Source organism: Paraliobacillus quinghaiensis (assembly GCF_003426025.1).
Classification (GTDB): domain Bacteria; phylum Bacillota; class Bacilli; order Bacillales; family Amphibacillaceae; genus Paraliobacillus_A; species Paraliobacillus_A quinghaiensis.
Genome location: NZ_QJSH01000007.1, coordinates 57,672 through 115,342 on the forward strand (window position 1 = coordinate 57,672; position 57,671 = coordinate 115,342).

The 57,671-nt window shown below is 34.9% G+C and carries 50 protein-coding genes, 1 tRNA gene, 1 pseudogene and 3 riboswitches (2 of these 55 cut by a window edge); of the genes and pseudogenes, 32 read left to right on the forward strand and 20 right to left on the reverse strand.

The window, feature by feature from the left end; genetic code table 11:
* Nucleotides 1-93 carry the beginning of an ACT domain-containing protein gene (locus D2K40_RS06530; RefSeq protein WP_117154149.1) on the reverse strand. The gene continues 180 nt to the left of window position 1, outside the view, so the window shows 93 of its 273 coding nt (coding positions 1-93); its start codon is at nucleotides 91-93; the stop codon falls past the left edge of the window.
* A gap of 118 nt (nucleotides 94-211) precedes the next feature.
* Nucleotides 212-287: riboswitch (glycine riboswitch) on the reverse strand.
* Nucleotides 288-1,007: 720 nt separating this feature from the next.
* Here D2K40_RS06530 and D2K40_RS06535 point away from each other — a divergent pair.
* Together D2K40_RS06535 and gndA are read left to right on the forward strand one after the other, a co-directional pair.
* The gene (locus tag D2K40_RS06535; RefSeq protein WP_117154151.1) at nucleotides 1,008-1,745 is read left to right on the forward strand and encodes a Cof-type HAD-IIB family hydrolase; all 738 of its coding nucleotides are present in this window, start codon (nucleotides 1,008-1,010) and stop codon (nucleotides 1,743-1,745) included.
* A gap of 176 nt (nucleotides 1,746-1,921) precedes the next feature.
* A complete protein-coding gene (gene gndA, locus D2K40_RS06540; RefSeq protein WP_117154153.1) occupies nucleotides 1,922-3,343 on the forward strand; it encodes an NADP-dependent phosphogluconate dehydrogenase in 1,422 nt (473 codons plus the stop codon).
* 179 nt (nucleotides 3,344-3,522) lie between these two features.
* Here the strand turns inward: gndA and D2K40_RS16365 are convergent, their stop codons facing one another.
* Complete coding sequence (locus D2K40_RS16365) at nucleotides 3,523-3,675, reverse strand: hypothetical protein (protein ID WP_162879154.1); 153 nt, start codon at nucleotides 3,673-3,675, stop codon at nucleotides 3,523-3,525.
* Between the two features lie 370 nt (nucleotides 3,676-4,045).
* Nucleotides 4,046-5,521, reverse strand: a complete 1,476-nt coding sequence (gene zwf, locus D2K40_RS06545) for a glucose-6-phosphate dehydrogenase (RefSeq protein WP_117154155.1) — start codon at nucleotides 5,519-5,521, stop codon at nucleotides 4,046-4,048.
* A 188-nt stretch (nucleotides 5,522-5,709) separates the two neighbouring features.
* On the opposite strand from zwf, the gene D2K40_RS06550 reads away from it, so the two are divergent.
* From D2K40_RS06550 to D2K40_RS06560, 3 genes are all read left to right on the forward strand, one after another.
* Entirely contained in the window at nucleotides 5,710-6,477 is a 768-nt protein-coding gene (locus tag D2K40_RS06550; RefSeq protein ID WP_117154157.1) for a TIGR01457 family HAD-type hydrolase, read from the forward strand.
* A gap of 42 nt (nucleotides 6,478-6,519) precedes the next feature.
* The gene (locus D2K40_RS06555) at nucleotides 6,520-6,735 is read left to right on the forward strand and encodes a YdbC family protein (RefSeq protein ID WP_117154159.1); all 216 of its coding nucleotides are present in this window, start codon (nucleotides 6,520-6,522) and stop codon (nucleotides 6,733-6,735) included.
* Between the two features lie 91 nt (nucleotides 6,736-6,826).
* Nucleotides 6,827-7,327 (forward strand): PTS sugar transporter subunit IIA, encoded by a 501-nt coding sequence (locus tag D2K40_RS06560; protein WP_117154161.1) that lies wholly within the window; start codon nucleotides 6,827-6,829, stop codon nucleotides 7,325-7,327.
* Between the two features lie 47 nt (nucleotides 7,328-7,374).
* On the opposite strand, the gene mreBH is transcribed toward D2K40_RS06560, so the two are convergent.
* Complete coding sequence (gene mreBH, locus D2K40_RS06565; RefSeq protein ID WP_117154163.1) at nucleotides 7,375-8,382, reverse strand: rod-share determining protein MreBH; 1,008 nt, start codon at nucleotides 8,380-8,382, stop codon at nucleotides 7,375-7,377.
* A 322-nt stretch (nucleotides 8,383-8,704) separates the two neighbouring features.
* Between mreBH and D2K40_RS06570 the strand changes: the two genes are divergently transcribed.
* The 4 genes from D2K40_RS06570 (at nucleotide 8,705) to D2K40_RS06585 (ending at nucleotide 12,629) form a co-directional block, all read left to right on the forward strand.
* Nucleotides 8,705-10,888 (forward strand): EAL domain-containing protein, encoded by a 2,184-nt coding sequence (locus tag D2K40_RS06570; protein WP_117154165.1) that lies wholly within the window; start codon nucleotides 8,705-8,707, stop codon nucleotides 10,886-10,888.
* 131 nt (nucleotides 10,889-11,019) lie between these two features.
* On the forward strand, nucleotides 11,020-11,493 hold the full coding sequence (locus tag D2K40_RS06575) for a low molecular weight protein-tyrosine-phosphatase (RefSeq protein ID WP_117154167.1): 474 nt from the start codon (nucleotides 11,020-11,022) through the stop codon (nucleotides 11,491-11,493).
* Between the two features lie 3 nt (nucleotides 11,494-11,496).
* Complete coding sequence (locus D2K40_RS06580) at nucleotides 11,497-11,784, forward strand: hypothetical protein (RefSeq protein ID WP_117154169.1); 288 nt, start codon at nucleotides 11,497-11,499, stop codon at nucleotides 11,782-11,784.
* 20 nt (nucleotides 11,785-11,804) lie between these two features.
* The gene (locus tag D2K40_RS06585; protein WP_117154171.1) at nucleotides 11,805-12,629 is read left to right on the forward strand and encodes a YihY/virulence factor BrkB family protein; all 825 of its coding nucleotides are present in this window, start codon (nucleotides 11,805-11,807) and stop codon (nucleotides 12,627-12,629) included.
* A gap of 592 nt (nucleotides 12,630-13,221) precedes the next feature.
* On the opposite strand, the gene D2K40_RS06590 is transcribed toward D2K40_RS06585, so the two are convergent.
* Nucleotides 13,222-15,111 carry a heavy metal translocating P-type ATPase gene (locus D2K40_RS06590; RefSeq protein ID WP_117154293.1) on the reverse strand — a complete coding sequence of 630 codons (1,890 nt, stop codon included), beginning with the start codon at nucleotides 15,109-15,111 and terminating at the stop codon, nucleotides 13,222-13,224.
* Between the two features lie 399 nt (nucleotides 15,112-15,510).
* Here D2K40_RS06590 and D2K40_RS06595 point away from each other — a divergent pair, with 399 nt between their 5' ends.
* Both D2K40_RS06595 and D2K40_RS06600 read left to right on the forward strand, forming a co-directional pair.
* On the forward strand, nucleotides 15,511-16,335 hold the full coding sequence (locus D2K40_RS06595; protein WP_117154173.1) for a transporter substrate-binding domain-containing protein: 825 nt from the start codon (nucleotides 15,511-15,513) through the stop codon (nucleotides 16,333-16,335).
* A gap of 14 nt (nucleotides 16,336-16,349) precedes the next feature.
* Nucleotides 16,350-17,021: an amino acid ABC transporter permease gene (locus D2K40_RS06600; protein WP_117154175.1), complete on the forward strand. Its 672-nt coding sequence runs from the start codon at nucleotides 16,350-16,352 to the stop codon at nucleotides 17,019-17,021.
* 21 nt (nucleotides 17,022-17,042) lie between these two features.
* Here the strand turns inward: D2K40_RS06600 and D2K40_RS06605 are convergent, their stop codons facing one another.
* Nucleotides 17,043-18,218, reverse strand: a complete 1,176-nt coding sequence (locus tag D2K40_RS06605) for an MFS transporter (RefSeq protein ID WP_117154177.1) — start codon at nucleotides 18,216-18,218, stop codon at nucleotides 17,043-17,045.
* A gap of 164 nt (nucleotides 18,219-18,382) precedes the next feature.
* Here D2K40_RS06605 and D2K40_RS06610 point away from each other — a divergent pair, with 164 nt between their 5' ends.
* The 3 genes from D2K40_RS06610 to D2K40_RS06620 all read left to right on the forward strand — a co-directional run bounded on the left by D2K40_RS06610 (nucleotide 18,383) and on the right by D2K40_RS06620 (nucleotide 20,543).
* Nucleotides 18,383-18,775 carry an OsmC family protein gene (locus D2K40_RS06610; RefSeq protein ID WP_117154179.1) on the forward strand — a complete coding sequence of 131 codons (393 nt, stop codon included), beginning with the start codon at nucleotides 18,383-18,385 and terminating at the stop codon, nucleotides 18,773-18,775.
* Nucleotides 18,776-18,917: 142 nt separating this feature from the next.
* Entirely contained in the window at nucleotides 18,918-19,544 is a 627-nt protein-coding gene (locus tag D2K40_RS06615; protein WP_117154181.1) for a YczE/YyaS/YitT family protein, read from the forward strand.
* A 192-nt stretch (nucleotides 19,545-19,736) separates the two neighbouring features.
* On the forward strand, nucleotides 19,737-20,543 hold the full coding sequence (locus D2K40_RS06620; RefSeq protein ID WP_117154183.1) for a YfkD family protein: 807 nt from the start codon (nucleotides 19,737-19,739) through the stop codon (nucleotides 20,541-20,543).
* 204 nt (nucleotides 20,544-20,747) lie between these two features.
* Here D2K40_RS06620 and D2K40_RS06625 read toward each other — a convergent pair whose 3' ends face one another.
* Nucleotides 20,748-21,602, reverse strand: coding sequence for a mechanosensitive ion channel family protein (locus tag D2K40_RS06625; protein ID WP_117154185.1), 855 nt, complete (start codon nucleotides 21,600-21,602; stop codon nucleotides 20,748-20,750).
* Between the two features lie 108 nt (nucleotides 21,603-21,710).
* Between D2K40_RS06625 and D2K40_RS16370 the strand changes: the two genes are divergently transcribed.
* From D2K40_RS16370 to pdaA, 3 genes are all read left to right on the forward strand, one after another.
* Nucleotides 21,711-21,860 (forward strand): SE1561 family protein, encoded by a 150-nt coding sequence (locus tag D2K40_RS16370; protein WP_162879155.1) that lies wholly within the window; start codon nucleotides 21,711-21,713, stop codon nucleotides 21,858-21,860.
* A gap of 121 nt (nucleotides 21,861-21,981) precedes the next feature.
* Nucleotides 21,982-23,286, forward strand: a complete 1,305-nt coding sequence (locus tag D2K40_RS06630) for a Na+/H+ antiporter family protein (RefSeq protein ID WP_117154187.1) — start codon at nucleotides 21,982-21,984, stop codon at nucleotides 23,284-23,286.
* 64 nt (nucleotides 23,287-23,350) lie between these two features.
* Nucleotides 23,351-24,139 (forward strand): delta-lactam-biosynthetic de-N-acetylase, encoded by a 789-nt coding sequence (gene pdaA / locus D2K40_RS06635; protein ID WP_117154189.1) that lies wholly within the window; start codon nucleotides 23,351-23,353, stop codon nucleotides 24,137-24,139.
* A gap of 197 nt (nucleotides 24,140-24,336) precedes the next feature.
* On the opposite strand, the gene D2K40_RS06640 is transcribed toward pdaA, so the two are convergent.
* The 3 genes from D2K40_RS06640 to D2K40_RS06650 all read right to left on the reverse strand — a co-directional run bounded on the left by D2K40_RS06640 (nucleotide 24,337) and on the right by D2K40_RS06650 (nucleotide 29,490).
* On the reverse strand, nucleotides 24,337-26,430 hold the full coding sequence (locus tag D2K40_RS06640; protein WP_117154191.1) for an RNA degradosome polyphosphate kinase: 2,094 nt from the start codon (nucleotides 26,428-26,430) through the stop codon (nucleotides 24,337-24,339).
* 114 nt (nucleotides 26,431-26,544) lie between these two features.
* On the reverse strand, nucleotides 26,545-28,074 hold the full coding sequence (locus tag D2K40_RS06645; protein ID WP_117154193.1) for a Ppx/GppA family phosphatase: 1,530 nt from the start codon (nucleotides 28,072-28,074) through the stop codon (nucleotides 26,545-26,547).
* A 39-nt stretch (nucleotides 28,075-28,113) separates the two neighbouring features.
* On the reverse strand, nucleotides 28,114-29,490 hold the full coding sequence (locus D2K40_RS06650) for a tetratricopeptide repeat protein (RefSeq protein ID WP_117154195.1): 1,377 nt from the start codon (nucleotides 29,488-29,490) through the stop codon (nucleotides 28,114-28,116).
* Nucleotides 29,491-29,814: 324 nt separating this feature from the next.
* Between D2K40_RS06650 and mbcS the strand changes: the two genes are divergently transcribed.
* Nucleotides 29,815-31,392, forward strand: a complete 1,578-nt coding sequence (gene mbcS, locus D2K40_RS06655) for an acyl-CoA synthetase MbcS (RefSeq protein ID WP_117154197.1) — start codon at nucleotides 29,815-29,817, stop codon at nucleotides 31,390-31,392.
* Between the two features lie 140 nt (nucleotides 31,393-31,532).
* Here mbcS and D2K40_RS06660 read toward each other — a convergent pair whose 3' ends face one another.
* Nucleotides 31,533-32,330, reverse strand: coding sequence for an HAD family hydrolase (locus tag D2K40_RS06660; RefSeq protein WP_117154199.1), 798 nt, complete (start codon nucleotides 32,328-32,330; stop codon nucleotides 31,533-31,535).
* A 298-nt stretch (nucleotides 32,331-32,628) separates the two neighbouring features.
* Between D2K40_RS06660 and D2K40_RS06665 the strand changes: the two genes are divergently transcribed.
* The 6 genes and pseudogenes from D2K40_RS06665 to D2K40_RS06690 all read left to right on the forward strand — a co-directional run bounded on the left by D2K40_RS06665 (nucleotide 32,629) and on the right by D2K40_RS06690 (nucleotide 39,770).
* Entirely contained in the window at nucleotides 32,629-34,749 is a 2,121-nt protein-coding gene (locus tag D2K40_RS06665) for an ATP-dependent Clp protease ATP-binding subunit (RefSeq protein ID WP_117154201.1), read from the forward strand.
* Nucleotides 34,750-35,070: 321 nt separating this feature from the next.
* On the forward strand, nucleotides 35,071-35,856 hold the full coding sequence (locus D2K40_RS06670; RefSeq protein WP_117154295.1) for a ComEC/Rec2 family competence protein: 786 nt from the start codon (nucleotides 35,071-35,073) through the stop codon (nucleotides 35,854-35,856).
* A gap of 45 nt (nucleotides 35,857-35,901) precedes the next feature.
* Nucleotides 35,902-36,750, forward strand: coding sequence for a dimethylarginine dimethylaminohydrolase family protein (locus tag D2K40_RS06675; protein WP_308422898.1), 849 nt, complete (start codon nucleotides 35,902-35,904; stop codon nucleotides 36,748-36,750).
* Between the two features lie 262 nt (nucleotides 36,751-37,012).
* Nucleotides 37,013-37,401: pseudogene (gene tnpA / locus D2K40_RS06680) on the forward strand (IS200/IS605 family transposase); the annotation flags it as partial.
* Between the two features lie 16 nt (nucleotides 37,402-37,417).
* Entirely contained in the window at nucleotides 37,418-38,902 is a 1,485-nt protein-coding gene (locus D2K40_RS06685) for a hypothetical protein (RefSeq protein WP_117154206.1), read from the forward strand.
* Nucleotides 38,903-39,188: 286 nt separating this feature from the next.
* A complete protein-coding gene (locus D2K40_RS06690) occupies nucleotides 39,189-39,770 on the forward strand; it encodes a DUF421 domain-containing protein (RefSeq protein WP_117154208.1) in 582 nt (193 codons plus the stop codon).
* Nucleotides 39,771-39,810: 40 nt separating this feature from the next.
* Here the strand turns inward: D2K40_RS06690 and D2K40_RS06695 are convergent, their stop codons facing one another.
* Genes D2K40_RS06695 through D2K40_RS06705 form a run of 3 tightly spaced genes read right to left on the reverse strand, consistent with a single transcriptional unit; the run spans nucleotide 39,811 to nucleotide 41,675 of the window.
* Nucleotides 39,811-40,584, reverse strand: coding sequence for an ABC transporter permease (locus D2K40_RS06695; protein ID WP_117154210.1), 774 nt, complete (start codon nucleotides 40,582-40,584; stop codon nucleotides 39,811-39,813).
* Nucleotides 40,584-41,486: an ABC transporter ATP-binding protein gene (locus tag D2K40_RS06700; protein ID WP_188618800.1), complete on the reverse strand. Its 903-nt coding sequence runs from the start codon at nucleotides 41,484-41,486 to the stop codon at nucleotides 40,584-40,586. The genes D2K40_RS06695 and D2K40_RS06700 overlap by 1 nt, the downstream gene beginning before the upstream one ends.
* Nucleotides 41,487-41,492: 6 nt before the next feature.
* A complete protein-coding gene (locus D2K40_RS06705; protein WP_117154214.1) occupies nucleotides 41,493-41,675 on the reverse strand; it encodes a PLDc N-terminal domain-containing protein in 183 nt (60 codons plus the stop codon).
* 118 nt (nucleotides 41,676-41,793) lie between these two features.
* Between D2K40_RS06705 and D2K40_RS06710 the strand changes: the two genes are divergently transcribed.
* From D2K40_RS06710 to D2K40_RS06725, 4 genes are all read left to right on the forward strand, one after another.
* A tRNA-Ala gene (locus tag D2K40_RS06710) sits at nucleotides 41,794-41,866 on the forward strand.
* Nucleotides 41,867-42,132: 266 nt separating this feature from the next.
* Nucleotides 42,133-42,777 carry a TetR/AcrR family transcriptional regulator gene (locus D2K40_RS06715; protein WP_117154216.1) on the forward strand — a complete coding sequence of 215 codons (645 nt, stop codon included), beginning with the start codon at nucleotides 42,133-42,135 and terminating at the stop codon, nucleotides 42,775-42,777.
* A 14-nt stretch (nucleotides 42,778-42,791) separates the two neighbouring features.
* Complete coding sequence (locus tag D2K40_RS06720; protein ID WP_117154218.1) at nucleotides 42,792-43,445, forward strand: hypothetical protein; 654 nt, start codon at nucleotides 42,792-42,794, stop codon at nucleotides 43,443-43,445.
* Nucleotides 43,446-43,487: 42 nt separating this feature from the next.
* Nucleotides 43,488-44,147 carry a DUF4097 family beta strand repeat-containing protein gene (locus D2K40_RS06725; protein WP_117154220.1) on the forward strand — a complete coding sequence of 220 codons (660 nt, stop codon included), beginning with the start codon at nucleotides 43,488-43,490 and terminating at the stop codon, nucleotides 44,145-44,147.
* Between the two features lie 153 nt (nucleotides 44,148-44,300).
* Here the strand turns inward: D2K40_RS06725 and D2K40_RS06730 are convergent, their stop codons facing one another.
* Complete coding sequence (locus tag D2K40_RS06730) at nucleotides 44,301-44,900, reverse strand: DUF421 domain-containing protein (protein WP_117154222.1); 600 nt, start codon at nucleotides 44,898-44,900, stop codon at nucleotides 44,301-44,303.
* Between the two features lie 115 nt (nucleotides 44,901-45,015).
* Nucleotides 45,016-45,435 (reverse strand): DUF1801 domain-containing protein, encoded by a 420-nt coding sequence (locus D2K40_RS06735; RefSeq protein WP_117154224.1) that lies wholly within the window; start codon nucleotides 45,433-45,435, stop codon nucleotides 45,016-45,018.
* A 142-nt stretch (nucleotides 45,436-45,577) separates the two neighbouring features.
* Between D2K40_RS06735 and D2K40_RS06740 the strand changes: the two genes are divergently transcribed.
* The gene (locus D2K40_RS06740; protein WP_117154226.1) at nucleotides 45,578-46,423 is read left to right on the forward strand and encodes an SDR family oxidoreductase; all 846 of its coding nucleotides are present in this window, start codon (nucleotides 45,578-45,580) and stop codon (nucleotides 46,421-46,423) included.
* Nucleotides 46,424-46,539: 116 nt separating this feature from the next.
* Here D2K40_RS06740 and D2K40_RS06745 read toward each other — a convergent pair whose 3' ends face one another.
* The gene (locus D2K40_RS06745) at nucleotides 46,540-47,277 is read right to left on the reverse strand and encodes an AraC family transcriptional regulator (protein WP_229666664.1); all 738 of its coding nucleotides are present in this window, start codon (nucleotides 47,275-47,277) and stop codon (nucleotides 46,540-46,542) included.
* A 177-nt stretch (nucleotides 47,278-47,454) separates the two neighbouring features.
* Between D2K40_RS06745 and D2K40_RS06750 the strand changes: the two genes are divergently transcribed.
* Both D2K40_RS06750 and D2K40_RS06755 read left to right on the forward strand, forming a co-directional pair.
* Entirely contained in the window at nucleotides 47,455-49,731 is a 2,277-nt protein-coding gene (locus tag D2K40_RS06750; RefSeq protein ID WP_117154228.1) for a glycoside hydrolase family 65 protein, read from the forward strand.
* Nucleotides 49,732-50,171: 440 nt separating this feature from the next.
* A riboswitch (cyclic di-GMP riboswitch) is annotated at nucleotides 50,172-50,256 on the forward strand.
* A 273-nt stretch (nucleotides 50,257-50,529) separates the two neighbouring features.
* Nucleotides 50,530-52,335 carry a methyl-accepting chemotaxis protein gene (locus D2K40_RS06755; protein WP_117154230.1) on the forward strand — a complete coding sequence of 602 codons (1,806 nt, stop codon included), beginning with the start codon at nucleotides 50,530-50,532 and terminating at the stop codon, nucleotides 52,333-52,335.
* A gap of 157 nt (nucleotides 52,336-52,492) precedes the next feature.
* Here D2K40_RS06755 and D2K40_RS06760 read toward each other — a convergent pair whose 3' ends face one another.
* The 3 genes from D2K40_RS06760 to D2K40_RS06770 all read right to left on the reverse strand — a co-directional run bounded on the left by D2K40_RS06760 (nucleotide 52,493) and on the right by D2K40_RS06770 (nucleotide 56,365).
* On the reverse strand, nucleotides 52,493-52,933 hold the full coding sequence (locus D2K40_RS06760; RefSeq protein WP_117154232.1) for a flavodoxin domain-containing protein: 441 nt from the start codon (nucleotides 52,931-52,933) through the stop codon (nucleotides 52,493-52,495).
* A gap of 15 nt (nucleotides 52,934-52,948) precedes the next feature.
* Nucleotides 52,949-53,998 (reverse strand): ribonucleotide-diphosphate reductase subunit beta, encoded by a 1,050-nt coding sequence (locus D2K40_RS06765; protein WP_117154234.1) that lies wholly within the window; start codon nucleotides 53,996-53,998, stop codon nucleotides 52,949-52,951.
* A gap of 78 nt (nucleotides 53,999-54,076) precedes the next feature.
* Nucleotides 54,077-56,365: a ribonucleoside-diphosphate reductase subunit alpha gene (locus D2K40_RS06770; protein WP_117154236.1), complete on the reverse strand. Its 2,289-nt coding sequence runs from the start codon at nucleotides 56,363-56,365 to the stop codon at nucleotides 54,077-54,079.
* Between the two features lie 313 nt (nucleotides 56,366-56,678).
* Nucleotides 56,679-56,762: riboswitch (cyclic di-GMP riboswitch) on the forward strand.
* 143 nt (nucleotides 56,763-56,905) lie between these two features.
* Between D2K40_RS06770 and D2K40_RS06775 the strand changes: the two genes are divergently transcribed.
* Nucleotides 56,906-57,671, forward strand: partial view of a methyl-accepting chemotaxis protein gene (locus D2K40_RS06775; RefSeq protein WP_117154238.1) — the 5' end (the start) only. It continues 1,025 nt past the right edge of the window; only the first 766 of its 1,791 coding nucleotides appear in the window; the start codon lies at nucleotides 56,906-56,908; its stop codon lies off the right edge, out of view.

Sequence of the window (57,671 nt, forward strand, 5' to 3'; positions counted from 1 at the left end):
ATTTATCTGATTATCAGCTAATACATTGGTTACTTTTGCAATAATCCCAACTTGATCTTTTCCTACTACACTTACTACGGCACGCTTTTGCATGCAAATCACCTCATTATATATAGAATTATTTCTAACCTAAAAACAAAAGATACAAAAAAAGATTGGAGTTGTTTCTCCAATCTCAGTGACAATAACAATAAACATAATAAAGAAATGTCTAATGTCTTCTGTCCTGCTGCCTGAGATTGTGAATCCTTCGGCGTCGTTAAAACGAACTCTCCAGAAGCTGCTCCTATTATAGTGTTACCCATAATAATCACCGCAATTATAAAAAATACTTAAAAAGATCGTACCAGTTTGTCGAGCGATCGTCAATATAATCTGAAAAATTGGAAAGGGAGCACCTTTCATTTTGAAAGATACTCCCTGATTTAACCTTGCCATTTTCACAAGTAAAAATATTTAATTCTAATATATATCATTAAATTGCCGCGGTATGGTCCACCTGGACGTTTTTAACCTAAACGATGTAAGCCCTACCTCTCCTACATCCTTACGACTCCAAAGTCGATCCAGTGTGAATAAGTCTTGCTAATTGTATATGGTTCCTGCATACACTTTTATAAAAAACATTGGCAGATGCCAGAATTTCAACTTGTTTCATTTAATTACTTGGCTAAGCATTAAAGTACATTATCTAATAATAATATTGTTTTGTCAAGTTTTTCTTTATATGAGAAGAAGCATCGCACTAAAAACGAACAAGCAGTACTAATCGAGCAAATACATGCGATAATTCAGCAAAAACCAAGAATTATTCGGCAAATGTGAGTCCTAATTCGGCAAAATCAAGAATTATTCAGCAAACCTCGAATTTTTCAGGAGTTCATGGAATTTTACGGTGCAGTTTATATAAATTCAGTCATAAATAACAGTCTTTTTTTTAAGAGAATAATGCGTTTCGTGATATAGTTTATAATAAGAGCTGAAGACTAAAAAGGGGTGTAGTTAAAATGGATAAACCTGATATACGTATGATTGCATTAGATATGGATGGAACTGTTTTGGATACAGAGATGAACATATCAAAAAAGAATGAACAAGCAATTAAGCGAGCGATTGATCAAGGGGTGGAGGTAGTTTTCGCTACAGGACGGCATTGTGTCACATGTACACCTTACGCCGAAGCACTTGGTGTTAATTACATGATTACTGTTAATGGAGGAGAGATCTGGACAACTGACGGGGAATTAATAGCACGTCAGTCATTAGCACAAACAGCAGTGAAAAAGTATAAAGAAATCTACGATAAATATACTCCTTGGACATGGTTGGTTTCACCGGAAAAAGTATGGCGAAATGAAATCCCTGAAAATTTTGATGATCAAGAATGGTTAAAATTTGGTATTGATACGACTGATGACGCAATTCGTGCAGCTATTTTAGAAGAACTATCTAGTGAAACAACAATCGAATTAAGTAACTCTAGTCTGACAAATATCGAAATAAATGCGATGGGTATTAATAAAGCCCAATCCATTGAAAAAATATGTGAACGCATTGGCATCAATATGGATCAGGTAATGGCGGTTGGTGATAGTCTGAACGATATTAAAATGATTCAACATGCAGGTTTGGGTGTAGCGATGGGAAATGCACAAGAAGAAGTGAAAAAAGTAGCTGACTGGGTAGCGCCTCATCACACAGAAGATGGTGTTTCTGAAGCTATTGAATATTGGGTATTAAAATAATGTGGGAATAATGGGATTTTTCTAAAAATTATTTGCAAGTTATGATTGGATGTTATAAGTTATATAGAAGAGAATGGGCTTTTCTGTCATACACATTAATTCAGCATAGTTGCACACAAGGGCATTTCAACGTATGATAGAGTCAGTATTTCATAAAAAAAAGGAGAGAACTTAAGATGGTAAAACAACAATTTGGGGTTATAGGCCTAGCGGTCATGGGTAAGAACCTTGCTTTAAATGTTGAAAGCAGAGGGTTTTCTTTATCCGTATTTAATAGAACATATAAAAAAACGGAAGACTTTTTAAACAATGAAGCAAAAGGCAAAAATTTCGTGGGCACAAAAACAATTGAAGAATTTGTTGATTCTTTAGAAAAGCCTCGTAAAATCATGTTGATGGTGCAAGCAGGGCCAGCAACTGATGCTACAATTGAATCATTAAAACCTCTACTTGATGAGGGAGATATCCTAATCGATGGCGGAAATACATTCTATCAAGATACAATCAGACGTAACAAACTATTAGATGAATCCGGTATTCACTTTATTGGTACTGGTGTATCAGGTGGGGAAGAAGGTGCGTTAAAAGGTCCTTCTATTATGCCAGGCGGACAAAAAGAAGCGTATGATCTTGTATCACCAATTTTTGAAGCAATTTCAGCAAAGGTTGAAGGTGAACCTTGTGTAACATACATTGGACCAAATGGCGCAGGACATTATGTGAAAATGGTACATAATGGTATTGAATATGGAGATATGCAATTAATAGGTGAAGCATACTTCATGATGAAGAATATTCTAGGGTTTGATGCAGATCAGTTACACAAAGTATTTGCTGAATGGAATAAAGGTGAATTAGACAGTTACTTAATTGAAATTACAGCAGACATCTTCACGAAAAAAGACGCTGAAACTGGTAAACCAATGGTTGATATGATTCTTGATACTGCTGGTCAGAAAGGTACTGGTAAATGGACAAGTCAAAGTTCATTAGACTTAGGAGTACCTCTACCTGTTATTACGGAATCAGTTTTCGCTCGTTTTATTTCAGCAATGAAAGACGAACGTGTTAAAGCAAGCAAAGTATTAGAAGGTCCTTCTGCTCAAGATATGCCATATGAAGGTGACAAAGATGAATTGGTTGAAGCGATACGTAAAGCACTGTATATGAGTAAGATTGTTTCTTATGCACAAGGTTTTGCGCAAATGCGTGCCGCTTCTGAAGAGAATGATTGGAATTTACGTTATGGTGATATTGCAATGATTTTCCGTGGTGGCTGTATTATTCGTGCGCAGTTCTTACAAAAAATTAAAGAAGCATATGATAACGAGCCAGCATTGGCAAATCTATTATTGGATCCTTACTTTAAAAATATTGTGGAAAGCTATCAGTCTTCGCTTCGTAAAGTGCTTTCAATTGCAATGGAAAGAGGTATCCCGGTTCCAGGTTTCGCAAGTGCATTAGCTTATTATGATAGCTATCGTACAGAAACTCTTCCAGCAAATCTTTTACAAGCACAACGCGACTACTTTGGTGCACACACGTACCAACGTATAGATAAAGAAGGTACCTTCCACACAGAATGGTTAGATAAATAATAAATAATATAAAAATGCATGGATTAATTACAATCCATGCATTTTTTATGTATAAAGCTCTTTGCGTATACGTTAATGCTTTTCAATATGCGGATTTGGTATAAAATGCGCAATAAATAAAGACGTGAATTTTATACCCGCTCCGGAGGCAAATGGATTCCCTTTCCGTGGGCTCAGTCTCAGCTAACTCGGAGGTAAAAAACACCTCCGAGTGGATCTTCGACTTGTGGGACTGCAATTGCTCGCCCCATCGAAAACATTAGCTGTTCCCATAGGATAAGGAAAGCTTCTTGAATTGGCATCGCACGCAGAAAATTGGTTTGTTTTTTCAAGGAGTGTCATCCATTTACCTCCTAAGCTAGTTAGAGTATCTAATTATAATTTGAGATATTAACGCTCAATAAGCTTTTCTGCCACTATCTAGCGGATTAAATGAAATTGACGACACTCCTGCAGGAACAGCGCGAGCTGAAGATCCACTTGGAAGTGTTTTTCTTCCGAGTTAGCTGAAGCCGTGCCTGCGGAAAGGGAGTCAATTTCATTTGAGGAGCGGCAATTTACGTTACTAATTACTGACTAAACGGTTTTAGTTCTTAATGCACAGTTTATATAAAATATGCTGTAACTATGATCAAAAAACAGCCTAATTCACTTTAAGAATTAGGCTGTTTCATCTGTTCATTTAATATTTTTACGCAAAACTTATTTAACTGACCACCAATGAAAACCATCATTCTCTAACAACTCATCTGCTGCTTTTGGTCCATTTGTTCCAGACGCATAGTTTGGAAATTCATCTGATGATTTCTTGCTCCATGCTTCAGAAATAACATCGATATACTGCCATGATAGTGCAACTTCATCCCAGTGAACAAAATTTGTTGAATCACCATGTAAGCAATCGTTCAGCAATACTTCATAAGCTTCCGGTCTATTTATTGCTTTTCCATCCATATCATATTGCATTGTGATAGGTTTGCTAGTTGTTTCATAATCCTCTTGCTTAGCATTTAAATGGAGTGTAATGCCTCCGTCTGGTTGAACACGGATAACAAGTAAGTTTGGATCAATTGTATTCCCTTTGCCAGCATATAGATTAATTGGTAAATCTTTAAATTGAACGACAATTTCAGTTGCCTTCTTTGCCATACGTTTACCTGTACGAATATAAAAAGGAACCCCTGCCCAACGGAAATTGTTAATCATGAATTTACCAGCAACGAATGTTTCGGTGTTAGAGTTTTCATCCACACCATTACTCTCTCTATAACCATCTTGTTCTTCTTGGTTTATTTCACCTCGGTCGTATTGACCACGAACAAAATGTTCATCTACTATATCTTCAGAGATAGGTTTTAAACTGCGTAATACTTTTACTTTTTCATACCTGATATCATCGGGAGTTAACTTTGCAGGTGGCTCCATTGCTAATAAGGAAACCATTTGTAGCATGTGGTTTTGTACCATATCTCTCAGTGCACCTGATCCATCATAATAACGCCCACGTTCTTCTACACCAAGTATCTCACTCGATGTTACCTGGATATTTGCTATATATTGATTGTTCCACAAAGGTTCAAATAAAGAGTTTGCAAAACGAACAATTTCAATATTCTGAATCATTTGTTTACCAAGGTAATGATCTATACGATATATCTGATCTTCAGTAAATGCTTTTCTAATATCATTATTTAATTTTTGAGCGGTTTCATAATTATGTCCAAATGGTTTTTCGATTATAAGTTTGGTCCATCCAGTTGGTTCTGTTAACCCTTCAGATTTTAAGTTTTCAGCAATTAAACCAAAGAAATTAGGATCCATTGCTAAATAGAATAGGCGATTTCCGCCAGCTTGATGTTTTGCATCTAATTCATCAATAAATTTGTCGAGTTTTTGGTAGTGTGTCAAATCCTGTACATCAAAAGGATTGTAATGAAAATGTGAAGCGAATTCATCAGCATCAATGTGTGTATCATTAAAATCTGCTATTGATTTTTTGATATTATCTCGAAGTTGTTCATTGGTTAATGGTCGACGGGCAACACCGATAACGGCGAAGTTATCAGATAATTTGCCATTGCGATACAACCTGTACAATGAAGGATATAATTTTCTATTGGCTAAATCTCCTGTAGCTCCGAAAATAACAATTACTGCTTTAGGTGTTTTAAGTGTCATTGACTTCAATTACCTCTCTCTAATTTTTATTTTAAGTGCATGAACTTCTCATAACAATACCATGTTAGTAGGTATCGATAAACTATTTTACTTTTTATAATAAAAAAGTTTATAATTTTCTTAAGTTTTATTTATTGTACTATAGTATCATGAATTCTGAAAATAACAAATTATTAGCGGAGGTACCTATGAAAAGTTATCAAGGTTTTTTGATTGATTTAGATGGGACTGTATATAAAGGCACGGAAAAAATTGATGAGGCGATTACATTTGTAAAAGAGTTAGAGAAACGCAAATTACCCTATTTATTTCTAACGAATAATTCAACGAAACACCCAAGAGATGTTGCAGAAAAACTAAAAGAGATGGATGTTCCTGCGACAACAGAACAGGTCTTTACAACAAGCATGGCTACAGCTACATATATTTCGGAGTTAAAACCAGGGGCGCGTGTTTATGCGATAGGAGAAGAAGGGTTACATTTTGCGTTAGAAGAGCAAGGGCTAGAGATTGTTACTGAAGATGTTGATTTTGTGGTAATGGGGTTAGATCGCGACATAACTTATGAGAAATTAGCCATTGGTGCACTAGAGATTCGAAAAGGAGCTACATTTGTGGCGACAAATGGTGATGTTGCCTTGCCATCTGAGCGTGGTTTTTTACCTGGGGCTGGCTCGTTAATATCTGTATTGTCTGTGACGACAGGTGTAGAACCAAAATTTATTGGTAAGCCAGAAGCGATTATTGTTGAACAAGCGTTAGAGGTATTGGGGACATCAAAAGATGAAACGGTAATGATTGGTGATAATTATGATACAGATATTTTAGCCGGAATTAATGCAGGGATTGATTCTTTGCTTGTACACTCTGGTGTGACGAAAAAAGAAGACCTTGCTAAAATTGAAATACAGCCAACACATACAATGGAAAGTCTAGCGGAGTGGACGCTAGAATAACTTGAATTATCCATATATTGGTTAGTTAAGGAGGATGTTTAAATGGCAAGTTTAAATTATGAGATTGTAGAAACGATTGGGGTTATTTCAGAGTCTTCAAAAGGATGGAAAAAAGAATTAAATCTTGTTTCATGGAATAATCGAGAACCGAAATATGATTTGCGGGACTGGGCTCCAGATCACGAAAAAATGGGAAAAGGAATTACGTTATCTAAAGAAGAAGTGGAGAATTTGCGAGATTTGTTAAATAAAAAGTAATTTATTTTTTGACACGGTGAATGATTTATCTTTAAAAGGGGTATATGTTTATAGGGTGTATAATCGAGTATTTTTGAAAGGAGTAATTCGTTTGTTCAAAAAATTATTTGGTAAAAAAGAAGAGCACACAAAAATAGAGCAAGAAAAGGTACTTGCTCCAGTTACAGGAGAATTAGTTGAACTTAGTGAAGTGCCAGATCCCACTTTCTCAGAAAAGATGATGGGTGACGGGGTGGCGATTAAACCGACAAATGGAGCGTTTGTTGCCCCTGTTACTGGTGAAGTTGTTAATTTGTTTCCAACAAAACATGCAATTGGTATTAAATCAGAAGCGGGCGTTGAATATTTGATTCATATTGGATTGGAGACAGTGGCTTTAGATGGCGAAGGATTTGAAGCGCATGTAAAACAAGGTGACAAAGTTTCTGCTGGTGATCTATTGGTTACCGTTGATTTGGAAACTGTAGGAGCAAAGGCTAATCTAATTTCACCTGTAGTGATTACAAATGAAGTAGCTTCTGTTCAAAAAGAGGCTTCGGCACAAAGTGTTGTTAAAGGTGAAACGGTAATAATGACGATCGATATGAAATAGGAAAAAGCTTGGGCCATACTTATGAGCCCAAGCTTTTCAAATAGTGGCTATTTCGCAGCTTTTTGTAATTTGTGAATCATTTTTAAGGAACGACCTGTTCCAATTGCTACTGATTCCAATGGATTTGGTGCAAGGTGTACTGGCACGTTAATTTCACTAGCTAGCCACTCTTGCATCCCTTTTAACAAAGAACCCCCACCTGTAATTGTCACACCATGATCAACAATGTCACCACTTAGTTCAGGGGGACAGCTTTCTAATGTAGCGTGTACTGTTTCTAAAATTGATTCTAAAGATTCACGAAGTGCTTCTTGTACTTGTGTAGACGTTACAGTTATTACACGTGGTAACCCTGCTACAAGGTCACGTCCTCTCACTTCCATTGATTCTTCTTCATGATCAATTAAAGCATAGCCGATTTCCATTTTAATTGCTTCTGCTGTGCGCACTCCGATTAAGATATTAAATTTGCGGCGAATAAATTGAATAATTTCTTCATCCATTCGATCACCACCAGTACGAACAGATTTGCAAGTGACAACACCGCCGAATGAAATGATGGCCACTTCACTTGTGCCACCGCCAATATCGACGATAACATTAGCAACTGGTTCTTCTACTGGTAAGTCAGCTCCAATTGCAGCTGCTATTGGTTCCTCAATAATATGAACTTCTTTTGCACCGTAACTTTTGACTGCGTTATGGATGGCGCGACGTTCAACCGATGTACTTCCCGAAGGTGTACACACTACGACAGTCGGTTTTCGCATCGAGACCCCCACTTTTTTGCTAACTTTCTTTAAAACTTCTTTTAGCATTTGTGCGGTGATATCATAATCGGCAATAACTCCATCTTTTAAGGGGCGAATAGGTACAATGTTGCGTGGTGTTTTTCCGATCATTTCTTTTGCTTCTTTACCCACAGCGACAACGTTGTTGTTAGTTGTATCGATAGCTACTACAGAGGGTTCATTAAAAATAATGCCTTTTGATTTTGTATAAACTAGTATATTTGCTGTTCCAAGATCTATTCCAATTTCTGCGTTTGAAAACATGATGTTTCCTCCAATGATGTTTATTTCTACTTATAATTATTCTATACAATATTTAATTTTATGGGGGCTAATTCACATGTTATTATATGGAATTTCTCGAATTTTAACACAAATAATAGACAGAAACCCATAAAGTATAACAAAAATCCCCCAAAAAATTGATTTTAGTCTGCAGTAAAAGATGAAAAATCTGCTTAAAGCCCTTTTCATCTATCTGAAATTGTATATAATGATTAAAAGGCATAAATAATGTTGAAGGCTTACTATTGTTTTAATATACTTGAGAAGTAGAAACACATAAATTGAGGTTAAAGGTGAAAATATGACAATAAACCCTGTAGACAATTTGGTAGACTATCAAGAAATTGAACAGATAATAAACCGGTTTCACACCTTATCTACTAAGGATGAAATGCAGAAAATTACGAATGAACTATATCATTATTTTAAAAAGAAAATGCATAGTAATCGAGGATTAAATGAAGCGATTAGTAAAGCGTTTCGGTTAATGATGATTGACCATGCAGGTTATATTATCTATATTGATGAGCAATTTTGTAAACAACTTGGTTACATGAAAGAAGAATTATTGTTTCACCATTATCGTACACTTCATGCAGGTGTGCATGACGGACAATTCTATGAAGATATGTGGTCTACTGTTCAAAAAGGGAACATTTGGGAAGGCGATATTTGCACAGAAACCAAAATGAATGCAATAATTTGGTATAGAACCAAACTAATACCAATTGTTGATGTTGAAGATAGGATTGTAGCATTTGCTGCATTTCGCACAGATATTAATGATGTAAAAGATGAAGACACGCAATTGGTTGAAGCTCTGAATGATGATTATCGAAAAGTTTTTCAACAATTAATGAATTTGATCTTTCGTGTTCGAAAAAATAAAGAAACTGGTGAGTACCGTTTTTCGTTAATTGAAGGTAAATTAACAAAAAAATTAGATATACATACAGAAAATACATATGATCAACCGTTAGATATTGTATTTAAAAATACTGATAACTTACATGTTATTGAAAAATTTGATCGGGTTTTTGCTGGAGAAGAAAAGGAGACTACATTTAAACATCAACATGGCTCATTTTTTCTTTATTCTTTGCTTACGCCAATTATGGAGAATGATGAGGTCATTGAAGTTGTCGGTTCTTCCATTGACATTACGTCACTTGAAAATGCAGAAAAAAGAATCCGTTATCTAGCTTTCCATGACCAGTTAACGGATTTACCTAATCGTAGTAAATTAAGGGACGATATGAAAGAGCTGGTTGATCAAGCTGATCAGTTTAGCTCATTTGCAGTGTTGTATTGTGATATTGATCGTTTGAAACATATTAATGATACACTTGGTGATTTTCTAGGAGATCAAGTTATTCAGATGATTGCCAAACGTTTAAATAATGCTATTAAAGATAATGGCTCGTTATATCGATTTGGTGGAGATGAGTTTGTTGCAATTATAGAAGGTACCAAAGAAGAAATTGATAGGCTAAGTGAGAAGATGTTGTGTGAAATTAAACAACCAATCTCATTACAAGGGCATGAGTTTTTTGTGACGTCTTCGATCGGAATTAGCCTTTTTGGGGTAGATAGCTTTAATGCTGAAGCATTGATGAATCATGCGAGTATTGCTGTACATTATTGTAAAGTGAATGGGCGAAACAGTCGTTTATTCTACACTCCAAAAATGAATAAAATGTACAATGATATTTTGTTGATGGAGGGAGAAATTCGTAAAGCGCTCTACCATAATGATTTTGAATTGTATTATCAACCACAAATTAATGTTCATACAGGAGAAGTAATAGGTTTAGAAGCACTTATTCGTTGGTATCATAAAGAAAAAGGATATATTCCACCAAGCGAATTTATCCCATTAGCAGAAGAATGTGGGTTGATTACGCAAATAGGGGAATGGGTAATTCGGAAAGCTTGTAATCAACACGTTATTTGGATTGAAAAGGGGTTTAAGCCAATTAGAATTGCTGTCAATGTATCAGCGATTGAACTACAGCGCTTTGATTTTGCTAATAAAGTAGCTGTAATAATGGAAGAAACGAATATGGATCCTGCTTATCTGGAATTAGAGATAACTGAGAATAGTGTAATGCGAAATACAGAAGATTGTATTAAAACAATGAATGCGCTTCGGGACATGGGAGTGTCTTTATCAATTGATGATTTTGGTACAGGTTATTCGTCGTTTGGTTATTTAAGAAAGTTCCCAATTAACTTTCTAAAAATAGATCAATCTTTTGTAAAAAATGTGTTAGCTGAATCAAGCAATGCGGAAATTATTAAAGCGATGATTCAGCTTGCACATACATTCGGTTTGAAAGTTGTTGCAGAAGGGGTAGAAGAGCAAGAAGTATTAGACTTATTGCAAAAGCAGCAGTGTGATTATTATCAAGGCTATTTCTTCAGTAAACCGATTCCGCCTGATAAACTTGAACAATTGCTATTTGGATCTCAACCAGTAATATAAAGCTAAGAGGTTATATTGAAAGTCTTTCTACTTAATATAGTAGAGAGGCTTTTATTTATGTTTAAAATTTTAAAAAATCATCATATTTAAGTATAATGGGAGTAATTCTAAGTGATAGGTGGTATATAGATATGATAAGGGTATTATTTGTTTGTTTGGGAAATATATGTAGGTCTCCGATGGCTGAAGCGATTTTTCGAGATTTAGTTAAAAAAGAAGGGATAAGTGATCAATTTAAAATTGATTCTGCAGGTATTGGTGCATGGCATGTAGATTTACCGCCACATGAAGGGACAAGAAAAATGCTTGATGAAAAGCGAATTTCTTATCAAGGAATGAAAGCGAGACAGGTTACACCAGAAGATTTCCATACATTTGATTATATAATTGCGATGGATGAGCAAAATATACGTGACTTGAATGAGGTGCAGACATTAGCTGGTGATGCTAAGGTCTCAAAATTAATGGATTTTGTACCAAGTCCCAGAGAGCAAAATGTGCCAGATCCTTATTTTACTAAGAGATTTGATTATACATATCAATTAGTAGAGCGAGGATGTGAAGCCTTATTGGAAACAATTAAGAACGAGCAAAAAGGAGTGTAATGTATGGGAAAAGGGTTAATGTATAAAGGTATATTTTTAGGAGCGGTTATTGGTGGCGCTTTAACATTGTTAGATCACGATACTAGAAGAGGTGCTAAGCTTTTAGTAAACAAAACAAAAGTAAAAGCAAACTTTTATAAAAATCATCCTGCTATTTTCGCTGCCGATTTACGTAATCAATATGAGCATCTTTCTGCTTCTCTTTTAAGTGGGATGAATTCTACAATTCAAATGCTTGCGAGTATAGAAGGGTTAATAGAACAGGTTGAGGACAAAAGGCGAATCGAATAAACGGAAGTGGAGGGGGAAAAATGCAACATGTGATTCCATTTGGTAAGCAGTTATTTCAACGGATAATGAAGGACGATGTAATAGGTCTTTCTGCGCAATTAGCATATTTCTTTTTGTTGTCACTATTTCCATTTTTAATTTTCTTAGTAACATTAGTCGGCTATTTACCAATTGACAATGTTAATGTGATGAATTTTATGTCTGATTACATACCTGCTGACTCTTTTGCGCTTATTGAGCGTAATATTGAGCAGATTGTGAATGATCGTAATGGTGGGTTATTATCTGTCGGGATTATTGGTACTTTGTGGTCAGCATCAAATGGAACAAATGCAATTATGCGAGCATTTAACAAAGCATATGATGTAGATGAGGATCGCTCATTTATCGTTTCGCGCTTAATTGCTGTTGTATTATTAATCGCAATGCTTGTTGTTATTATTGTTGCATTCTTGTTACCGATATTCGGAAGAATAATTGGAGTCTATATTTTTTCTTTCTTTGGTGTATCAGAGGGATTTTTGCAAGTTTGGAATATGTTGAGATGGGTTATATCATCAACTGTATTTTTAATTGTATTTTTAGCACTATACATGTTAGCACCTAATAAACGGGTGCACATAAAAGACGCTATATTTGGTGCATTATTTGCAACAATTGGTTGGCAACTAGTCTCATTGGCTTTTTCTTATTATGTAAGTACAATAGGTAATTATTCCGCCGCGTATGGTAGCCTTGGTGGTGTAATTGTTCTAATGATTTGGTTTTTCATTTCTGGAAGTATCATTATTACAGGTGGAGAAATTAATGCACTAGTAAAACAGTGGAAATTAAAAAAGAGCTGATAAACAGCTCTTTTTTGTTTAGCATAATGCCCTTTTCGAAAGCATTATTACTTATTCGGATTCGATATAAAATGCGCAATAACTTTATTAGTAATTTAATTATTCCTCTATAAAATAAGTGATATAGCACGTTTCCGAAAAACACTCGCTTTCCGTGGGGAACGCTTCAGCCTCCTCGCGAGCAAAAAGCGCTCACTGTGGGGTCTTCAGACTGTTCCTTTCCCACAGGAGTCTCGCATTTTTTTGCAACTTAGTATAGTTTTCTGTCCAGATAGAGAAACGCAACACCATCTTGATTGGTTATGTGCAAAGATAAGACTCACATACTAGCGTATCAAATGAAATTGGCGACACTCCTCGGAAATATAGTTCAATTTCCTTCGTGCGATGTGAGTTCATAGAAGCATTCCTTGTCCTGTGGGAACAGCGCGAGCTGAAGATCCACTCGGAGGCGTTTTTTGCCTCCGAGTTAGCTGAAGCCGTGCCCACGGAAAGGGAGTCAATTTCATTTGAGGAGCGGGACAAAGGAACAAAGATTTAATAAGCAGTCTATGTTAATCACGTCATAAAAAACAATCTTTTGGAAAATAGTTTATCTTAACAAGCGTAGGCCGTTTAGGATGACTAAGATAGTGCTCCCTTCGTGTCCTAGAACACCTAATGGTAAGTCAAGTAATTGAAAAAAGTTAGTTATTATTAAGACGCAGATGACGCTAATGGAGAAAAAGATATTTTGCTTTACAATGCGATTCATGCGAGTGGAAAGTTGAATTGCATTTGTTATTTTTTTGAGTTTATTTTTTATCAGAATAATATCGGCTGTTTCAAGTGCGACATCTGTTCCGGCGCCCATTGCGATCCCGATATCAGCTGTTGCAAGAGCTGGAGCATCATTGATTCCATCGCCAATCATTGCAACATGAGTGTATTTTTCTTTTAGTTTCTTTATCTCAGTTACTTTATCTGCTGGCATACAATTTGCGATATAACCATCTAGTTGCGCTTCCTCTGCAATAGCTTGAGCTGTTGTCTCGTTATCACCGGTCAACATGATCGTGTGAATGCCTGCTTTCTTAAAGGATTGGATAGCTTTTATTGTATCATTACGGACATCATCTTTTAGAGCGATTAAACCAACTACTTCATTGTTTTTAGCGATATAGACTACTGTTTTTGCTTCAGTAGCTAATTTCTCAGCTATGGCGTTGTACCAATCTGCATCTGATCTTTGATTAAAAAAATTTCCGCTTCCAACCACCCAGTTGTCTCCATCAATAGTTGCACTAACACCTTTACCGACTTCCTCTTGCATGTTTTCAACGAGAAGGTCAGACCTTCTTTGTTCTTCTTTCGTATAGTTAACTATTGCTTGTGCTAATGGATGTGTAGACTCTTTTTCAATAGCATTTATCACCTGGAGTGCATAATGTTCATCGATTTCTTTAGCGAAATGTATGTCGGTTACGTGAGGTGTCCCATTTGTTAATGTTCCTGTTTTATCTAGAGCGATCGCCTTCACATTGCTAAGGTTTTCGATGTGCACGCCACCTTTAAATAAAATGCCGTTTCTGGCGGCATTAGAAATAGCGGATAGTGTGGCAGGCATGATTGAAGCAACCAGAGCACATGGAGAAGCAACAACTAATAAAATCATTGCGCGATAGATTGTATCAGTCCAGCTCCATCCGAATAAGAAGTGTGGCAAGAATAGCATGACTCCAACTGTGATTAAAACAATTTTTACATACTTACTCTCAAAGCGCTCAATAAATAATTGTGAAGGAGATTTTTCGCTTTGTGCAGATTGAACGAGTTCCATTATTTTTTGGACAAAAGAATCTTTTGATAGTTTTGATATTTTAACCGTCAAACTGCCGTTTAAGTTTACTGTACCAGCATATACTTCAGCGTCACATTGTTTTGTTGCTGGAATAGATTCACCAGTAAGTGCACTTTCATCTACAGAGGATTTTCCTTTTGTGATGATACCATCTGCAGGAATACGCTCCCCGGGTTTGATTAAAATATAATCACCAATTACCAAATCCTCTACATCTACTAATTCTGTTTTGTTATGGATTAATCGCAGTGCCTGTTCTGGTTGTATATCCATTAATGCGGATAATTCGCGTTCACTTTTTTGCATGGTATATGTTTCAAGCGCACCTGATAATGCAAAAATAAAGATAAGTATAGCGCCTTCTGTCCAATAACCAATTATGGCGGAACCAATTGCTGCAAAAATCATTAGCAATTCAACATTTAACTCTTTATATATAATGCTATTTGTTATCCCTTCTTTTGCTTTAGCAAAGCCCCCTATAACAAATGCAATTAAGTTAGAGGTGATCCATAACGAATTAGGCATTTTATCTTCTAGTATCCATGCTGTTAAGATAATGATACCACTTAGCAGTGCGGCGATTAGTTCGCCATGTTTTTTTAAGAAAAACATATAGTTATTTTTAAATAAGGGCTCCATATTATCATTGTTTATAATTGTTCTAATTAAATTACTCAACTAAATCAATCCTTTCTCAGTTAATTGATAATAATATTCAATAACTTTAATTGTAAACTCCTTTATTAATGCGTTTTTAGATGATAATGTATATCATTTAGATTAAAATAATTATAATTTAACTTATCCTTATATTATCATATTGTGAATGAAGAACAAGTGTGTTTACAAAAAGAGATATAAAAAATAAAGTGAAATAGTATAATAAACGAGGTGATTTCTAATTAAATAATTCTGATAAATAGTAGTACAGAATATTTATTATTTATATAACAGTGTCATATTCATTGAATATATAATGATATTCTGTTATATTCTTAATAACATTTATAATATAACAATAAAAAAGGGTGGTTTTATATGTTACGAAAAGGGTTACTGTTTACTTTTTTAATTAGTGTTTTAGTTTTGGCTGCATGTGGTCAATCAGATACTAAATGGGATGAGGTTCAAGAAGCTGGAGAAATTGTTGCTGGTACATCAGGCACATTAATCGCAGCATCTTATTATACAGAAGAAGATGAATTGACTGGGTACGATGTAGAAGTAATGAGAGAAATTGCAAGTCGTCTAGACCTTGAAGTTAAATTCGAAATAATGGGAATAGATAGCATGTTACCAGCTTTAGATAGTAGAATCGATGTTGCAGTAAATGATATTGAAGCTACTGATAAGCGTAAAGAGAAATTTAACTTTTCTGATCCATACAAATATTCATACTCTACAATGGTTGTCCGAGAAGATGACTATTCAGGAATCAACAGCTTAGAAGATTTAGAAGGTAAAAAGGCTGGTGGTGGAGCGACTACTATTTATAGTCAGATCGCAGAACATTTTGGTGCAGAAGTTGTTACATACGGTAATGCACCGAATGAAGCATATTTAAGTGATGTTAATACAGGTAGAACAGATGTTATTGTAAATGATTATTATCTTTCAAAATTTGGGGTTGGTGCTTTCCCTGATTTTGATATCATGTTACACCCTAATTTGAAATTCCATCCAACTGAACAGGCAGTTGTTATGCCTAAAGATGCAACAAAATTACAAGAAAAAATCAATGAAGTTTTAGCGGAAATGCGTGAAGATGGTACGCTAACTGAATTAGCAAAACAGTTTTATGGTGAGGATGCATCACAAAGACCAGAAGGTGAAATTGAAGAAATTGAAGGCCTTGATCTGTAAAGGAGCACTTCCAAATGAATTTTTCGGATTTTTTTGATGTCAAGCTGGCTATAGAAAATTTCCCTTATATATTAAGTGGTCTTCCAATGACAATCGCCGTCTCTTTTTTAGGGATGGCGCTTGGTTTAATCTTGGGGTTATTTATTGCTTTAGCTAGAGGTTCCAATCGAAAAGTATTGCGTTTACCTGCAAGAGTATATATTTCCTTTATGCGTGGAACGCCAATTTTAGTGTTTTTATTTATTTTATATTTTGGTCTGCCGTCAGTGGGGATTGAATTTACAGCATATCAAGCAGCGGTACTTGGTTTTGGGCTAAATAGTGCTGCTTACATTGCAGAGATCAATCGAGCTGCACTAAATAGTGTTGATGATGGGCAGTGGGAAGCTGCGCTAACCCTTGGTTTACCTTATGGCAAAACATTACGAGGAATTATTTTACCGCAGGCAGCGCGTATTGCCATTCCACCGTTAACGAATGTTTTTTTAGATTTAGTAAAAGCAACATCACTAGCTGCGGTTATTACGGTGCCAGAGCTTTTTCAAAAAGCGCAAATTGCTGGTGGACGTACATTTGATACTTTAACAATGTATGTTGTTGTAGCTTTAATATACTGGCCGTTATGTATTTTTATTTCTATTTTTCAAGAACGACTTGAAAAAAGATATAGTCGCTTTATAGATTAGTTTTTAAAAGAAACACAGGGATTATGCCCGATGCATAACAGCCTGTGTTTCTTTTTTTGTTGAGATCGCAATAACAACGAGTAGGAGCAAAAATACAATAACATAAAAAAATGATGTAGTAGGAAATAGCTCAATAAATATTCCGCCAATATAAGGGCCAGTAATACTCCCTATACTAAATGCAATCCCGCACATAATGTTACCAGCTGGCAGTAAGGCTCTTGGAAGTAAATCCGCCATATAAGAAACACCTAGTGAATACAGCGAGCCAAGTAGCATACCTGCACTTGCGAATGTGATAAATAACCAGACAACCGATTCTTCTAATTGTGCACCAATTAAGAAAATGATAATTCCAGAGGTAATCACAATCATTAGCATTCGCCTTCTACCAATCTTATCGCTTGCTATGCCCAATGGAATTTGGGTGACTAAACTTGCCAGTGAAAAGAAAGGGATCACAAGTGAGATTAAATTGACATCATGTCCAATCCGCAAACCATATACCGGAAAAATTCCGTGTAATGTTGACTCTAAAATGCCATAGGCGAATGGAGCTAAAAAAGCAACCCAGGCAATTTTTCCTGTCTTCACAAAACGACCAATTGATGATTTTACTTCAACTGTTTCCAAATCATCATTTGTACTAACAAACTCATTTCGCACAAAAAGCATCAGTAACCAAATAATGAAGCACAAAACAGCGGCAACAATAAAAGGTAAGCTTTGATGGACGTGCAATAGTCTAGTCATTGTTGGTCCTAGTGAAAAGCCAAGACTAAAAAACAAACCATAATAAGCAATCACTCGTCCTCGACGTTCAGGTGCAGCCGTTGATGTAATCCAGGTTTGTGTTGCAAAGTGCAGCATATGATCACCTATTCCAACTAATAACCTTAAAATAAACCAAAACCATAAAGCTTGCCAAATTGGAAAGAAGGCAAGAGAGGCAATTACAAGAAAGCCACCAATTAAAATGATTGGTTTGTATCCAAGTTTTTGTAAGGGTCTTTCCATAAAAGGAGAGGCGAGTAATACCCCTATATAAAGTCCAGTTGCATGAAGGCCGTTCACCGAAGAAGAAACACCATTTTGCTCTAAAATTATTGCAAGTAATGGCAATAGCATTCCTTGTGAAAACCCCGATATTGTAACAAAGCTTATCAAAATACCAAATCTGACTTTTGATGAAACCATTTTCAATCCCCCGATCTCATCCTACTGGATGAAAAAAACACAATAACTATAATTTATAGTTTTTTCTAACAAAGGTCAATCTAGCGTTGTTTTAAATCAAAATGTGTTATAGTAAAAGGAAATGGGAATAAACTAATAAGATCTATGAAAAGGAGTTGAGATGCATGCAATTTCAATACAAAGAAGCAGGTGTTAGAGTAGACCTCCCTTATGGTATGTTGGATATTTCTAGTGATGAAGATTATGGGTATAGACCCTACCAGTTAATGGTGGCGTCAATAGTAGGATGTAGTACTTCAGTATTTATGAAAATTCTTGAGAAACAACGTGTGAATGTAGAGGATTTTGTTGTACGCACAGAAGTAGAAAGAAATGAAGCGGAAGCAGATCGAATTGAAAAGATAAGAATTCATTATGTGATCAAAGGTAAAAACTTAAGCGATGAAAAATTATACAAAAATTTAGAAATTGCTCGTAAAAATTGTTCAATGGTAAGGTCTGTTGAAGATAGCATAGAAATCGTAGAAACATTAGAAACGATTCAAATAAGCATGTAAAAAGAATGAGCACTTATTCTTTTTTGAATAAGTGCTCTATTTATCCTGGATTAACTGCCCGTAAAAGATTCGATGAGCTAACCATCAATGAGGGATGAAGTAAATCCTCACTGATGAAAGTTTCAATTTATGGAGGAATTATATGAAAAGTCTTAAAATGAGGATGATTTTCTTCTTAGTAGGATTAATTATTTTAACTTTTGGTGTTTCTATGACAATAAAAGCAGATTTAGGAGCAGGTGCTTGGGATGCGTTAAATGTAGGCTTGTCAAGTATAACTGGCTTAACCATAGGTAGCTGGGTGATTATAATTGATTTATTTCTAATACTTATTAATGCCTGGGTTACAAAGGAACGGCCTGATTATTTAGCAATTGGTACAATTATAATGATTGGTTTAATGATTGATTTTTGGTTACTTATTGTTATGAAATCTTGGGATTTTTCAAATCTCACTAGTCAAATAGTTATTTTGTTAGTAGGAGTAGTTATATTGGGTTTTGGTGTTTCTCTATATTTACAGCCGAAGTTTGCTTTGAATCCAATAGACGGTCTTATGGTTGCTTTTCAAAAACGTTTCAAATTAAGTATACGTGTAGCAAAGACTATTACTGAAGCGCTGGCACTCACAGTTGCTCTTATTATAGGTGGACCGATAGGAGTTGGAACATTTGTTATTTTTTTTGGTATCGGACCTGCTATTCAACTATTTGAACCAACTGCAAAACGGATGGTAGTATATTTTGAAAAACAACGTCAAACAGTCTAGTATATCCTTCAAAAAAATTCTTTAATAAACAAGCATGTAATAGAAAGGGTCACTTATTCATTTAAATAGGTGACTTTTTGTGTGCTTTTTAATTAGAAAAATAGTAAGGGAAGGAATAAATTAATCATCAACAAGAAAATATGTATATTCTAGCAAAAGGGCTAAATACTATCCCTAAAGTATAGGGAAGGATTGATAAATTTGAAAAACAATAAACTAGTAATTTGCTTTATTTTATTCATTATTGCTTTTTGTTATCCTATTACAGCTTTAGCGAAGGAAATAAAACCCGCTCAGGAAAAAAGTGAGATTCCAAATCATGTACTGTCTATTTCAAAGGAAAATACGTATCCAAACTCAACAAAAGATGAGGTTATATTAGAACCTAGTTCATTTGTAGAAAAATTAATTGAGGATTCAGAGATGCGGATAGAAAATCCTGACCTAATTAAAATGTTGAATGAGACAACAATAAAGCCTTCTCCAATTGCATTTGGTTATAGAGGAAGTATTTACATGGGCCATTGGCCATTACATTATACATCTGAGGAAACTAACGTGAATTGGGAATATCAAAAGATAAACACGAATGAATTGATTAATGTTGGTGGAAATACGCAAAAAAACATGAGCTATAATCAGGTTAAAGAAGCGCATGTAAAAGGGGCATTAACAACGAAGATAGAACGTTCAGATCAAATTAAAAAGATGATGTTAATGGAAGCAAAGAAAAACACAAAATTACCTCTATCATTTCACACCGTATTTGGTAAAGATACAAAGATGGCCAATAGCTACGCTGTTCCAATAAAAAAGATAGGGGTGTTACAAGGATTTGCACCAGCAGTTAGCGAAAAAGGGAAAGTTACATTTGGTGAGGTATATATTGAGTTAAAAGGTTCTAAAAAGTCGATAGTTGTGAAGAATGTGACCAAACAAGGAATAGGTGCATGGATTCCTGTTCAAGATCACGTTTCATTTATGTTTGAATTAAAGTAAAAAAGGTTTCTGCTTAGCGGCAGAAACCTTTTTATCCCGGTGTAATCGTCCGTAAAACTCCCACTTCAAAGCATCGATAAAAATCAAAGTTGTTTAAGTGGGAGTAAACGGACGCTAACACCCCAAATGGTTCAGAGTCCTTTAGGGCTAACAATCAGTGGGGGAAGCCCCCCCACCACTGATTGAAGGTTCACTTTATCATAATTATTGTGTTTTTGACCGCATATCAATGTGCTGTTCGGCCATTTGAATGTTGTTTTCATACATGGTTTCCGCAATAATGCGTCGTGTTTCTTTGGCTGCGGTAAAGTATGTGAGATCCTCACATAAGCCTGTTATTGTGTATTGGTACCCACGGTATTGGTCGTTTAACGAACCCATTCCATACAAAGCAAAACCTTCAATAGGTTTACCTGTTAGATCTTTTTTTAAATAGTCCTTTAATTCATCATTCAGTCTGATTGCAGTTTCTTCTAGAATACTAAAGATCTTTTTAGGGTCTTCATAAAAACTAACTGTCACACTTTCGATCACACGCATTTTATTCATATTAAAGTTCTCAATAGTCTGGACTTGTCCATTACTAATTGTAACTAAGATACCTGACCATTGACGAAGTTTGATGACACGAAAACCAATTTCTTCAACCAGTCCTTCATATTTATCATTGATTTTAATCCAGTCACCTTGTTGGAGTTGTTTTTCATAAAGTAAAAAGATACCACCTAGTAAATCCTGCACTAAACTCTGTGCACCAAAACCAACAACGATTCCAAGTACTCCAGCACCAGCTAACATGCTCGCTGGTTCAAGCCCAAAAACAGCTAAAATATAAAAAATGAACCCTATAGTGGCAGTATATTTTATAATCGAATTCACCATCGATTCAATTGTTTTTTCCTTTTTGTCATCTACAAATCGTGTTCGCTTAAAAAAGGAACGGATAAGTTTTCGTAAAGTGAAGACAACTATTAAAACAATTAAACCACCAATAATTATTTTCGTTATATTATTTTCTAATACCATATTTAAAAATTTTAATGTACCATCCAGAGTCATTTTGTTCCCTCCATTTAATAATTCGAATCTATTATAGCATGAACTGGACATACATTTCTTTTTTTCGTAGTATGGAGGAAGCCTAACAATTAAATGAGGAGTTTTAAGATGAGCCAACAGGAGAAAATTACGCAGTTAAAATCACATCTGCAAACATTTCTAGAGCAATTAGACAGTCTTGATCCTAGTGAGACTTCAGTTGAAGATATTGATCGATTAATTCACATGATTGAAGACATGGAGAAAGAATTACATTAAAAAAAGAGTGAGCCATGCATTAAAAAAGTAATCCTTTTGCTCAAAAAAAGGATTGCTTTTTTTAATCCAATCCTTTATCATAGTAAACTGCTAGAGTGATAAAAAGAAGGGGAGTTATTAGATGGCTTGGGTAGTAATTGTATCCGTACTTGTAATGATTATCTTAAGTTTGGCTCGCGTCCATGTAATTATTGCGATTCTTGCAGCGGGTTTAGTTGCAGGATTGATGTCTGGTTTAAATTTAATTGAATCAGTTGAAATGATTGTTGCTGGAATGGGTGGACAATCAAGTACAGCTTTAAGTTATATTTTATTAGGGGCATTTGCCGTTGCTATTAGTTATACAGGAATCACGCACTTATTAGTTCGTTATTTAATTCGCGTTTTAACAGGAAAGAAGACTATGCTAGTACTTGCTATAGCAGGTATTGCATCATTATCACAAAATGTTGTCCCAGTTCACATCGCATTTATTCCTATTTTGATTCCGCCATTATTAAAATTATTTGATCAAATGGAACTGGATCGTCGTGCAGTAGCAACAGCACTTACATTTGGTTTGAAAGCACCATATGTAATGATACCTGCAGGTTATGGTATTTTATTTCACCAAACAATCCTAAACGGTATGGAAAATAACGGTATTTCTATTTCCATGAATGAAGTAGCACTATCCTTACTGATTCCAGGGTCAGGAATGATTGTCGGCTTACTTATTGCGATTTTTATCACATATCGTCAACCACGCACAGTAGATAAAAAAGCAATAAACATTACTAATGATAACGAAGATACAGCATCAATTACGTTCAACCGAAAACATGGCTTAACCGTTGTAGCGATTGTAGCTGCATTAGTGATGCAACTTGTTACAGATAGTTTAATTATTGGTGCTTTAACAGGATTAGTATTGATGTTTATTTTATTAGTAGTTCCATTCTATCAAGGTGATTCAATCATGACAAAAGGGATCGCAATGATGGGTACAATAGCATTTGTTATGTTAATTGCTTCTGGTTTTGGTCATGTATTACAAGAGACTGGTGCTATATCAGCTATGGTTGAAGTTACATCAGATGTCTTAGGAGACAATAAAGTTCTAATTTCAATTGTTCTTTTGCTTGTAGGTTTACTGATTACAATGGGTATTGGTTCATCTTTTGGAACGATTCCAATTCTTGCAGCACTATATGTTCCATTAATGATGGCAACTGGATTTTCACCAATGGCAACAGCTGCTTTAATAGGTACAGCTGGTGCATTAGGAGATGCAGGTTCACCAGCAAGTGATAGCACATTAGGTCCAACTTCTGGTTTAAATGCAGATGGTAAGCACCACCATATTTGGGATACATGTGTCCCAACCTTTATCCACTTTAATATTCCATTGCTTATATTTGGTTGGATTGCAGCACTCGTACTATAATTTTAATAATGCATAAATCACCTGTTTTCTTGAAAGACTAAAAGAAAAAAACAGGTGATTTTTTATGAAAAAATTAGTGATTTTGTTCAGTTTTATATTAGTGATGTTTACACTTCTACCATCTATTTCTGAAGCTTCCAGTTATGGGTGGGGATTTAAAAAGGGTACAAACCATCAACCACCCGAAGTAGGAAAGTATGGACAAATCTTAGAAGAAAATGGTGGCTATTATATAGATAAGTCCGGGGATAAGGTAGTATACCTTACCTTTGATAATGGCTATGAACAGGGGTACACAGAACCAATCTTGGATGTATTGAAAAAAGAAGATGTTCCAGCTACTTTTTTTGTAACAGGACATTATGTCAGAAGTCAGCCTGAATTGGTTAAACGTATGGACAGAGATGGCCATATTATTGGTAATCACTCGAATCATCATGCAGATTTTACGACGTTATCTAAAGAGGAAATGAAGGAAGATTTGACTTTATTGGATAGAGCGGTTGCTGCTATTACGGACCAAGAGAAACTACAATATTTGCGTCCACCACGTGGTACTTTTAATCCACAAACAATTCAGTGGGCAAATGAGCTTGGCTATACACATGTATTCTGGTCGTTAGCTTTTGTTGATTGGGAAACAGATCATCAAAAAGGCTGGGAAAAATCATATCAGCAAGTAATGAAACAAATTCATCCAGGAGCAGTTATATTACTGCACACTGTTTCAAAAGATAATGCAGAAGCAATAGAACACTTCATTACAGACTTGCGAAAACAAGGCTATACGTTTAAAAGTTTAGATGATTTAGTACTGAAAAATACAATACCAGAGCCGATTTTTGGTATGTAAAGTAAGCAGAAATCTGGTAGTTCCGGCGAAAACAGTGATAATTCGGCGAACAGAAGTTTATTCCGGCGAAAACGGCGATTATTCGGCGATTGCAAGCAATATTCCGGCGAAATAAACAATAATCCAGCAAACACCGAATTCAAGCCAATGCAAAAAGACTAACATTCCATGTTGAATGTTAGTCTTTTCTATTGCTTTCATTCTTCATCATCCATGACTTGATAGGCCATATCATAAAAAAGCATTTGGCTATTAATTCGCTTCTCATTTGCTTCGGCTTTAACGTAGTGGTATGCACCATCAGATGTTTGTTCACGTACTTTTACGTTATCTTGTAAGGATATATCTAAAATTTCCTTTATCCTTTCCTTGATCTCTTCCTCATAAATTGGGAACATTAACTCTACTCGCTTAACCATATTCCGTGTCATTAAATCAGCAGAAGAAAGAAAGATGCGATTGTCTCCATCGCTGTTAAAATAGTAAATTCGGCTATGTTCTAAAAAGCGTCCGACAATACTGCGCACGCGTATGTTATCGCTAACGCCTGGTATACCAGGTTTTAAACAACAAATTCCCCGAACAATTAAGTCTATTTCTACACCAGCTTGTGATGCTTCATATAATTTTATTATTAAGGGTTTATCTGTTAATGAATTCATTTTAAACACAATGCGTCCATTTCCACGCTTCTTATGGAAAGTAATTTCTTGATTAATATAATCGATAATATCCTCTCTAATTGAAAAAGGTGCCATTGATAGATGGTGGAACGTAGGCTTTTCGGTATAACCACTTAGATAGTTAAAGAAATTTGTTGCATCAATTCCAAATTTTCGCTTCGTTGTAATTATGCCCATATCTGTATAGATAGTAGCTGTTTGGTCATTATAATTTCCTGTACCTAAATGAACAAAACGTTCGATGCGATTTTTACACTTACGAACTACCAATGTTATTTTACTGTGTGTTTTAAGAGCGTTCATACCGTAGATTACATGACAACCAGATTTTTCTAGTTCTTTTGCCCATTGTACATTGTTCTCTTCATCAAACCGTGCTTTCAGTTCTACCAAAACAGTAACTTGTTTCCCATTCTCAGCTGCTTGCATAAGGCCCTTAATGATAGGCGAACGGCCACTAACACGATACAAGGTCTGTTTTATTGCAAGTACATTTGGATCATTTGCTGCTTCTCGAATAAGATCTACGACTACTTCGAATGATTCATATGGGTGATGTAAGAAAATATCTTTTCGTTTTGCTACATCGAATACTGATTCATTACTAGATATTTCTCTGGTAGGTTGTGGCATCAGTGTCTCATACATGAGTGAGTCATACTCAGGTGCCAACTTCTTGTAAAAGTCAAAAAGAAAAGTGAGATCAAGTGGTCCATCTAGCACATACAAATCATTCTTATGAATTTCTAACACGTATAGTAATAAATCAACAATTTGTTGATCATAATCATTGTTTGCTACTTCTAAGCGAACTGCTGCACCCCACTTTCGTTTTTTTAACTCTTTTTCAATTTCTTTTAATAAATCTCTAGCACCTTCTTCATGAATTGTCATATCTGCATTCCGAGTGATACGAAATGTAGTCTTAGAACGAACATGATACCCTTTAAAAAACTTATCAATAAAGCAAGAAATAATATCTTCTAATAAAATATAATGATTGGTATCATCTATACGAACAAAGCGGTTCAAGAGGGCTGGAACTTGTACAATTGCTGTTTTTACAGATGAATCAGATACAGTATCTTCCTCTAGAACAACTGCGATATTGATCGATTTATTTAATAACATTGGAAATGTACGATAAGCATCGAGTGCCATTGGTGTTAACACTGGAAATATATGATCATCAAAATATTTTTCAATGGTTTCTTTTTGCTGGAGAGAGAGGGCATCAATAGAGACAATTGCTATACCCTCTTTGTTTAGTGTATTTAGTAATTCTCCATACAGTTTATACTGTCTTTGTACTAACTTGTGGTTTCTTTCGGAAATATGAGTGAGTTGTTGTTTCGGTGTAAGACCTGCTTTACTGTCTTTCTTGTTGAAACCTGCACGTACTTGGTCCTTTAACCCCGCAACGCGCACCATAAAAAATTCATCTAAATTTGAGCTGAAAATTGCTAAAAAGCGTAACCTTTCTAATAATGGATTTGAGTGATCGATTGCTTCTTCTAATACACGTTTATTAAATGAAAGCCAGCTTAGCTCTCGATTATTAAAAAAAATGTAGCTATCTAATTTATCTTGATAGTCTGATGTAGACATTTTTCCCATCCTTTAAATAAACTCTCTTCCCATTTTTTGAGAAACAAAACGAAAAGAGAGTTGGGTTTATGTTAAGTTTTTGTCTGAAGGTATAAAAATATTGATGAAAATTATTTAATTTGTGATAAAACGAAGCTCAATTGATTTACTTAGAGCTTTTTCTAGGTGTTTTTTCTGCTTTTCACTTTGATAGGCTTCTGGCATTGAATTTTGGTTGCAATAAAATGTTAGGTATAAGGTATCTGATTTAATATCCAAATCAAAATCCTGTACTACTTGTCTTTTAGTTGCATCTAAACAATATGTGAACTTCAACAGAGCACCTAACAGTTGTAGTCTTTTTCGTTCTTGTTTTAAAAACCAGTCTTTGTATGGTTCTATAAATTGCTTGAAGACCATTTTGTTTTTAAAAGAAGCAATTAATGCAATTTGTAAGCGATCAATGTGCATTAACCCATCAATCGTGCGATTAGCTAATAAGTAGAAAGTATGCTGAGAACTTGACTCAGAATCAATATAGTCACCTAAATTATAAACATAGCTTGCCCGCTTTAATAAGAACCAATCTTTTTTTGATAATGATTTTATACCAGCTGTTTTTAGATTATTAAATAACTGTCGTGTTAAAAATTGTACATGCATAATTTGTTTTGTATTAAGATCATAATCATTGATAAGTTCCTGAATACTATCTTCTAAAACATTAGGAAACAGAAGGGTACCTCTGTCCTGGGATAATATTTCATAGAAAACACCATCACGTAATCCTTTCCTACTTAAGATAAAGCAATCCGCTTCTATTGTTTGATATAGGCTATGAAAGGCTTCAATTGCAGGTATGATAATGTCAGATCTATCTTTTGATAACCCTTCAACTTTTTGTAACTTTTTGAAAGATAGGGAAGAGAGATAGTTACTTACGCCCGCAATATCACTATCATCCATCTTATATTGATGTAATCCTGCTAATGGATAAGCTTTTTGATTTTGGTCAATCTGAACTAAATTACGAGCACTGCCACCAATCCCGATTAAAGGAACATTCTTTTGACTAAGCCATGGTAATGAATGGAACTGCTCCTTGAGAAATCTCCGTAATGCTTGCATGTTCTTATCAAATGATTGACCATCTTGTTCTAAATAGGAGCGGAGTGTTAATGTACCAAATGGAAAGCTATGTGCATGGATAAGTTGACGATCCTTGAAATACGTTACCTCAGTACTACCACCACCAATATCAATTGTAATTCCTTCTTCAATTGAAGTGGAATTTACTACTGCTAGATAACCATAAAATGCTTCTTCTTGTTCAGATAAGATACGCATGTCCCAGTTTAGTTCTTCTTTAACTAGTTTTTTTAACTCATTGTTATTGGTTGCTTGGCGAATAGTAGCTGTTGCGACACATACAAGATCAACTAACGTATAGGTAGCGATAACGTCAGCAAAATTATGGAGCGAGTGTAACAGGATATCACTACCTTTTTTGGTCAGTCTCCCATCGCTATCCAAGTGGTCCCTGAGACGTGCAGAAGTTTTGACATTTTCTACTTCACGTAATCGTCCAGCTTTTTCTTGTAGGTAAATTACTAAACGAATTGTGTTGGATCCTATGTCAATAATCGCGTAATAGTTTTTTTCCATGTTAGCACCTGCCTAATTTCTAATTTTACTTGGGTTAGATTATCCATATTTTTGTGTTTGTATTAGTAAGTTTTGATAATTTTCTGCTTCTGTATCATTACCCGTTTTTTTATAAAGTTTAACTAAAGCTTGCATCGCTTTTCCGCTCGATGGATCAAGTTCAATTTCCCACTTGTAGCAGTCAATCGCTTGTTCATATAAGGCGAATGATGCGTATAACTCACCTAGCGAGTATTGATTATCAGGATCATCCTGCAATTGGTTCATTTTATCTAGTGTTTGCTCAATTGGAAAATGATAATTTGCTACTTGAAAAGGCTCAAACCACCTTTTAATTTCTGTAATGGAATGATTTTGTAAAAAACCTTTAATAAAAGGTGTAATGATTTTTTCGGCTTGTTTTGTGGAGACGTTACTACAAAGTTGTAATAAGCGTTGGTTGGACTCATTGAAATAATCAGTTAGCACCTTGGGATCAATTTCTGCAAGGTGGTCAATGATTTTTTCTAGTTGTTTCTCGGTAGGCTTGTAATTATGCTCAAGTAGAAATTTAACAAGTTTAGAATGGTTAGCAGAGTCAATTAACTTAGTAGTTAATAGCTCCTCCACTTCCTGTTGAGGGTTGGCTTCATATAGGTCAGATAATATGTTGATTTGTTCTCCTACTGTAAATGTCTTAAGTGATTGTTGGAACGCTTCCCATAGCGTTTTTTCGAAGGTAGCTTTTAGCATGTTTGTTTGGACGATGAACAGATCGATCCAACGCTTCTCTAGCTTATAAAGCTGTATTAGGGAGTTAAAATAGTCGTGGCTATTTGTTTGTTGATAGTAAAGTGACTCCAGGTGGTCTGTATCTATTTGGATTAATTCATCTACATTCTGATAGCGCTCTTCAAAGCGTTGAAATTCCATACTGCCAAGAATATCTTTAGCAAATTTATCATTAGCATCATGATCAGCTAACATATGTAGAGTTTTATAGGATTTTAACATTTTGCCATTTCTACGGAAATCATAATAGGTTTTCTTTAAAAGTTTGATCGTGGAACCTTTAGTGGTAAAGGAATCAAAAAATGTGAAGATCAATGCCGTTTCAATCGGGGAGTAGTGTTGCTGTAATTTTTTATATAATTGGTTAAAGCGCGTTAATGTAAATGGTTGGTTCGAAATTAAGGGCTCAATTACTGGGTGATCATTGGCAACAGATATCCCTTTAGTAAAAGCTTGATGGATATGAGAGTCCAGTTTGATATGATCTGCTTTTACCCCATTAATATACTGGTCTTTGTAAAAAACAAGATAGAAGTAATTATTGTTTTGATCAACCGTCTCGATTATTTTACTTTGTTTATATAAAGATAATTTTGTTACAGTAGTATGAATGTTTTTTTTGTTGACTTGTAATTCAATATACATAAAAATCGCCCTCCTTTAAGTACTTCTATCATAACATACCTTTCAACTGTTTTGCTTTAACTACCATTAAACACAATTGATTCTATTTAAAAGGCTATTTTTGTAAATATTCGCACTTGATATAAAGTGTGCAGTGGTTAGCGTATCAAATTCATTTGATAAGTGTGTCAGAAAAATAAAGAGTTATAGTGCATGAAAAAAATAACTATGTGAACAAAACTTTGCAAATATTTTGTAAATTTTTGAGGGGCTCTTTTCATAAAAGTTGAAACCTGATATAATGACAAGTAATTAGTACCTACTACTAAAAAGAAGGGTGACCTTATGAATAAACATGATTTAATTGCACCGGAAATATACAATATAGCAATGGAAATGGAGAAATATGCACAAGGTCCAGAAAGAACTGCTTTAATCTGGCAAGATGATCAGGGTAGAGAAGAACGGATCACGTATCAACAATTGTTAAAAAACGCAAATAAAATTGGAAATATATTCTTAGAAAGTGGCTTGCAAAAAGGTGATAAGATTCTCGTCATGATGCCCCGACTAATTGAAACATATGAAGTTTATTTAGCTGCTCTAAAAACTGGTATTGTGTTAATCCCAAGTTCAGAAATGCTTCGAACAAAAGACATTCAATATCGGATTACCCATGGAGAAGCAAAAGGGATTGTAAGCCATTATCCATTTGTGGAGCAGTTTGATGAAATTGAACAATTAGATACTTTGAAAAAGTTTACAGTTGGTTCTGAAGTGAACGATTGGACGTTTATTGATCATCAAAAAGAGTCAGTTTCAGATCAACTTGAGATCGTTGAGACAAATAGTGATGATATTGCCTTCATGCCATATACTTCAGGGACAACAGGAAATCCCAAAGGTGTTATGCATACCCACGCTTGGGGATATGCTCATCTTCGAACTGCTCCAGCTAACTGGCTGAGTATTGAAGAAGGTGACATTGTATGGGCAACCGCTGCTCCAGGTTGGCAGAAATGGGTTTGGAGTCCACTGCTTTCTGTACTTGGTTCAGGTGCAACGGGTTTTGTCTATAACGGTAAGTTTGATCCTAAAAAATATTTACAACTACTACAGGATGAAGCAATCAATGTATTATGTTGTACACCAACAGAGTATCGTTTAATGGCAAAAGTGGATAATTTAACTGATTATCAATTGCCTGAATTGCATAGTGCAGTTTCAGCTGGTGAACCATTAAATCGAGAAGTAATTGATACGTTTCAACGTCATTTTGATATAACTGTACGTGATGGCTATGGTCAAACAGAAAGCACATTACTATTGGGTTTTCTGAAGGGTATGAAAGTAAAAGCAGGTTCAATGGGTAAACCTACACCAGGAAATGCAGTTGTTTTAATAGATCAAGATTGTAATCCCGTACCAATGGGCGAGGTTGGAGATATCGCGATTCCGTTAGATACTCCAGCGTTGTTTAAAGGGTATTATAAAGATGAAGCACGTACGCAAAAAGCACATCGCGGAAACTACTTTGTTACAGGTGATCAAGCCAAAGTGGATGAAGAAGGCTATTTCTGGTTTGAAGGTCGTAGCGATGATATCATTGTCAGCTCTGGCTATACGATTGGTCCTTTTGAAGTGGAAGATGCACTGGTCAAACATGAACTCGTAAAAGAATGTGCAGTTGTCGCAAGTCCAGATGAGATTCGTGGGAATGTGGTAAAAGCATATATTGTCTTACAGGAGCATGTTGATGAAAACGAAGAAGGATTAGTCAAAACATTGCAAGACCATGTGAAGCAAATGACAGCACCATATAAATATCCAAGAAAGATAGAGTTTATTAAGGAATTACCTAAAACAACATCAGGAAAAATACGCCGTATTGAATTACGCCAGCAAGAAATGTTAGGTGTGTAAGGAAGGGTAATTGAGGATATTGTAGTGGAGAGGGAGAAAGCGCCTCTCTATTTTTTTGTGTTTTTTTGGATCACGGTGGATTGCAATTGCTTCTATTGTTGAATTTTGTGCATAAAATTTCTCATTATAGTGTAGAAAATCTATACCACAAAAGATTTAACCGATTTAAGCAAATAGCGCTCAATAAACTTTGCTAAGCCATCTTCTTCATGGTGTTCAGTAACAAAATCAGCTGCTACTTTAACCTCAAGACTAGCGTTCCCCATCGCCACACCAGTTCCGACCTGACGAAGCATCTCGATATCATTGGGTCCGTCCCCTATTGCTACAGCATCATTAGGACTAATTCTAAACGCTTTAAGCAACGTTTTGATTCCCGACCACTTTGAAACATGAGGTGCAATTAATTCAAATCCATCATTCCAATCGATAACTTTTGCTTCCTTTTTAAACAAAGCAGATAGCTCTGGACTTGTTTTACCTGTTCGAACACTATATTTCAATACATCTTGATACTTAGCGTTTCTTAAATCACCAACATACTGTGGTGGAATTTTCCCAACTTTTGTCCAATAATCGATCTCTTCATTGATCTCCTTGCAATAAATCCCATTTGCCGTGTGGATGATAACATTACAAGGATTTAAAGCGGTTAAATCGTGAAATCGTTGATCGTTCACTTGGACGGTATTCATTTGCATAGTACTTCCGGTTAATGCATCGTGGATAGATGCACCATTCAAGCAGATCATTGGTGTTCTCAATCCAATTTCTTTGTGGTAAGGAGCTGTTACTTCATAGTGTCGTCCAGTGGCTAAAAAAACTTTTACACCTTGATTATTAAGCTTATTAATAGCTTCCAAACTTCGTTGAGAAATCTTATTTGATTGCGTAAGCAGTGTACCATCCATATCAACAAACATTGCTCGTATATTCATGTATTTGGCCTCCTAGTTGAAATTGTAAGTCAATCATAACACCTGAATATTAATGAACAGTAAATTAGGTGTTCAGATTATATTAAGATTACGACTTAGTGCGAATGTATTTAAAAAATTATAAGCAAAAAACTTGAAAGTCAAAGATAGTCAAAGTATAATATGGTTAAAGGTCAAAGATAGTCAAGGTATCGCCAAAAGCCATGAAGGTGCTATACGACAAGGACGATCTTATTCTATAGTCCTTAAATTCTTGACCTAATTAAACTTACTTATCCAATTGAAGGAGGAAGAAAAAATGAAATGTCAAAATTGTGGCATTCGTCCAGCGAATATTAATGTTGCCCTTCGATTTAATAACCAAATGCAAGAGATGCATGTTTGTCAAACATGTTTTAAAGAGATACAGCAAAAGGCAAAAAATCCTTCAGGTATGTTTGGAGGACAAAATCAAGGAGCACAAGGTTTTGAAGACTTCTTCTCTGGTGCAACACAAAATGGAGGAGAACAAAATAGCAACAAACAAGATGGTGGCTTGTTAGACGAGCTTGGAAGTAATTTATCACATGCAGCAAAGGCCGGTATTATCGACCCAGTAATCGGTCGTGAAAAAGAAGTAAAACGTGTAATGGAAACATTAAATAGAAGAAACAAAAATAACCCCGTACTAATTGGGGAACCGGGTGTTGGTAAAACAGCAATTGCAGAAGGTTTAGCACTTAAAATTGCTGAAGGTAAGGTACCATCAAAACTAATGAATAAGGAAATTTATTTATTAGATGTCGCATCACTGGTTGCAAACACGGGTGTCCGTGGTCAATTTGAAGAGCGAATGAAACAACTCGTTTCAGAACTGCAACAACGTAAAAATGTGATCCTTTTTGTTGACGAAATTCACTTATTAGTAGGTGCAGGTACAGCTGAAGGCTCACAAATGGATGCAGGTAATATCTTAAAACCTGCGCTAGCAAGAGGCGAGTTGCAACTTGTTGGTGCAACAACATTAAAAGAGTACCGTCAAATTGAAAAGGATGCAGCTTTAGAGCGTCGTTTCCAACCAATTATGGTAAAAGAACCATCTGTTGATGAAGCGGTATTAATTTTACAAGGATTACAAGATCGTTATGAAGCTTTCCATCATGTTTCTTATACAGATGAAGCAATTGAGGGTGCTGTTACCTTATCAAAACGCTACTTGCAAGATCGCTTCTTACCAGATAAAGCAATTGATTTGATGGATGAAGCGGGTGCACGTTTGAATCTAGCTAATGATGATTCAGACAAAGAATCCCTACAGCAACGTATTGATGAGATTGCAAAAGAAAAAGAAGAAGCGGCTGAAAAAGAAGACTATGAGCGTGCCGCTAATTTAAGACATCAAGAGGTTCTGTTAGAGAAAAAATTAAATGATTCAACAGATGAATCAAAAGTGTCAGTTACAGTAGAAGATATTCAATTGATTATTGAAGAAAAAACAGGCATTCCAGTGCGTAAAATTCAAGCTGATGAACAGTCAAAAATGAAACATCTTGCAGAAACCTTAGGTGAAAGAGTAATTGGACAAGAAAATGCCGTACAAAAAGTTTCAAAAGCAGTACGTAGAAGCCGTGCAGGGTTGAAATCAAAACATCGCCCAATTGGTTCATTCTTATTTGTAGGACCGACTGGTGTAGGTAAAACAGAGCTAACAAAAGTGTTAGCAGAAGAGCTATTTGGTACAAAAGAGTCACATATTCGTCTTGATATGAGTGAATATATGGAGAAGCATGCTGTCTCTAAGATTATTGGTTCACCACCAGGATATGTTGGACATGAAGAAGCAGGACAGTTAACAGAACGTGTTCGACGTAATCCGTATAGCTTAATTCTATTGGATGAAATTGAAAAAGCGCATCCTGATGTACAGCACATGTTCCTGCAAATTATGGAAGATGGTCACCTAACAGATAGTCATGGACGTACTGTTAGCTTCAAGGATACAGTTATTATCATGACAAGCAATGCTGGAACTGGTGTGAAAAATGTAAGTGTAGGTTTTAACAGTGATAACAATGAAGCAGTTTCTACGTTGGAAATGTTAAGTGATTATTTCAAACCAGAATTTTTAAATCGTTTTGACGCGATTATTCCATTTAACGAGTTACAACAACAAGATCTTGTTCAAATTGTTGATATTATGTTAAATGAACTAGAAGAAAACGTAAAAGAGCAAGGCTACACGATCACAGTGTCAGATGAAGCAAAACAGTATTTAGCTGACAAAGGCTATGATCCAAGGTTTGGTGCTCGTCCACTACGTCGTGTAATCCAAGATACTGTCGAAGATGGGATCACAGACTTGTTATTAGAAGAAGATGATATTGCTACTATCAATGTAGAGCTTGTTAATGATGAGATTCAAGTGAAAAAGGGAAATTAATTTATACAAATAAAACACGACATCAATCCTGATGTCGTGTTTTTTTGCACTGATAGGAAAGCATAAAATTTTAGCATGGATGAATAGTCAACGTAGTAAAAATTTTTAGGGAATCAGTATAAGTGCAACTAGGCAATCACCGGCGCCAGAAGGCTTGGTGCTATCCAAGTTTTCTTTGTAATAATTTTTCAATTGAACAGCAAAATAAAAGAGATACTTTTTTGCTGGGAGGTTAATATAATTAAAAAAAATAGCATTTATTTCATTTTATTTATTTTTATCTTTTTAACCAATACAGATTTAGCTGCAGCTGAACAGAAAATGACTGTTCATTTTATTAACGTCGGTCAGGGAGACAGTATTTTAATCGAAACACCAACCAAAGAGTATATTTTAATTGATGGTGGCCCACCTGATGCAAGTGAAAAAGTTATTACTTATTTAAAGCAACAAAAGATAAAGGATATTGATTTATTAGTTGCTACCCATCCAGATATCGATCATATTGGTGGTTTACTTAACGTACTCGATCACTTTTCAATTAATGAGATTTGGGACACTGGAAAATTTTATTATACAAGAACATACCATCGCTACTTTCGCAAAATTAATAAAAAAAGCATTCCATTGAAGATTGTAGAGGTTGATACGTTAATAACTTTTGGGCATAACAATCAGGTCTCGTTAAAAGTCTTAAACGCTAACTCGTTATTTAAAACCAACAATCAATCATCCTTAGCTTTATCCTTAACATACGGTTCTGTTGATTTTTTGTTAATGAGCGATGTAGAAAGAAAACAAGAAATAAAAATAATGCAACGAACAGATGTTGATTCTGAAATATTGAAAGTAGCACATCACGGTTCTGATACATCAAGTTCTTACGCATTTCTACAAGCAGTTGATCCGGAAGTAGCCATATTATCTTACGGAAGAGATAACACATACGGTCATCCTGTAGGGATAACAGTTGATAAGTTATTGGATGTAGGTGCCACAATTTATTCCACAGCTAAAGCTGGAGATATAGTTATTACAACGGATGGTGAGGATTATAGTATTGATGTTTTAGGAGTTGGAAGACTAATCAGCAAACCTATACATTAATTTCTGGTATAATAGATAAAAAGAGACAAAAGGGAGGTCATTCTTGTGCAAACTGATTCACAGGAAAATGTGCTATGTAATACAGAGTATGATGTACTTCAGAAAGTAATCGTGTGTTCACCTGCTCATATGAAAATCGGTAAAATTATTAATGAAACGCAGAAACATTATGAGACAGAGAATATTGATTCTGAAATTGCTACTAAACAGCATGATGGATTCGTACAAGTGTTAAAAGAACATGATATTGAGGTCATGGAAGTTTTGCCGCAAAGCCATTTACATGAACAAGTTTTTACGAGGGATATCGGCTTTTGTATTGGAAAGACACTTTTTACAGCTATGATGGGTGATAAAATTAGGTTGCCTGAAGTTGGTCAACTAAAGGAAGTTTTACATGAACAAGGAATTGAATACAAATCCTTTGCCCAAGATTCAATTGAAGGTGGAGACGTGATCGTTGATGGAGATAAGGTTTGGGTTGGTGTAAGTGACCGAACTACTTTTGAGGCTATTGATGCACTAAGAGCATTGTTGCCGAATTATCAAGTTATCGAGTTGCCGATTGCTGAAAGGATTTTACACTTAGATTGTGCATTTAATTGTATTTCACCTGAATTGGCACTTGTCTATCCAAAAGCATTCACGGATTTAGATTTACAAAAATTAAAAAAACATTATCAGTTAATTGAAGTCAATGATGAAGAACAGTTTACTTTAGGGACAAATGTATTGTCGATTGGTGATAAGAAGATTATCAGCCTTCCAGAAAATAACGAAGTAAATAAACAGCTAAGAGGGTTAGGTTTTGAGGTTATTGAAGTAGAATTTAATGAGATTATTAAATCTGGTGGTTCTTTTAGGTGTTGTACATTGCCATTAGTAAGAACTTAATTTACTTGAAAACGTTTGGATTAATATGATCCAAGCGTTTTTTTATTGACGGAGTTTCAGAAATTCTTGTGGTTACACATATATTTTTTACAGATTTTCCGAACGAGAAAGCCCAGCACCTTTAGGCATGGGATGATAGTGAGGTTAAATACGGAATGCCACTAACTATTAAAAGATTTATCTTCTAGTATTTAAATAATTTGCTATTATTTGTGTTATTTGTTGTAGCTTATTGTTTAAATTGATAAAATTATATACATGAAATGAATATAGAAGAACCAATACAACTGTTTCGTTATTAAACTATCATTTCGTATTCTGTCCTCGTTATAGAAGAAAAATTTTTCTTCGGTCAGATGTAGAAAAACGTTTTAAAGAATTAGTACAAGAAGTATGTGAAGATATACAAGTTGTTGCTATCGAGTGTGATAAGGACCATACCCATATGTTTCTTAACGCACTACCCAAACTAAGCCCTTCAGCCATTATGGCGAAAATTAAGGGATAAACTTCGAAAATCTAAGGAAAGAATTTCCTCACCTTAAACATTTGCAGAGTCTTTGGACGCGTTCGTATTTTGTTTCCACTGCTGGAAATGTCTCAAGTGAAACGATAAAACAATACGTTGAAAATCAAAAGAAAAGAAATTAGAAAGGAGCCGAAACCTATGGCAAGAAAAACAGGACCAACTTATACGATTGAGTTTCCTCTTCATATACCGGTTTGGCAACAACATCGGCTCGAAAAGAAATTCAAGATCGCACGAATGGTTTATAATTCTTGCCTAGGTGAAGTTTTAAAAAGACATCAAGCAGTAAAATCCGATAAAGTATATCTCAAACTCCTTAAACAACCAAAATCCAAAAATCGTGATAAAAAACTCTCAAATATTCGAGAAAATTATGGTTTCTCTGAATATGGAACACATAACTTTGTGAAGTCTGTTCAAAATAAGTTCAAGGAACATATCGGAAGTCTTGAAGCACAAAAACTTGCTACCAGGAGCTTTCAAACTGTTGAAAAACTTCATTTCGGTAAATCAAAAAAGGTTCATTTTAAAAAAATGACGGATAACATTTCAGTTGAAAATAAATCGAATAAGACTGGATTGAGGTATTCAGAAGGTGCTATCCTTTGGGGAGACAAACCAACAAAGAAAAATCCTAAACCTAAAAACTGGCTTTTGATGCCTATTTCACCGAAACCTAACGATGAATACGCAGACTTAGCTTTAATGGATAAAACGAAGTATGTTCGTATATTAAAACGTGAAGTTCGTGGGAAAGTGCGATACTTTGTCCAACTTATTCAAGAAGGTTATCCACCTCAGAAAAAAAATCGTAAGATTTGTAATGATGAAACAAAACGGGTCGGATTAGATATTGGCACGTCTACTATTGCCATATGTAGTGAAGATCAAGTAAAACTTCAAGAACTTGCACCAGATTGTGTATATAATGAAAAAGAATTGAGGCGGATCCAACGGAAAATGGATAGGTCTAAGAGAAGTATGAATCCAAACAATTTTAATGAAAATGGGACAATTAAAAAAGGTAAACTAAATTGGATATACTCTAAAAAATACGAAGAACTACGAAAAAAAAGAAAAGAAATTTATCGCAAAATCACCGTTCAACGCAAAATGTCACATGAGAAATTAGCTAATGTGATTCTTTCCTTTGGTTCTGATGTTCGTGTTGAAACCATGCGGTTTCAATCGCTGCAAAAACGAGCAAAAAATCCTACACGTAATAAGAAAAATGGCAAAATCAATTGTAAGAAAAGATTTGGCAAATCAATAGCTAAACGGGCTCCTGCAATGTTGTTAACAATAATTGATCGAAAACTGAGTTATCAAAATCGATCTTTAAAGAAAATAGATACGTATGCAACAAAAGCTAGTCAATTCAACCACATAACAAAAGAATATAGTAAAAAACAACTTTCGGAGCGTTGGAATGTGTTTGGAGATGTTCGCATCCAACGTGATTTATATAGTGCCTTTTTAATATGCAATACAACTAAAACACTTAATGCTGTAGATGTGGATTTATGCAACACAAAATGGGATGAATTTGTAAAACTGCAAAACATTGAAGTGAACTATTTAAAAAAAGCTCAAAGTAAAACATTGCGATGGTTTGTCGCATAATAATTATAAACCTGATTGGTCATGATAACGTCCAATAGAAGTCGGAACGAAAAGCATATCAAGAGTCTATAAGGCTTGTTGAGAGAGGTGCATTGCTATACGCAATACGTCCGTTAATGTTTTAGGAGAAAGCAAGTCAGTACTTTGGTGAAAAGTCTTTCTGAAAGAAAAGATAAGACACCATTGAGAAGCCTGCAAGTACCTTAGAACCCCATTGCTTTAGCTGTGGGAGTTGTCAGTACTGAGGATATTAGTAAATATATACTTTGTGAAAGGATGTAATATTATGGATTTTATGTGGGAAGCGATTGTAATGATACTTACGGGATTTCTCCTTCTTAGGCTTTCTGGTCGTAAGTCTCTAGTCCAAATGACTGTTACAACCACAATTGTGATGATCTCGATCGGATCAGTAATTGTTCAACCGATTATAGAAGATAGCATAATTAAAACAATCGTTACAGTTGCTATTTTTATAATAGTCCTTATTATTATTGAATACCTTCAGGTAAAGTTTAATCCATTAGAAAAATTAATAACTGGAAAAGCGATGCCAGTTATTGAAAATGGACAATTAAACTTAAAGAATTTAAAAAAACTACGATTCACAGTTGATAAATTAGAAATGCATATAAGGCAAAAAGGAATTTCTAATATCTCTGATATAAAAAATGCAACAATAGAACCAAACGGACAATTGGGCTATGAACTAAAGCCAGATGCAAAACCATTAACAATTGGAGAGTTTAAGAAATTGATGGGATTAATGATTAATCAACAAAATCAATCTCCCGATAAGGATGGAGGCCTCTTTTACGAGGTTATAAATAAACAGCATCAGCCTCCTAATCGTGATGATTTAGAATAATTGAAGCAAAAAAAAGAACCCTTCGTGGGGGTTCTTCTAATTATGCTAATTCTTTCTTTTGGAAAGTGTAAAATGATAAAAATAGTAAAGCGACAATTAGACTAATAGTTACAAAAGATGTGCCCCATAAAGCGGTTGGAATTTCACCAGTATGCAAGAGCTGCCTAATATAACTGCTTAAGTTATTAGGAAACCAGGTTAATTTATGTGAAAAAATCGCGTTAATTGCTGTCATCCCTATTATTGTACCTACAGATAGTGCACCTACTAAACCAGGTGTTTTTAGTAGCGTATTATAGAAAATTGTAATTGTAACAACTAGAATTAACCATAATGCATAAAAACTTAGTGTTTGAACGAACGCTAGGAGAGCGATTTCCTCAAATAATATGCTGACATAATACCAGCTTGTTAAAAGTGCAATCGTATAAGATACCAAAATCAGCGTTAGTTTTGCAGCCCATTTACTGGAGATATAATTGGCATAACGAACCGGTTTGACTAACACAAGTTCTACTACACCACTTTTCCGTTCACCAGCAATAATTCCCATTGTTATTGCTACAATTATTATTACACCAATGGAACTAAATTCACTTAAGCTCATCATTAACACGTCAGTAGCAGCCATTTGAGGCAACTCAATAACTGCACCATCAGGTAAGCCACCAACTTTATCAAGAATAATTGGCATGTAATAGGTAGTTAATGGATCCATTATCGCAAGTAATATGAAAACAACTGGTACCCAAACCCAGCTGAAATTACGCCAGTACTCGAGCATTTCTTTTTTGTAAATCGTAAGCCATTGCATTAGTTCTGCACCACCTTCATAAATAGTTCTTCTAGCGATGTTTGACTGACTTCAAATTTTGTTAATGGCCAGTTTTCTGTATTGGCTTGCGCTAGGATGCTTTGTCTAGCTTTTTCAAGATCCTTTACAATGCAAATTAGTTCATTTTTGTCTATAATCACATCTGAAACATCAGAGATTGCTTCTAGGTTAGGGATAAACTCTTCATTTAATCCTTTAAAAGCAATATTAATTTTAGCTGATTGATGTTTATCGCGCAGTTCAACTAGGGAACCAGACTCAACGATTTCACCTTGGTGCATTAGTAGTAAAGAATCACTAATTTCTTCCGCATCACTTAAGATATGGGTGGAAAACAGAATTGTTGTCTGTTGTTTTAATTCTTCCATTAATGTAAGAACCTCACGACGACCAATTGGATCAAGTGATGAAACGGGTTCATCAAGCATAATCATTTGTGGGCGATGAATCATTGCCTGGGCAATACCAAGCCGTTGCTTCATTCCGCCAGAGTATTTCCCAATGCGTTGGTTTTTAGCTTCAAGTATACCAACACGTTCTAAATAGTAGTCTGCTTGCTCTTTTGCATTCGCTTTAGTTAAATTTGCAAGTTGTCCGACATAGACTAGAAATTCCTTACCTGTCATCCAATTATGAAAAATTGGATATTGGGGTAAATAACCAATATGTTCGCGAATATCAGCACCTGGTCTCATACCTTCAAATTCAATTTTTCCACTTGTCGGTTTTAATAGCCCTGAAAGCATTCGTAGAGTGGTTGTTTTCCCAGCACCGTTTGCACCTAGTAGTGCAACACAATTACCCGGACTTAGCGAGAAGGAAACGTCTTTTACAACAGCGGTTCCATCAAATTTCTTCGTTAAATTGTGAATGTTGAACATGGGGATTTATTGCCTCCTTCCAATGATAAAAAATAAAATTGGACCAAGTATTGTAATAAAAATAATAATTAATAACCATAGCCACCTTGGGCCATTGGTATTTTCGGTTTTAAACCAAGCGATGACACCTACAATCGCTAAGATTAATTCCAGTATAATAATTGGAGCTAATAGTTGAATAAGATCCATTTACGCCACCTCCATATGCAATTATAACAAGTATACGAGTAAACAGTGGTAAAAGATTCACTTAATTATTGTTTGTTTTTGATAAATTCGTTATAATATTTTTGAAATAATTAAATTTGGGGCATTAGCTCAGCTGGGAGAGCGCTACACTGGCAGTGTAGAGGTCAGCGGTTCGAGCCCGCTATGCTCCACTTTTAAACAGTCGTTTACTGATAAAGAGATGACTGTTTTTTCTTTTGCACAAATATCCCATAACCAGCAAATTAATTTACGTTTTTACAGAAGACCTATCTAAAGTGAAAAAACCTGCATCGTGCTCGAAAAGAATTGAGAAAATGTTATCCCAAATTGACTGGCTTTAAAATGATAAGTGGGTATTGTTGACGGATAAAGGTTATTAGTATATGATTAAATTAAACATACTGACGGTCGGTTTGTGAAAAGGAGGAGTTTATCAATGGCAAGAAATAAGTATCCAGAGCAAACAGTTGATAAGATTTTAAATGTGTCTTCTAAGCTTTTTACAACAAAGGGGTATGATCAAACGAGTATACAGGATATTCTAACTGAGCTTGGAATGTCAAAAGGTGCTATCTATCACCACTTTAAATCAAAGGAAGATATATTAGACGCTGTAATGGCAAAGCATTTTGAATACAGTAAAGAGCTTTTTCAAGAGGCTCTAAAAAAAGGTGATAATGCAAGAGAGAGCTTGTCCTATGCTTTTGAACTTTTAGCTTCTCATAAAGGCGCAAGGGAATTAGATCATATTATTCATTCACAAATTAAAAACCCTCAATTCGTTGTAAAAAGTTTGCAGAAGACGATAGAAGAGTCTGCACCAATGGTTGCCAAAGTATTGGAAGACGGCAATCAAGATCATTCATTATCTGTTCAATATCCAAAAGAGACAGCAGAAGTGATTATGTTGCTTCTAAACATATGGATTAATCCAATTCTTTTTATTAGAAGTGAAGGTGAGACAGTGAAAAGAATTGAATTTTTAAGTTATTTTTTAAAGCAGCTTGGCGTAGATATTATTTCAGATAGTATGATTCACAATCTCAATAGCATTTATAGCGATATTGGAGGTTATAAATAAAGGAGGAAGTAAACATGCTCAACTTTTTATATGAATCATATGAAATTAAAAAGCTCGATCGTTTAAGGTTTTATCTATTTCTCGCATTACTCGTTTTGACTTATTTTATCGCGATTGTTTCTAGAGTAGAGAATGATCCAGTATTTCAAAGCTATGAAAACATTATAACTTTTACTTCACTGGTTGGTACAGTGCTATTCTGTGTCTATGGTGTTGTTCTGTTCTCTCTTAATGTTTTTAAAAGAGAAGTTACATTGTCACCTAAATTGTTTCTATTACAGGCTACGATAATTTCGATAACCTCATTGGTTTCCTTTGTCATTAGCTATACAGCATGTATCGTTATATTTTTTATCACGGAAAATTTGTTTCCTATTGTTTCTGATGATCTTTCTTTTTCAATTGTTCTAAATGCATTTACAGTTATCATTCCTTTGGCTATTGTCGTTGGGTTCCTTAATATTATTTCTATGGGGATGGGCTTTTTGATGAGAAAGTCAACAACTGTTTCCATTTTAACTTCTATATTATTCATTGATGCTGTACAAAGAGCACTTAACAGTGGATGGAGTATATATATTATAGAAGGAATATTGCTTTTCATTAGTTCTTTAATTCTAGGTCTTATTATGATCCACTTAAAAAACAAGAGAGCGTCTTTTTTTTAGCATTAAACAAACCTATAGTTGGTTTTAAAAGGAGTGTTATTTATGAAAAAAGTAGAAGAGGTTGTATTCATAGAACATATTGAGAATCTTAACTTCAATATTATTGAAGGATCTATTACTGTATACGAAACTAATCATGAGAATATGGTAATAACAGCAGATTTAGGAAACTGTGTAAAAGATTTAAATATTAGGACACAAGGTAATCAAATTTTTGTTGAACAAAAGTTAAGTTACTTACCTATAAAGGTTTCGAGTTCTAAATTATATATCGGTATTCCCACAACATATGAAAATAACCTGTCTATAAAACAGTTCACAGGAAAACTTCAAATTAATCAGTTATGTTTGAAAAATGTTGATATAAAAACAAACGTGGTAAGAGTGGTAATTAATGATGTTACATTTCAACATCTGAATGTTAAGAATGGAAATAGCAACTGCACAATTAACTTAAAAGGCAAAAGTGGCAACATGGATATTAGGTCGCTTGTTGGAAAGTTAAACTTAACTGTCCTAGATATTGGAGGCAATCTAGATTTTAAAGGTGGAAACAGAGGAGGCTTAATTAAAATTCCTGAGGATGCTCCAGTAAAAATTGTTGGAGACAATAAATGTTTTATTGAAGCGAAGACTGGAGTCCAAAACTATGAATGGATTTTAAAATCAAATGTCGGTAAAATAAAGGTAGTAAATCCATAATAATAGGGTAGTTGGCTTATGGCGTGCAGTTACTTCCACCCAGTTTTGCAGAAACAAATATAAGTATTTCCGGAGTGCAATTTCTGAGCCATCACCCTATAGAACTTAAGGTAGTTAACAAGGCTTTACTTTTGTTTGACTCATATCATCACTTTATTTCAAATCATCTGGAATATCTTTTATATGGTTTTCATTTTTAACTTCTGTAAAAATATTCTCTGAAGTACTAATAGTTGGAATAGAAGAGTTAGGTTGATTTGTTTGAATGACTGAAAGTAGCATCTGAATATCTTCTTTAGTGGCAGGTTGCTTATTAGGTTTCAATCTATATCCTATTTGTCCGTTTGATTCTATTGTAGCCCACTCTAAATCACTAATATTTTCAATGTTTTGCTGTCTTAACCGAACCTCGAGCATATCAACCGTTAATCGCATTTTCTTTAAATTCTCTTTATTAAGTTGTCCATTCTCTACTACTATAAGAGATTTTCCATAAATAAAAGTTTCTAGTACATCATATTTCAATACGATATATTCAACGAAGATCAGTGTAATCACCATTAAAAAGGTAACCACCATAGTAATCCAAATGTTTCGATCACCTACTGGTTGGATGATTAAAGAACCAACAGCAACCATCATGACAGTTTGGGCAACAGTAAGTTGAGAAATTGATTTTCTACCTGCTAAACGCAGAATGAGAATACCACCTACTACAATCACAACAGCCTTCCATATGAAATGTAAATCCACAAACAGCGCCCCTTTTTTAGGATTCGATATACATATCATGCTGCGTATATTCAATAATATTCGGAACTTATTCTTCTGTTATGCAGTTAGAGCTATTGAAACCAGAACATAGAACTTATTCCGGATACATGTCTCTAAGAAAAACCACGGATTGATTAATCAATGCTTTCAAAACTTCTACATCAATATCAGATACTTTATTTATATAAACACAAGCCTTTCCGCTTGTATGTTTCCCAAAGTCCTTTAATAAGTTTTCTCGCTCTGTATCTCCCGTTGCAAAATAAAGACTGAATTTAGCTTTACGTGGGGAAAACCCAACTAATGGCGCATCACCTTCATGACCGGTTGCATACTTGTAATGGTAAGAACCAAAGCCAATAATACTAGTACCCCACATTTTTGCTGGATATCCAGTTGTCTCTGTAAAAATATCTAGTAATTGATAAGCATCTGCTCGCTTCTTCGGATTCTCAACTTTTTCAATAAATTCAATTACATCAGCATCATTTTCTTTTGTCTTTGGTTCATACATTTTAGTGATCACTCCTTATTGAAATTGATTTTACTTCTTGTATACAACATAGCATAATATTTAGCTCTATGCAGATCTGTTATATAATAAATTAATACAAGAGTCAGTTTTTCAAAAAATCAGCTTGCTGGGAGAAGTGGAAATGAATAAGAATAGTGTAGTCATTATTACTGGTGCAAATTCTGGAATGGGTAAAGCTACTGCAATTGAACTGGCTAAAACAGGCGCTCATATTGTGATGGTATGTCGAAATCAAACGCGGGGAGAAGCAGCTTTAAAAGAAGTACGTGAGAAGACGGGAAATGAGCAGGTAACGCTTATGTTGTGTGACCTGGGTTCGCAAGAAAGTATTCGCTCGTTTTGTGCAACATTTAAGGAGAAGTATCAGCGTCTTGATGTACTCATTAATAATGCTGGTGTTATTTTACCTGGAAGGCATGAAACGACTGATGGCTTTGAGTTACAATTCGGAGTAAATCATTTAGGACATTTTCTTTTGACCAATCTTTTGCTTGATCTAATGACAAGTAGCACACCTGCTAGAATTATTGTCGTTTCATCTGGTGCACACAAGATTGGAAAAATCCATTTTGACGATATAAATTTAACAAAAAATTATACTTTATGGCGTGCCTATGCGCAATCTAAACTAGCCAATATATTATTCACCTATGAGCTTGCTAGAAGATTAGAAGGAACAGGTATAACAGTTAATTGCCTCCATCCTGGTGCGGTAGCAACTAGTATGGGAATTAATCGCGAATCAGGTTTTGGTACATTTATAACAAGGTTACTTAAACCGTTTTTCCAAACTCCAGAAAAGGGTGCGGAAACAATCGTTTTTCTTGCTACTTCTAGTGATGTGTCAGAAGTAAGCGGAAAATACTTTTATCAAAAAGAAGAGATTCGTTCTTCTAATCGATCACATGATGAGAAACTCGCTAAAAATCTCTGGATTAAGAGCGAGGAGTGGACTGGAATTAATTAATTCTAGTCTTTCTATGTGACCTTTCTACCTGTCTTTTTTAAAATGTCTTTATTTGAATACCGTGCGGTAGCAGTAAAATAACAACTATTATGAAAGTAGTAACAGTAGCGCTGTCACTACTTCAGAAAGTGTTTGTCCCTGAATTCCTTTGGTGTCATCCCCTCATATAATTTAAATTGTGCTGTGAAATAGCTTTGGTTGCAAAAAAGAAATAATAAAGCAATTTCCGTAATTGAACTTTTTGTGTGAATAAGCATATACTTTGCTTCCTCAACACGTTTTTTATTTATGTATTTTACAATTGAAATTCCAACTTCTTTTTTGAACAAATGTGATAAATAGCTGTGGTTTACATAGCAATGATCACTTATTTTTTGCAGTGTTAAATCTGTTAATATATTTTCATTTATATAAGAAATAGCTTGGTTAATTGTATTGCTGTAAGGTGATATATCCTCGTTGCTTAAAACTTCAATAAAGTGCTGTAGCATTTCATATTCAAGATCAGCTAAAGCATCTATACTTTCTAGACTTTCAATTTCTACGATATAAACGTCACTTAAAGTAAAAGCTTTCTCTGGATGAATTCCTCCAGCGATAATTGCACGAGTGAATAAGGTGCACGAACAAATTAATGAGTTTTTTAATGATCTGATTGTTGTAGTAGATAGCACTGGACGTTGGTCTTTATTGATATTTTCTAAAATTTTTATTGCTTGTGTTAGGTCAGCGTTCTTTATTGCGTTTTGTAACCTTGTTTCCATCAAAAAGGACGGGTGTAAGTAGCCTCGTTGCTTGTTTTCTAACTGCAACCGTATGAATTGAGTATTTAATCTATCTCTATTTTTATACACTATTTTCCCTCCATAATGACAAAAAAATGTTATAAATCAAAAAATCTTAGTATTATTGTAAGCGTTTCTATTTTAAAATAAAAGTATTAAATGCAAATACAGTTAACAAAGTCAGTGCAATGTTGTTAATGCCTAATTAATTGATGGGTTACTTATACGATGGAAGGGGAGCTTACTATGACGTGGAAACTAACAAAGAAAAATCTTGATAACCCAAGCTTGCTTGTAGATGAGAGTTTACTATCATTAGGAAATGGTTATCTTGGGGTTCGAGGTAATTTTGAAGAAGGATATAGCGATTCGTATCAATCAATTCGCGGGACTTATATTAATGCATTCCATGACGAAACAGAAATCACCTATGGAGAAAAATTACATGCATTTCCTGACACACAGCAAAAACTATTAAATATAATTGACGGTCAAACTGTTCATATATATTTAGATGATGAAAAGTTTAGTTTATTTGAAGGAGAAATTCTTCATTTTGAAAGACATCTGCATCTTGACTTAGGGTATGCTGAACGTATTGTTCATTGGAGATCACTTAGCGGAAAAGAAGCTAAGATACACTTTAAACGATTTACCTCCTTTGTGACAAGAGAACTTTTTGCAATCAATGTAAAAGTGGAACCAATAGCTAATATTAAACAATTAAAGATTGTTTCATCTGTCAATGGAGATATATCAAATTTTGTTGATAAAAATGATCCACGTGTTGCTTCCGGACATGCAAAACGACTGGAAATACTCGATGTGAAAAAAGAAGATGCTTATAGCATGGTAAAAGATATCACTTATGCATCAGAATTAGAAGTTGCTTGCGTAACTACTACAAAAATAAAAGCTAGTAACTATACTTATGATAGTAATGTTACTAGTAGTAGCATAGTTGAAGAATATACAAGTGATGGAAACAATCCCGTTGAATTATCAAAATTCAATATATACACGGATACGCTGAGACATGGTAAGGAACTTTTTGATGCTGCATTAACAGTTCATAAAAAAATAGAGAATATAACTTTTGATCAACATTTAGCTGTACAAAAAGAATACCTAGATAATTTTTGGTTTACCTCTGATATTGAGATTAAAGGTGACGAACAATTGCAGCAAGGGATTCGCTTTAATATATACCATCTCATGCAATCTGTTGGGAAAGATTCAGTTAGTAATATAGCAGCAAAAGGTCTATCTGGTGAAGGTTATGAAGGGCATTATTTTTGGGATACAGAAATATATATGTTTCCTGTCTTCTTAATGACAAATCCAAGTTTAGCAAAAAAACTGCTCCTTCATCGCTACACATTGTTGGATAGTGCGAGACAAAGAGCCAAAGAAGTCGGCCATACCCAGGGTGCTTTATTCCCATGGCGTACGATTACTGGCGGTGAAAGTTCAGCTTATTTTCCAGCTGGTACTGCTCAGTATCATATTAGCGCAGACATCGCTTATAGTTATATACAATACTATTTAGTTACAAAAGATGAAGCGTTTTTAAATAATTATATGGCAGAGGTTTTATTTGAGACTGCACGGTTATGGATCGATACAGGTCATATGAAAAATGGTCAATTCAGAATAGACGATGTCACAGGACCTGATGAGTACACGTGTATTGTTAATAATAATTATTATACTAATGCAATGGCTAAACATAATTTATTATGGGCAGCTAAGGTTTATCAAATTTTAAAAGAAAATTATTATGATAAATTAAAAGAATTGACTAGTAAGTTGAATCTTTCAGAAATAGAAGTAGATCAGTGGAAAGATGCTGGAGAAAAAATGTATCTACCTTATGATGAGGAACACCAAATCAATGCACAAGACGATAGTTTCCTATCCAAAAAGCGTTGGGATTTGGATAATACGCCAAAAGATAAATTTCCACTTTTATTAAACTATCATCCATTAACATTGTATCGCTATCAAGTGTGTAAACAAGCTGATACGGTTCTTGCCCATTTTCTATTAGAGGATATGCAAGATAGTGAAACAATTAAAAGATCCTATGATTACTATGAAAACATAACTACTCATGATTCTTCTTTATCATTTTGCGTTTTTAGTGTGATGGCTTCTAAATTAGGCTACGAACAGAAAGCATATGATTATTTCACTGAAACGGCGTGTTTAGACATAGATAATCTTCATGGGAACACAAAAGATGGACTTCATATGGCAAATATGGGGGGGGCGTGGTTAGCCATTGTGTATGGATTTGCGGGGTTACGAGTGAAGGAAAGTGGTTTATCTTTATCACCATCTCTACCAGTGAAATGGGAGTCGTTAGTATTTAAATTACAGTATCATAATCGTCTTATACAAGTGAAAATGGAGAAAACAATGGTTACGTACTTAGTTTTAGAAGGAGAAGGATTAACAATTTCCCATAACGGAGAATCAATTTATCTAGAAAGTGGAAAAGAAGTAGATACTAGATACTAATAAAGTATGTATATAGCGAAGATAAATCAGCCTCTTCAGAGGAAGCAACTAGCTCACTGGAAGGTATTGCGAATGATTCAGATGATTTAGCTCGTTCAGCTGAAAAACTAAATGGTGTGGTAAGACAATATAAATTGTAAGTAAACAATAAAAACATTCCTTGTTCAAAGAGGGATGTTTTTTTAATTGTTGCATAGGAAATTACAAAGTTTGAATACCCTTGTATATTTGTGATTATAAAATTAGCTCGGTTAAAGTATAGGTTCTAATGTGACAAAATTTAACATGTGAATGTATAGGCAATATAAACTATCTACATTACTAAACAAAGTAATTTGTTATAATTTGAATAAAGTTATATAAACTTGCAGAATTCAATTGAGTTATTGGGCATTTTTAACTATAATAGATATATAGAAAGAAACGTTGTATATTCACCTAAACGATAAAGGCAAACTTATTGAAAGATAGGGACGCAAAGCCATGGATCTAAGGTTACTAAACTATGATCGCCTGGTTGCCAAAAGGATTGGATATAAGAAAAAAGTCTGGGAATATGTATATAGACTATTTACTTACGAAGTCCACCACCTTATTTGGAGGGCTTTTTTTATTATAGAAAAGTTAATAGTGAATTCTAGATATACTAATATTAAGTACAGGTTTAAATACATATTGTATTTCTCAATATATTTAATAGACTTAAACAGTCATATGTATCTTATAACAAAAAAATACCAATGAATGAAAAGGGTTACAGATTACGGATCAAATTAACACTATACTAGGAGGTTTAATATGCGAAAGCTAGGTTCTAAATTGAAGTTGAAAAAAGCGGAAAAACCAAAAATAACTAATAAGGAAAAAAAGAAAGTTAAGGCAAGAAAAGTTAAAGGTAACGGCAATTTTGGATTAAAAAACGTTAAAATCGGTCAGAAATTCGGTATTATTTTTCTTTTTATTTTTCTTTTATTAGGTATTTCAACAGGAATTGTTGCAAATTCAATGAGCAATGCTAGTAGTGCTGTTGATACACTAGAACGTAGGGGAGACCTTGCAATCACGATAACAGAGATTAGTTCACAAGTACGAGGAAAAACAATTATGGCAAACCAATACATTCAATTTGGTGGTAGCAACAATATACAAAAGTATTATACAGAGGTTGATGAAGTTAATCAATTATTCGAAGGTATTCGTGATCAATTAGATACAGATGAACAAATAAATATACTGAATGAAGTAGAAACACGTAATACAGAGATGGACCGAATATTTAAAGAAGAGATTACTGAGGCATATAGTCAAGACAACAACAGTGATCTAAGATTTTTTAGTAATAACTTTAACAACTTAACCATAGAGACAATGGCATATTTTGATTTATTAGTGCAAAGTGTAAACGAAGAACGTCAAAGTGCACTTGATAATACGCATACAAGTCAGGATTCGGCAATGTCAACATTAGTAATATCAATGGTTGTTTCGATTGTAATTGGTATTATTATGATTTTATTAATTAGCAGAAATGTTTCTAAAAACCTTAATAAGGTTGTTGTGATGAGTGACGAAATTGCAGATGGTAATTTGTCTGTCGAACCACTCTCTTATCAAAGTAAAGATGAAATAGGAAAATTAGCAAAGTCCATGAATACGATGCAAGATAATCTTAAACAAATTGTTCAGAATATTAGTGGTACAGCAACAACAGTTGGAACACAAAGTGAGGAACTTTCACAAGCAGTTAATGAAGTAAGAGTTGGTTCTGAACAAATTGCTGCAACTATGGAAGAGTTGGCCTCCGGAACAGAAACGCAGGCTAATTATGCTGGTGATCTTTCGCAGTCAATGAAAGATTTTGTGACTCATATTACACAAGCTAATAAGAATGGTGAAGAAATTAACGGCTCTGCAGGACAAGTTTTATCTAAAACAGAGGAAGGTAACCAGTTAATGGCTACTTCTGTTAAGCAAATGGGAAGTATTGATGCGATTGTTAAGGAAGCTGTAGAAAAGGTTCGTGGTTTAGATGTTCAATCTGGAGAAATTTCAAAATTAGTTTCAGTGATTAAAGATATTGCAGATCAGACAAACTTACTTGCTTTAAATGCAGCGATTGAAGCAGCACGAGCAGGTGAACATGGAAAAGGTTTTGCAGTTGTTGCAGATGAAGTTAGGAAACTAGCTGAACAAGTTGGGGCATCAGTTTCAGATATAACTTCTATTGTCACAAATATACAAACAGAATCAAATGCTGTTACAAATGCTTTAGAGGAAGGGTATCAAGAAGTAGAAGTTGGTACAAAACAAATTAAAGCAACTGATGCAACATTTATTGATATCAAAAATGCCGTAAATGATATGGCTGTAACAATTAAAACAGTTACCGATGGGCTTACTAAGATGGCCACAGAAAGTGATAAAATGAATGCTTCTATTGAAGAAATTGCATCGATATCAGAAGAGTCGGCTGCGGGTGTTGAAGAAACATCAGCCTCTTCAGAGGAAGCAACAAGCTCACTGGAAGGTATCGCAAATGGTTCAGATGAATTAGCTCGTTCAGCTGAAAAACTAAATGACGTTGTAAGACAATTTAAATTGTAATTAAACAATAAAAAAAACATTCCTTGTACAAAGAGGAATGTTTTTTTATTGTTGCAGATTTGAATGCCTTGGATATTTGTGGTTATATAATTAACTCCGTCCAGGTTTAACGCCCTGCGTTGTCAGATGACGCAACTTGCGCCCTGTAACTTTGTTCTTAGACAGTAACAAGTGGGCGAACGAGTCGTCGACTAAACTGTTTGGCTCGTGATAGATCTTCTTGTTGTGGCATTAATTCAACCTTTAAAGTCACTGCGAGATCAGTTTGCACATAAAGCATGTCGCGGAACAAGTCGACCGCTCCACAGTAATAAGGATAGAAGCTATCTCCTGTTCCAAATACGCCAGTCATGATATGTTTAACATCTTGTGTCTCAAAGGCTGTAAAGAGTTCTTCCATCTCAAGTGGAATTTCCCCATTATCCCAGGTATAGGTTCCTACTGCGAGGAAATCATAATCAGCTAATGTATTATAGTCAAACTCGTCAACTGTTATCAAGTCTACCGAAATATCTTCAGCTACCATAACTTCGTAAATTTGTTCTGCTAAGACTTCAGTATTTCCAGTGATAGATGTATAGATAATAGCTGCTTTCATGCCAACTGTCCTCCTTTACAATTCATCAAACCCATTTGAAGAAGAGACCTTTGTATAGGTACGTGATTTTTGTTCAAAGAAATCTGATTTGGTTTCGTTTAACATCTCGTCACTAAAAACATGAATCCATGACATTGGGTTTTCACGATCTGGATAATAATTATCCAATCCAATTTGGCGTAAGCGTTTGTTCGCTAAATATTCCACATAGGCGTGGAACTCGTCTAAATCGATTCCGTCAATATCTTTTAAAATATAATCTGCCCATTCTTTTTCTAGCTGAACAGCTTTATCTATTGTGTGATAGGCGAACTGTATATTTTCATCTGTATTCAGTTCTGGGTTTTCAGTTAACAAAATTCGTACAAACTGAGAAACGAAATAAGCATGCTGCATTTCATCCCGTTGAATGTAACTAATCATTGTACTTGTTTTTAACATTTTTTGTTGACGAGCCAAGTGATAAAAGAAAGCAAATCCGGCGTAAAAGTAGATTCCTTCCAAGTTAATCGAATTAATGGCTAATTCAAAAAGACGTTGTGGTGTTGGATTTTCATGAAATGCATCATAGCTTTCTAGAATAAGTTGGTTTCTTTTTTGTACAACCGGGTCATCTTTTGCTTGATTAAAACGTTCATTTTGTTCACGTAATGGCACGAGTGAACTTAAAATATACGAATAGGATTCATTATGCACAGCTTCTTGTTGTGAGATTACAGCAAAAATAGCTTTAAAACTTGAGTCTGTAACATAATCCATCACATGTGTCATGCTAGGTGTTTGTAAGCTATCAAGTGATGCAAGTTGGGTGTTTATTCTTAGAAAAACGTCTTTTTCTGTTTCACTGAGGTGATCCCATTGTTTTATATCATCTTGCATATTGATTTCTTGTGCTTTCCAAAAGTTTGATAACAATGTTTGATATAAATCATACATTTGTGGATAAGCAATATCGTTCCAATTTAATAGGCCCGAAGACTGTCCATTAATTAATCCAGTTGATTTATTCGGATAGGTTGGATTTAATAGTTTTATTTTTGATAAAGGTTGATCGATTTGAGTCAACAGTTAGCCTCCTCTGAAATGATTCTTCTTATGAAAAGTTAAGCAGTGAGTCAGTTAAGCTCACTGCAAGTAGTATTATTAGCTATGACAAGCTTCGCATTCTTCGATTTGTGTTTGTGACGTACTTCTTACATAATAAGTTGTTTTTAGACCGCTCTCCCATGCTGTTAGATGCATGTTTAATAAGTCTTTTGCTTTGATATCATGACGAACATAAAGGTTAAAGCTAATGCCCTGGTCAACATGTCGTTGCCTTTTAGCGTTTTGCTTTATGCTCCATGTTTGGTCTAACTCATGACGCGCCCTACGATAATAGTTATATGTTATATGGTCTAAGTCAGGTGCGGTTACTTTGAATTTAAAGTTTTTCTTTTCTTCGGCAAACTCAACGGCATAAAGCGGATCAATTCCGTCAGTAGAACCACCAATTTTTGCTGTGGAAGAATTCGGTGCAACCGCCATTAGCCAGCCATTTCTGATCCCAGATGTTGCTACATCTTCCTTTAGTGATTGCCAGCGTTCACTGTCATAACCACGGCGATCAAAGTAACGTCCAGTTTCCCATTCGGATCCTGCGAATTCACTATAAGCACCTTTTTCAGCTGCAAGTTCCATTGAAGCCTTAATTGTGTAGTAAGCAATATCTTCATAAATTTTATCTGCATAGGTAACAGCCTCTTCAGATTCCCAATGGATACTTTCTAATGCAAGTAAATGGTGCCACCCGAATGTACCGAGGCCAACTGCCCTATACTTTTTATTCGTTACTTCCGCTTGCCCAACGCTTATCGTATTCAAGTCTATGACATTATCAAGCATTCTTACTTGCACGCGAATTAATCGTTCCAATACTTCTTTACGTACAGCATTTGGTAGATTAACAGAAGATAAGTTACAAACAACAAAATCGCCAGGCTTACGAACAATGACAATATTGCCATCATCATCTTGGTACTCACGAACAATTGTAGTAGGTGACATATTTTGCGCAATTTCTGTACATAAGTTACTGCAATAAATCGATGTTTGCCCAATCCCACGACCATGTTTGTTCGGGTTTTGACGATTTACTTCATCACGGTAGAACATGTATGGTGTACCTGTTTCTAATTGAGCAACCATGATTCGTGCCATAATGTCCATTGCGCGGTATGTTTTTCTAGGTAATAACGGGTGATTGACTGCTTCTTTATATTTTTCGGTAAAATACCTTTTATCTATTTCATCGTAAAAATCTTCTAATCCAAGTGAATTACCCAAATCGTCCTTCCAGCCCATCATTTGTTTCACTTGATGTGGACAAAAGGTATGCCATTGTCCAACACTTTTACCAGATTCATCTTTTACTTGTAACTGTTCCATAAATAAATCAGGAATGGAAACCCCAGTGAAGATATCATGTGCTTTACGACGTTCATCACCATTATTCGTTTTTAAATCTAAAAATCCATTCATAATATCCTTGTGGAAAACATCTAAGTATATTGCTACTGCTCCTTGTCGTTGTCCTAGTTGATCAACACTCACAGCGGTATCATTTAGAAGACGAATCCATGGTACAACACCAGAAGAATTACCCTTAAACTTTTTAATATCTGAACCTAGTGCACGAACTTTCCCGTAATAGATTCCAATTCCTCCACCATCTTTACTTAAACGCGCAATATCCCAGTTATTCAAGTAGATGCCATCAAGCGAATCATCAACAGTATCGATGAAGCAGGATGAAAGCTGTCCATAACTTTTCCCTGCGTTAGAAAGAGTGGGGGTTGCGACTGTCATATATAGATTGCTGAGTGCCCAATATGCTTCTTTAATAAGGTCTATACGTTTTTCAGGAGCCTCATTTTGCATTAAAGTCATTGCGATAACCATAAATCTTTCTTGTGGTAATTCATATAGGTTACGGTCATGATCACGTGCTAGATAACGGTCAACCAGTAGGAATAATCCAATATAATTAAATAGTTTGTCTCTCTCTGGCTGAATTTCTTCTTGTAATTGGTTTATATCTTCTTTTGTGTACTTGTTTAATAGATTCGAATCATAGATTCCTTTTGTTGTTAAAGTAGAGATAAGGTTGTACAAATCTCCATATTGCTTTGTTTGATCATACTCTCGATTTGATGCTGTTTCTTGATAGATTTGCTCCAAATAGAAATGTGCAGCAACATATGTCCAGTTTGGTTGATCCATTGAAATTCGGTTTAATGCATAAAATAGTGCTTCTTGGTTTGGATCTTTCTCTGAATTAGCAATAGTAATAATTTGCTGTTTTATGTCACTTACATCCATCCCGTATTTTTCATTTGCTTGTTCCAATCCATCAATCACGGATTGCGTGACACTTTTCATATCAGTTTTCATGTATGAACCTCCTGTATAAATAGTAAAACCGCTCGTATAGCGGATAGAAATCAATTAATATGTAGTTTTTTCACAATATATTGTGAGTGTTATGGATTTAAAATCTATATATAGTATATTAACGTAATCATAACAGTTTAGCAATGATATATTCATAACTTTTCTGTTTAAAAAGTTATGAATATAAAGGGGTGTTAAAATATAATTGCTCATTAAAATATATTGTCAGATTCCTTAGAATTATGTTGAGTTTTAAGGGGGGCCTAACTTATAATGATAATATACATACATAAAGTTTAAAGTGTAGCTATCTATACGATAATGGCAAACTTATTGAAAGATAAGGACGCAACGCCCCGGTCTAAGGTTAATAAACTATGATTGCAGGGTTACCGAAGATGGTAGGATATAAGGAAAAGTCTATTCGATATGCAATATCTAATAGACTACTTACTTAAGAAGTCCCCAACCTTTTGGCTAGACTTCTTTTTATATTCCAATGGAGGTAGCTCTAACACACAAAATACTAGGAGGGTTAAGATGCCGAATTTAGCACAAAAACTTAAAAAAAACCGAAAACCCAATAAAGATAAGGCTAAGTTAAAAAGCTATAAGCAAGGAAAAGGTGGCAGTATTTTAAGATTTAAGAATCTTAAAATTGGTAGAAAATATGGTGTAATTTTTCTCTTTATCTTTCTTTTGTTAGGTATATCAACAAGTATTGTTGCCAACTCAATGAGTGAAGCAAGTGACGCTGTAGCTGCATTAGAGCGCAGGGGAGATAGAGCAATTACTATAGCAGATATTAATTCTAAAATTAACGCAAAAACCAATACTGCGAATCAATTCATTCAATTCGGTGGTCAAACAAATATTGATAAATATAAGGACCAACAAGAAGAAATAAATCAGTTAATCAATAGTGTTAAGTCCCAATTAAGTTCAGGAAAACAAGCAGTCTTGCTTAGTCAAGTCGATGACCTTAATGAAGAGATGAATCAACTGTTTCTAGAAGACATTACTACTTCATTTAATAATGAGGATGATTCTTTAGCATCTTTTAGTGATGAATTTAATAGTTTAACAACAGAAACAATGGCATTTCTAGATGGGTTAGTAAAAATAATTAACGAGGAAAGAGCAACTGCGGTTGATCATGCTAATTCAAGTCAAGAGACTGCAATGTCAACGCTAGTAGTAGCTATGATTGTTTCCATTGTAATTGGCGTTATTATGATTCTGTTAGTTAGCCGAAGTGTATCTAAGAACCTGGATCGGGTTGTTGTGATGAGTGATGAAATTGCAG

Excerpts from the sequence above, each read along its gene's own strand:
- D2K40_RS06590 (WP_117154293.1), bottom strand. The coding sequence starts at position 15,111 with ATGGAGCCCTTATTTAAAAATAACTATATGTTTTTCTTAAAAAAACAT.
- D2K40_RS06650 (WP_117154195.1), bottom strand. The coding sequence starts at position 29,490 with ATGTATATTGAATTACAAGTCAACAAAAAAAACATTCATACTACTGTA.
- D2K40_RS06740 (WP_117154226.1), top strand. The coding sequence starts at position 45,578 with ATGAATAAGAATAGTGTAGTCATTATTACTGGTGCAAATTCTGGAATG.
- D2K40_RS06630 (WP_117154187.1), top strand. The coding sequence starts at position 21,982 with ATGGCTTGGGTAGTAATTGTATCCGTACTTGTAATGATTATCTTAAGT.
- D2K40_RS06660 (WP_117154199.1), bottom strand. The coding sequence starts at position 32,330 with ATGAATATACGAGCAATGTTTGTTGATATGGATGGTACACTGCTTACG.
- D2K40_RS06625 (WP_117154185.1), bottom strand. The coding sequence starts at position 21,602 with ATGACTCTGGATGGTACATTAAAATTTTTAAATATGGTATTAGAAAAT.
- D2K40_RS06595 (WP_117154173.1), top strand. The coding sequence starts at position 15,511 with ATGTTACGAAAAGGGTTACTGTTTACTTTTTTAATTAGTGTTTTAGTT.
- D2K40_RS06555 (WP_117154159.1), top strand. The coding sequence starts at position 6,520 with ATGGCAAGTTTAAATTATGAGATTGTAGAAACGATTGGGGTTATTTCA.
- D2K40_RS06735 (WP_117154224.1), bottom strand. The coding sequence starts at position 45,435 with ATGTATGAACCAAAGACAAAAGAAAATGATGCTGATGTAATTGAATTT.
- D2K40_RS06600 (WP_117154175.1), top strand. The coding sequence starts at position 16,350 with ATGAATTTTTCGGATTTTTTTGATGTCAAGCTGGCTATAGAAAATTTC.
- gndA (WP_117154153.1), top strand. The coding sequence starts at position 1,922 with ATGGTAAAACAACAATTTGGGGTTATAGGCCTAGCGGTCATGGGTAAG.
- D2K40_RS06695 (WP_117154210.1), bottom strand. The coding sequence starts at position 40,584 with ATGCAATGGCTTACGATTTACAAAAAAGAAATGCTCGAGTACTGGCGT.
- D2K40_RS06750 (WP_117154228.1), top strand. The coding sequence starts at position 47,455 with ATGACGTGGAAACTAACAAAGAAAAATCTTGATAACCCAAGCTTGCTT.
- mreBH (WP_117154163.1), bottom strand. The coding sequence starts at position 8,382 with ATGTTTTCAAACGCAGAAATTGGAATAGATCTTGGAACAGCAAATATA.
- D2K40_RS06685 (WP_117154206.1), top strand. The coding sequence starts at position 37,418 with ATGGCAAGAAAAACAGGACCAACTTATACGATTGAGTTTCCTCTTCAT.
- D2K40_RS06760 (WP_117154232.1), bottom strand. The coding sequence starts at position 52,933 with ATGAAAGCAGCTATTATCTATACATCTATCACTGGAAATACTGAAGTC.
- D2K40_RS06585 (WP_117154171.1), top strand. The coding sequence starts at position 11,805 with ATGCAACATGTGATTCCATTTGGTAAGCAGTTATTTCAACGGATAATG.
- D2K40_RS06570 (WP_117154165.1), top strand. The coding sequence starts at position 8,705 with ATGACAATAAACCCTGTAGACAATTTGGTAGACTATCAAGAAATTGAA.
- D2K40_RS06670 (WP_117154295.1), top strand. The coding sequence starts at position 35,071 with ATGACTGTTCATTTTATTAACGTCGGTCAGGGAGACAGTATTTTAATC.
- D2K40_RS06700 (WP_188618800.1), bottom strand. The coding sequence starts at position 41,486 with ATGTTCAACATTCACAATTTAACGAAGAAATTTGATGGAACCGCTGTT.
- D2K40_RS06615 (WP_117154181.1), top strand. The coding sequence starts at position 18,918 with ATGAAAAGTCTTAAAATGAGGATGATTTTCTTCTTAGTAGGATTAATT.
- D2K40_RS06715 (WP_117154216.1), top strand. The coding sequence starts at position 42,133 with ATGGCAAGAAATAAGTATCCAGAGCAAACAGTTGATAAGATTTTAAAT.
- D2K40_RS06535 (WP_117154151.1), top strand. The coding sequence starts at position 1,008 with ATGGATAAACCTGATATACGTATGATTGCATTAGATATGGATGGAACT.
- D2K40_RS06755 (WP_117154230.1), top strand. The coding sequence starts at position 50,530 with ATGCGAAAGCTAGGTTCTAAATTGAAGTTGAAAAAAGCGGAAAAACCA.
- D2K40_RS06690 (WP_117154208.1), top strand. The coding sequence starts at position 39,189 with ATGGATTTTATGTGGGAAGCGATTGTAATGATACTTACGGGATTTCTC.
- D2K40_RS06770 (WP_117154236.1), bottom strand. The coding sequence starts at position 56,365 with ATGAAAACTGATATGAAAAGTGTCACGCAATCCGTGATTGATGGATTG.
- D2K40_RS06725 (WP_117154220.1), top strand. The coding sequence starts at position 43,488 with ATGAAAAAAGTAGAAGAGGTTGTATTCATAGAACATATTGAGAATCTT.
- D2K40_RS06605 (WP_117154177.1), bottom strand. The coding sequence starts at position 18,218 with ATGGTTTCATCAAAAGTCAGATTTGGTATTTTGATAAGCTTTGTTACA.
- D2K40_RS06550 (WP_117154157.1), top strand. The coding sequence starts at position 5,710 with ATGAAAAGTTATCAAGGTTTTTTGATTGATTTAGATGGGACTGTATAT.
- mbcS (WP_117154197.1), top strand. The coding sequence starts at position 29,815 with ATGAATAAACATGATTTAATTGCACCGGAAATATACAATATAGCAATG.
- pdaA (WP_117154189.1), top strand. The coding sequence starts at position 23,351 with ATGAAAAAATTAGTGATTTTGTTCAGTTTTATATTAGTGATGTTTACA.
- D2K40_RS06665 (WP_117154201.1), top strand. The coding sequence starts at position 32,629 with ATGAAATGTCAAAATTGTGGCATTCGTCCAGCGAATATTAATGTTGCC.
- D2K40_RS16370 (WP_162879155.1), top strand. The coding sequence starts at position 21,711 with ATGAGCCAACAGGAGAAAATTACGCAGTTAAAATCACATCTGCAAACA.
- D2K40_RS06640 (WP_117154191.1), bottom strand. The coding sequence starts at position 26,430 with ATGTCTACATCAGACTATCAAGATAAATTAGATAGCTACATTTTTTTT.
- D2K40_RS06645 (WP_117154193.1), bottom strand. The coding sequence starts at position 28,074 with ATGGAAAAAAACTATTACGCGATTATTGACATAGGATCCAACACAATT.
- D2K40_RS06720 (WP_117154218.1), top strand. The coding sequence starts at position 42,792 with ATGCTCAACTTTTTATATGAATCATATGAAATTAAAAAGCTCGATCGT.
- D2K40_RS06610 (WP_117154179.1), top strand. The coding sequence starts at position 18,383 with ATGCAATTTCAATACAAAGAAGCAGGTGTTAGAGTAGACCTCCCTTAT.
- D2K40_RS06705 (WP_117154214.1), bottom strand. The coding sequence starts at position 41,675 with ATGGATCTTATTCAACTATTAGCTCCAATTATTATACTGGAATTAATC.
- D2K40_RS06575 (WP_117154167.1), top strand. The coding sequence starts at position 11,020 with ATGATAAGGGTATTATTTGTTTGTTTGGGAAATATATGTAGGTCTCCG.
- D2K40_RS06580 (WP_117154169.1), top strand. The coding sequence starts at position 11,497 with ATGGGAAAAGGGTTAATGTATAAAGGTATATTTTTAGGAGCGGTTATT.
- zwf (WP_117154155.1), bottom strand. The coding sequence starts at position 5,521 with ATGACACTTAAAACACCTAAAGCAGTAATTGTTATTTTCGGAGCTACA.